We start from the raw sequence: 49,711 nt of genomic DNA on the forward strand, positions 1-49,711 counted from the left end.
TACGGATTAACAGTCCGCCGTTCTACCGACTGAACTACAGAGGAATCGTGTGAACGGGGCGGATAATAGCGGCCTGCTGCGGCGCTGTCAAAGGGTTGTCACAAAAAGTGGTGCGTTTGACGCTATTTTGCCCACGTCGTTGATATTTTTAGCGATTTGGCGGCGCACACCGGTGCGCCGCCCGCGTTTAACGGCGGCTGAGGGTCAGCTGGTAACGGTAGACCGGCGCACTCAGCAGGAAATCGGCATGCACACTCGGGCTCCAGGAGTCATCGCCGCCGACGCCCATGTGCGCGCCGTCCAGATGCAGCCAGGTGCCCGGCTCGTCACGCAGCAGGTGGCGGTGGCTGGTGGTGGTCAGCTGTTCGCGGCTGTGGCGGCTCAGGCTGAAGTGGAAGCGGCCGTCGATCTGCCAGCTGCCGTACGCCAGTTGCCGGGTGTCACAGCGCAGGCCGTTTTCCGTCGGGAAGACATAGGGTGTGCTCATCGCCGCCAGCGGCAGGTGCCAGCGGCCGTGCTGCGCCGCCAGTTTCCTGTCCGGGTAGTTTTCATGCGGGCCGAGGCCGAGCCATTCCGCCTGTTCTGCCACCGCCGCCAGCCGGGTTCGCAGGCCGATGCGCGGCGGCGGCACGTTGCCTGCGACCTCCACGGTGACATCAATATGCAGCTGCCCCTGAAGGTCAATCAGCCAGGTTTTGCGGCTGCGCAGCACGCCGAGGCCGTTCGCCAGGTAGAGGTGATCGCTGCTGAGCTGCACCCCCTGCGGCACCGGTGCGGCACTGAACGCCAGCAGCTGCGCTGCAAGCTCATACAGCCCGGCCGCTTTCCAGCGCTCGGCCCAGGCGTTCGGGTCGATGCGCGTCACCTCGCTGACGCCGATGTCATTGTCCAACGGGGCACGCACGAATTCATCCGTCAGCGGCGAGAGCAGGCCCGCTTCGCCACGTTGCGTCCACTGTTGCAGCGTGCCGTGCACGCGGTCGAACTGCCAGCACTGGTCGCCGTGGCGCACCTCATAACGCTCATCGCTTATCTGCAACACCGGTGAGGCCCCGGCGGGCGGGGTGGGCGGCAGGGCCAGCGTCTGCGGCAGCGGCCACTGATCCCAGGCGCTGCGGTGCCCGGCCTCTGACCAGGCGGTCGCGGCGGGCTGGACAACCGCGACATTCAGCCAGCACTCCCGGTCAGCGGGCCAGGCGGCGTCCAGCGTCACCTGCTGTACGCCGCCCGGCGGCAGGTCAAGGGGCAATTCCCCCCCGGCCAGCACGTTGCCCGCCTGCTCAATCCGCCACTGCAACTGCTCGTTGTCGCTGTGGCGGAACAGATATTCGCTGCGGATCTCCAGCGCCAGCGGGTCAGTGCCGGTCAGGCGGAACTGGAAGAACTGCTGCGCGCGCTGCGCCTCAAACAGCGACGGGTGCGGGGTGCGGTCAGCGAACACCAGCCCGTTCATGCAGAACTGGCGATCGTTGGGGGTGTCGCCAAAATCACCGCCGTAGGCCTGCCACGGCGTGCCGTGGTCGTCGAGCCGGGTCAGGGACTGATCGGCCCAATCCCAGACGAAGCCGCCCTGTAGCCGTGGGTGCTGGCGGAAAGCGCGCCAGTAGCGGTCGAAACCGCCGAAGCTGTTGCCCATCGCGTGGGCGTACTCGCACAGGATCAGCGGGCGCGTCTCGCCCGGCAGTCCGATCCACTTCGCCAGCGACCATTTCGGCACCGCCGGGAAGGGCTGGTCTTCATCCACGCGCGCATACATCGGGCAGATGATGTCAGTGGCGGCGCTGTTGGCCCCGCCGCCCTCATACTGCACCGGGCGGGTCGGGTCAGCGGATTTCACCCAGCGGTAGAGCGCATCATGGGTGCTGCCGTGGCCGGACTCATTGCCCAGCGACCAGAGGATAATGCAGGCGTGGTTGCGGTCGCGCTGCACCATGCGCGTGACGCGCTCGCTGAACGCCGCAAACCAGCGCGGGTCGTCGGACAGGCGGTTCATCGGCTGCATGCCGTGGGTCTCAATGTTCGCCTCATCCACCACATACAGCCCGTAGCGGTCGCAGAGCTGGTACCAGCGCGGCACGTTCGGGTAGTGGGAGCAGCGCACCGCGTTGAAGTTGTGCTGCTTCATCAGCACGATGTCCCGGATCATCGTCGCCTCATCCATCACCTGGCCGCGATCCGGGTGGTGCTCGTGGCGGTTGGTGCCGCGGATCAGCAGCGGCTGGCCGTTCAGCGTCAGCAGCCCGTTCTCAATCGCCACCTGCCGGAAACCGGCGTCATAGGCTTCCGCCTCCAGCAGATCGCCGGAAACCGGGCAGAGCGACACCACCACCCGGTAGAGGTGCGGTGTCTCCGCGCTCCAGAGCCGCGGCTGCGCCACCGGCAGGCGCAGGGTGACGCGGTCATGGTAGTGGCCGCGCTCGTCCACCGGGCCGCTGCCGAAGGGGCGGCAGAGCATCGCCACCTGCTGGTCGCCGTCCCACAGTGACACCGCCACCTGGTAGTCTGCCTGCTGTTCCGGCGTCAGATTGGCGTGCACCTCGGCCACCAGTTCCCCCTGGTGGAACCCGGCCGCCAGCGGCGTGCTCAGGCGCACATCGGTGAGGTGTACCGCGGGTTTATGCAGCAGCGTGACATCGCGGAAGATGCCGCTCATACGCCACATGTCCTGATCTTCCAGATAGCTGCCCGCACACCAGCGCAGCACCATCACCGCCAGCCGGTTCTCGCCCTCATGCAGGAACGGCGTCAGGTCAAATTCGGCGGGCAGGCGGCTGTCCTGCGAGAACCCGACAAACTGCCCGTTGCACCAGAGGTAGAACGCCGCGTTGACGCCGTCGAAAATGATGCGCGTCTGCCCGGCGGCCAGCCAGCCCTCCGGCACCCGTACCCGGTGCGAGTAGCAGCCGGTGGGGTTCTCCGCCGGCACATAGGGCGGGTTAACCGGGATCGGGTACTGCACGTTGGTGTAGATCGGCGCGTCAAAGCCCGCCAGCTGCCAGTTGGACGGCACCGCCAGCACCCCGGCCTCCGGCAGGTCGGCCTCCAGCCAGCTTTCCGGCACCGCCTCCGGGCGCGGGAAATAGCTGAACGCCCAGTCGCCGTTCAGGCTGTGGCGGCTGGGCGAGGGGGCGTCGTCCCGGGCTTCCTGCGGGTCACGCCAGCTGGCAAACGGCGGGTGGGCCGGCAGCCGGTTCAGGTGGGTGATCACCGGGGATTCCCAGGCGCGGGCGGCCAGCAGATCGGCCAGGGAACAGCGGGGTACAGCAGCAGAATCAGCACTCATCACAGGCTCCGGCAGTAAAATGTTATGCGCTCACAATTGAGCGTTACACTGCCTGCGGCGCGGGGAACTGTAAAGCCGGAGGCGGGCAGGGGGTGAACCGGGTCACACTTTATGAATGCCGCAGGGGAGGGAAAGAAGGGGGCATCCGTTGCCCCCGCGAGAAGCCGTTACGGCATGGTGACAACCATTTTCCAGCCGTTGGGGGTGCCGTCCGCGTTGACGTAGAGGATGCCGTTGCCGGAACCCGCTTTGCCGATCCGCTCATTCAGCGTGCCGGCCGGGTAGACCGGGAAGGTGTGGTTGGGGTTCTTCCAGCCGGAGACGGTTTTCGCCTGGCAGCCCCGGCTGATAAAGCTGATGTTGCCGGTGCAGCTGAAGCTGTCGAACGTCACGTTGTAAAACTGCACCGATGCCCCGGAGACCAGCGCGGCGGTGGCGATATGGCCGCCGTTAACGATCGCCGTGGACTGGTACGCCCCGGCAAAGGTGCCGGTGAAGATACAGTTGTTGAAGGTCACCGGCATATAGCCGTTGCTGGCCACTTTGGTGCCGTTCACCTTGCCGGTGATCTTGGTGTCGTAGAAGGTGATGTTGCCGAGGATATTGCTGCTCAGAGAGATGTCTTTCAGCTCGCCCTTGATGATCTTGACATTCTGCGCGTTGTAGCGGAAATCGAGCTTTTCCACCGTTGGGTTGATGATGGTGACATCGCGCTCCACCATCAGCAGGTCATCAATTTCCGGTTCCGCCAGCGTCATGTGGGAGGCCGGGGCGGCGATGTACCAGCTGCCGAAGCGGCAACTGCTGAAGACCGACTTGGTGCCATAGCTGGTGCTGCACACCGCGCCGGAGGCGTTGAAGTTCCTGATCTCCGCCCGGTCGGTGCCGATATTCACCGACAATTTGGTGGTGACGCCCGGTTTCTGGCCGGTGGTGGAGTCATCCAGCGCGGCGTCCATAAACACCTGGTTGATGGTGCTGTTGCCGATGATGATGCTGTGGTTCTGGTACTTCAGGCCGGAGGCCAGCCCGGTGGTGCCGTCATCTTCGGTGAGCACGATCAGCCGCTCGGCGTGGATGTTGTCAAACATGTTGCGGACGTTGTTGTTGATGAAAATGCCGCGGTGGTAGGCCTGCTCACACTGGATGGAGTTGATATGGGTGGCGTTGAAGGTGTCACCGGAGGAGCCGATCTCCAGCGCCCACTTTTTCACATTGCCGCAGCGCTCCACGCTGAGCCGCTCGAAGGTGGAATCCCAGACCGAATCCATGTTGATGCCGGTGCCGTTGAAGCCGCTGACGCGGATATGGCCGCCGACGAACCACTGCCCCTTGATGTAAACGCCGTTCAGCTCGGTGTCGCGGCTGTCGCAGTCCACCACCAGGTCACCGTCAATCACCAGCCGGCTGCTGCGGCCGCTGTTGGGTTTGTCGGTAGGGTCGCCCATGATGAGGGCGTAATCGCCGTCAAAGTTTTTCGGGTTGATCTTAAAGCGGCCGGAATCATCAGACATGATCCGCTTAACCAGGGTGAAATCGAGCGTGCCGCTGACCCGCCACGGCCCGTTCTGGAACACCACCGTTTTATTGGCCGAGGCTTTCAGGTAAGCGCGCATATGCTGGGTGCAGTCTTTGGTGCCGCCGGGGGTGCAGCCGAAATCCACCGGCAACAGCTGCTCGGCCACCCGGTGCCAGCGGTGGCCGCCCTTGGTGACAATATATTCGCCGTTATCATCGGGGGAGGTTTTATCATTCATCAGCGCCACAAAGGGGCCGCCGCCGCTGGGTTTCCCGCCATTGGTCAGCCAGTCCGAATAATAACTGATCACCATAATAAACTGCCCGTCTTTGGTGGGTTCAATGGTGCGAAGGGTGGCAATATCTTTGCAACTGTCCATCAGGCATTCCTCATGATAAATAGGGGAAGGAAATAGATACGTCAGGTGATCACCCCTGTAGTTGTAATTGAGGCGTGCGGCGGCGTCCATTGAATTACAGCGGAATAATTCTTATTGATTTATCTGACTGTTTTGCTTGTTTTTTAACGTAATTTTTAATTTTTATGGGAAATCGTGTCGTTGCTGATGCCAGGGTAAAGTGTTATTTACCGATAATGTGTCAACCGCCCAGAGGGAAATTAGCGTGCAGTCACAAATTCCCGCGAAATAATGCCGGATTAATTATTCAGCGGGCATAAAGCATTAAGAGGAAATAAAGGGTGGGGTGCCGGACGCGGCAAAAAAAGAGAAAAGCAAAAAGCCCGCACAGTTTCCTGCGCGGGCTTCTTTAAATCTGGCTCCTCTGACTGGACTCGAACCAGTGACATACGGATTAACAGTCCGCCGTTCTACCGACTGAACTACAGAGGAATCGTGTGAACGGGGCGGATAATAGCGGCCTGCCGGAGGCTTGTCAAAGCCCGGTTTTCGTTTGCAGAACTGTTTGCTGCAACCTTCGCCAATCTGTCTGCGGCGTAACCACCCGCTGTGCGGGCGTGCCATAAGTTTGCATTATGCTGGTGCAGGGTGCGCACCCTCGCCCGGTAGCCGGGAACGCCGGAGCAGCGGGGGAGAACGGGTTTCCCGTTAGATTCCGGGTGATTAGCCTAACCTATGGCCCGTGGCCACCGGGTTGGCCTGTTTCTTGCTGTCTCTCTTCAGGTTATTCCTTTCCTGATGCATTTGGAGGCAGCGATGAATTTAAGACGGTTAAAATACTTTGTGAAAATCGTCGAGATCGGCAGTCTGACCCAGGCGGCGGAGATCCTGCACATTGCCCAGCCTGCGCTGAGCCAGCAACTGGCGACGCTGGAGGGCGAGCTGCGGCAGCAGCTGCTGATCCGCACCAAGCGCGGCGTCACGCCCACTGAGGCGGGGAATATCCTCTATGCCCATGCGCAGACCATCCTGCGCCAGTGTGAACAGGCGCATAACGCGGTGACCGGCGTTGGGCAGGCGCTCAGCGGGCCGGTGTCGGTGGGGCTGGCCCCCGGCCCGGCGGCCGCCCAGCTGGCGTTGCCGCTGTTGCAGGCAGTTCGCGGGCAGCACCCCGGCATCATGCTCTCCCTGAATGAAAACGTCGGCAGTGCGTTGAATGAGGCGCTGGTCAACGGGCGGATCGACATGGCGGTGCTCTACGGCAACAAAGCCATCAGCGGCCTGAGCATCACGCCGCTGATGAAAGAGGATCTCTGCCTGGTGGGCAGCGCTGCGGTGCCGAACCCCGGCGCGTTTGTCGAGCTGTCAGAAGTAGCGAAACTTAGCCTGTTCCTGCCGCGCAGCTATCACGTGATGCGCACCCTGATCGATGAAGCGCTGGCGTTGCGCCGTTTGCAGGCCAACGTGGTGGGGGAGATCGAATCCATCCCGACCCTGGCGGCCGCGGTGGCGGGCGGGCTGGGCGCGACCATTCTGCCGGAGTCAGCGGCGCGGGCGCTGGCCGGCCCGGCGCGCGCCTGGGTGTCACGCATTACCAGCCCGGCGTTGCAGGTTCCGCTCTCCCTCTGCCTCTCCGACAGCCTGCCGCTCTCCGCTGCCGCCGCGGCGGTGAAAACGATTCTGTTGTCGCTGATCCATGAGTCCGCCCCCGAGGCGCGGATGGCGGCGGTGGCGTAAAGGTGCAAAAAGAGCGGGATAAAAAATGAGTAAAAAAAAGACTTTGCAGGAAGTGCGTTTGTAAATCATTATTTGAAATGTGGTTTCACTCACCTTCTCGCAGGTCAATCTTGGACGTCATCAATGCCGTGCGCCAGCGCGTTGCCCGCACACGCTGGTATACCAACCGTAAAAGTTACCGGGTGCTGTTCTGGCGTGAGATCACGCCGCTGGCCGTGCCTATTTTCCTGGAGAACACCTGCGTCCTGCTGATGGGGGTGCTCAGCACCTTCCTGGTCAGCTGGCTCGGCAAAGAGGCGATGGCCGGGGTCGGGCTGGCGGACAGCTTCAACATGGTGATCCTCTCCTTCTTCGCGGCGGTGGATCTCGGCACCACGGTGGTGGTGGCCTTCAGCCTCGGCAAGCGTGACCGCAAACGGGCGCGGGCGGCGGCGCGCCAGTCCCTGGTGCTGATGACCCTGGTCTCTGTGCTGCTGGCGGGCGGCATCCACCTCGCCGGGGAGCAGATCATCGATGTGATTGCCGGGGCGGCCACCCCGGAAGTGAAAGTGCTGGCGCTCTCCTATTTGCAGACCACCGTCTGGAGCTACCCGGCAGCGGCGATCGCCCTGATCGGCAGCGGCGCGCTGCGCGGCGCGGGCAACACCAAGATCCCGCTGTTGATCAACGGCGGCATGAACATCCTTAACATCATCATCAGCAGCCTGCTGATCTACGGCCTGTTTGGCTGGGGCGGCATGGGCTTTGTCGGGGCCGGGCTGGGGCTGACCATCTCCCGCTATATCGGCGCGATCGCCATCATCTATGTGCTGATGATCGGCTTTAACCCGGCGCTGCACATCTCCCTGCGCAGCTATTTTACCCCGCTGAAGTGGAACATCCTGTGGGAGGTGCTGGGCATCGGCCTGCCCGCCAGCATTGAGTCGGTGCTGTTTAACAGCGGCAAACTGCTGACGCAGATGTTCGTCTCCGGCATGGGCACCAACGTGATCGCCGGTAACTTTATCGCCTTCTCCATCGCCTCGCTGATTAACCTGCCGGGCAACGCCCTTGGTTCCGCCTCCACCATTATTGTCGGCAAGCGGCTCGGCAAAGGGCAGGTCGGGCAGGCGGAGCGGCAGTTGCGCCATGTGTTCTGGCTCTCCACGTTTGGGCTGACGCTGATCGCCTGGAGCACCGCGCCCTTTGCCGGGCTGTTCGCCTCGTTCTACACCCGCGAGGAGGATGTCAAAGAGGTGGTGAAACACCTGATCTGGCTGAACGCGCTGTTTATGCCGATCTGGGCCGCCTCCTGGGTGCTGCCGTCCGGGCTGAAGGGCGCGCGGGATGCGCGCTTCGCCATGTGGGTATCGATGCTCGGCATGTGGGGCTGCCGCGTGGTGGCCGGTTACACGCTGGGGATTGTGCTCGGCCTCGGCGTGGTGGGGGTCTGGCTCGGCATGTTCTGTGACTGGATGGTGCGCGGCGCCTTCTTCTACTGGCGGATGGTCAGCGGCCGCTGGCTGTGGAAATACCCGCGGCTGAAGCAGGGCGAAGTGGCCCCGGAGCCGGTGAAAACGCGCTGGCTGAAGGCCCGTAACCCGCGTTAGCCTCAGGCCGGCTGGCCGTCCATCACCGCCAGCAGGGTATCCAGCAGGCCGGGGAAGCGGGCGTCGAGATCCTCACGGCGCAGGGAGATCAGGTTCTCCCGCCCCTGCGGCCGCTGCCAGATGACGCCGCTGTCACGCAACACCCGCCAGTGGTGGGTCATGGTGGATTTCGCCACATCCCGCCGCAGCGCGCCGCATGCCTGTTCACCTTCGCGCGCCAGCGCCCGCACAATCTCCAGCCGCAGCGGGTTGCCCAACGCCAGCAGCACATTTTCCAGGCGTATCTGATCCGTTTCCGGGTGGTTGGCAATCATAGTTTTCCTGTTGAGGTTGAGATCGGCGGCAGGCTGCGCCGCCGGGCCGCTACTATAGCAAATCCCCTCGTTTCTTACGTGTGGTTAATTTTAGCGCAAATAGTTCGACTATACACGTACAGTTGTATTATGCTGAGGTCAGTTGTTCTGCGGGCGGCAATGGTGCCGCCCGTTAAACGTCATCCTGACTAAGGACGCATCATGCCCCGGACCCTTCCCATCGAACGTTATCGCAACATCGGCATCTCCGCGCACATCGATGCCGGTAAAACCACCACTACCGAGCGCATCCTGTTCTACACCGGGATGAGCCACAAGCTGGGGGAGGTGCACGATGGCGCGGCAACCACAGACTGGATGGCGCAGGAGCAGGAGCGCGGCATTACCATCACCTCGGCGGCGGTGAGCTGCTTCTGGCCGGGGATGGATAACAGCGCGGAGCCGCACCGCATCAACATCATCGATACGCCCGGGCACGTTGACTTCACCATCGAGGTGGAGCGCTCCATGCGCGTGCTGGACGGCGCGGTGATGGTGTATGACGCGGTAGGCGGCGTGCAGCCGCAGTCAGAAACCGTGTGGCGGCAGGCCAACAAATACCATGTGCCGCGGCTGGCGTTCGTCAACAAAATGGACCGCGCCGGGGCCGACTTCTTCCGCGTGGTGCAGATGATGGTTGACCGCCTGAAGGCCAGCCCGGTGCCGGTTGTGATCCCCATCGGCAGCGAGGAGCAGTTCAGCGGCGTGGTAGACCTGAACAAAATGCGTGCCATCTACTGGGACGACGCCACCCAGGGCATGACCTTCCGCTATGCGCCGGTGCCGGAGGAACTCCTGCCCACCGCCCGGGAATGGCGCGAGAAGATGGTGTCCGCTGCGGCGGAGGCCACGGAAGCGCTGATGGATAAATACCTGGAGCAGGGCGACCTGGATGAGCAGGAGGTCACGCTCGGGCTGCGGCTGCGTACCCTCGCCGGGGAGATCCAGCCGATGCTGTGCGGCAGCGCCTTCAAAAACAAAGGGGTACAGCGGATGCTCGACGCCGTGATCGAGCTGATGCCGTCGCCGGTGGATGTCCCGGCCGTGCAGGGCGTGGATGAGCGGGGCCAGCCGGCAGAGCGCCATGCAGCGGATGAGGAGCCCTTCTCCGCGCTGGCCTTCAAGCTGATGACTGACCCCTACGTCGGCCAGCTCACCTTTGTGCGGGTCTACTCCGGTGTGCTGCGCAAAGGGGACAGCGTCTTCAACGCGGTGAAAGGCAAGAAAGAGCGCATCGGCCGCATTGTGCAGATGCACGCCAATGACCGGCACGAGGTGGATGAGATCCGCGCCGGGGACATCGCCGCCTGCGTCGGGCTGAAAGAGGCCACCACCGGGGAAACGCTCTGCGACCCGCAGGCGGTGATCACCCTGGAGCGGATGGAGTTCCCGGAGCCGGTGATTTCGCTCGCCATTGAGCCGAAAACCCAGGGCGACCAGGAGAAGATGGGCATCGCCCTGCAGCGGCTGGCGGCCGAGGATCCCTCTTTCCGCCTGCATACCGATGAGCAGTCCGGGCAGAGCATCATCTCCGGCATGGGCGAATTGCATCTGGAGATCATCGTTGACCGGATGCGGCGTGAGTTCGGCGTGGAGGCCAACATCGGCCGCCCGCAGGTGACCTACCGCGAAACCATCCGCAAAACGGTGCGCGACGTCGAAGGCAAGTTTGTGCGTCAGTCCGGCGGCAAGGGGCAGTATGGCCATGTGGTGCTGACGCTGGAACCCCTGCCGCCCGGCAGCGGCTTCCGCTTTGAGGATGCCACCAAAGGCGGCGTGGTGCCGCGCGACTATATCCCGTCGGTGGAGAAGGGCATCCGCGAAGCGCTGAACAACGGCATTCTGGCGGGCTACCCGGTGGTGGATCTCAAGGCCACGCTGACCTTCGGCTCCTACCATGAGGTGGACTCCTCAGAGATGGCGTTCCGTATGGCGGCGATTTTCGGCTTTAAAGCGGCGGCCAGGCAGGCTGACCCGGTGATTCTGGAGCCGGTAATGAAAGTCGAGGTGGAGACGCCGGAAGAGTACGCGGGCGGGGTAATGGGCTACCTCTCGTCACGCCGCGGCACGGTGCAGGGCATGGATGAGCTGCACGGCGCGCGGGTGATCCGCGCAGAAGTGCCGCTCTCGGAGATGTTCAGCTACGCCACCACGCTGCGATCCATGACGCAGGGACGCGCCTCCTACAGCATGGAGTTCGACCACTATGCCGAAGCGCCGCGCAACGTGGCCGACGCCATCATTGCCACGCGGGGAAATGCGTAAACAGGTAACAGCAGTGCGTTGACCCATGCCGCGCCGGGCTGCCCCGGTGCGGCATTTTTTTACAGCGCCCACGCTCGCCGGCAGGCGTTGACCTCCGCCGGTGAAGAGAGAAACAGGGTCGGCAGCGTGCAGCCAGCGAGGCATTGCCGGTGCCTTTTCCTGTTCTGCGGCGTGGTCACAATCAGGTACTTCAGCATCTCAAGGGTAATGCGATCCCGTTGATTTCCCATCGCAATGCCGCCCACCCGCTCACGTTCAAACAGCGTGCGGCGCACATAACGCAGCAGCATCTGCGGTAACGCGATATCCAGCAGGATCACCCCGGTCGCCCGTTCCAGCCGTTCCGTCAGGCAGCGGGTGTAATTCCCCTCCATCACCCAGCGTTCCTCCTGGATTGCCGCACGATGCAGCGCCAGAAACTGCGCCTCCGGCCGGGGCTGCCAGCGGGTATGGGGGAGGTGATAGAGCTGGTCAAGGTGCACCACCGGGCAGCCGCGCTGATGGGCGATGGCGTGCGCCAGGGTCGATTTGCCGCTGTTTGACGGGCCAAGGATGCACAGCCGCGGGCCGAGGTCAGCAAGGGGGAGAAATGCAGTCATGAGAAGCCCGTTAACGGTAGAAAGGGAACAGTGTAAAGCCGGAACCGGCAAGCCGCTATTTTTGATAAGAATGAAAGAACAGGACAGGCAGAAACGAAAAAAGCCTGCTTTAAAAGCAGGCTTTCCGAATTTGGCTCCTCTGACTGGACTCGAACCAGTGACATACGGATTAACAGTCCGCCGTTCTACCGACTGAACTACAGAGGAATCGTGTGAACGGGGTGCATAATAACGGGGTGCCCCGGCCTTGTCAAAGCAGAAAAAAGCGCAACGGTGCGTTTGCTGTCATTATGAACAACCCGGGGAAAATACCGTCAGAACCTGCGCCTTATTTACCCGGCGCGTGATAAATCACAGGGTTGAGGCGCAGACGCGGCCCGGGCAGGACGATGAGGGCGGGCAGAAACGAAAAAAGCCTGCTTTAAAAGCAGGCTTTTCGAATTTGGCTCCTCTGACTGGACTCGAACCAGTGACATACGGATTAACAGTCCGCCGTTCTACCGACTGAACTACAGAGGAATCGTGTGAACGGGGCGCATCATATCCAGACACCCCGACCCTGTCAACGGCAAAATCACACAACGTTGCTGACTGCTCAGCAACTAAACAACCGGCCGTTGCAGGCGCGCCAGCGGGTCTTGCCGGTAGAAAGCGGCAAAATGGGGGTAGAGCGCCGGGAAACGCCCGGCCAGCAGCTCCGGCGCACTGAAGAAATATTCCGAGAGCACGGCGAAGCACTCTGCCGGGTCAGTGGCGGCGTAGGCGTCCAGGCTGGCCGCCTCTTCCCCCACCAGATCGATCTCCTCCTGGATGGCGTCCATCGCGGCGTGCAACTGCTGCTCCCAACCGGCGACGCTGCGCAGCGGGATCGGCGGCACGCCGTTGACCACGCCGCCGTTGCGCAGATCCAGCTTATGCGCCACCTCGTGCACCACCAGGTTAAACCCGGAGAGGTCAAAGGAGTCCTGCACATCCTGCCAGTTCAGCACCACCGGCCCCTGTTCCCAGCTCTGCCCGGCGTGCGTCACCGGCCCGCTGTGCACCAGCCCGGCCTCATCTTCCCAGACATCCTCCACCAAAAACGGTGCCGGGTAGATCAGCACATCATGGAAGCCGTTCAGCCACGCCAGCCCGAGTGACATCACCGGCAGCGCAAACAGCAGCGCCAGCCGCGCCTGCATCAGCGGGGTCAGTGCCAGCCCTTCGAGCGGCACCAGCCGCTTTTGCCGTAAAAACTGGGCGGCCAGCTGGGTGAGCTGCGCTTTTTCGTCGTCATTAAACGGGGCGAACAGCGGGATCGCCAGCGCCTCCGGCCACTGATCAAACGGGGGAGGGGAGGGGGAAGTTACTTTCCACGGCCACTTAATCATCATCTTGCTCGCAAAGTGATCACTCGAACGTCCGGGCACCGGTTAGTGCTGTAAAAATGCCGCAAAACAGGGCATGATGGCAACCGCAATTACGGAGAGATGCCGGAGCGGCTGAACGGACCGGTCTCGAAAACCGGAGTAGGGGTAACTCTACCGGGGGTTCAAATCCCCCTCTCTCCGCCACTATTCAAGCACTTACGCTGCTCCCTGTCTGTGATAAACCTCCCGCCTGACTCTTTTTTCGCTGTTTGTTTCCCTTTTTCCTCCTTTTGTTTCACCTGACGATAATAATCTGTTCTTTATTTGCGTTTTCCTGCGCCTGAAACACTCTCCGGCTGCAACCCGGCGGCATACTGCGCGCTGATGGCGGCGGCATGGTTCAGGGCATTCGCCTGCGCCAGGTAGCCTTTGCGGCGGGCGTGCTGCGCCTGCTGCCGCAGATGTGCCACCAGCTTCCCGGCGGCGCGCGCTTCGATATCCGCAATCACCGCATTGGTGACCGGCAGATCCCGCAGGGCACCCCCCAGCGCCTCAATGGCAAATATCACCCGGCCGCACCCGGCCAGCTTGCGCGCCGCCGTGAGCCGGGTTTTCAGCGCCGCATTCTCCGCCGCCAGCGCCAGATAGGCCGCGGTGGCTGCTTTACTGCCTGGTTTCTTCTCTGCTGTCACTGCACGCATGGTCGCCTCCGGCTACAGGGCCGCTGTCAGGTAAAAGATCACACTGAGAAAAAGTTAAGCGCAGGGTGTATTTTTTGTCAACCTAAAGCTTATAAAAGAGGGGCGGCGACACAGCGGGTGCCGCCGGAAAGAGGCGGGTCAGAAAGGGCGTTTTCGGCGCTGCAGGTAGCTTTCGGTGAGGTCATCCAGCTCTTTCAGCCGCCGCTCAAACACCTGCAACATATTCTCCTGTTCCAGATCCGGCAGTTGATCGAAGAGATCCAGCATCCGCTGCTGGCGTGAGGTCAGGCCCGAGGCGGGCTCAACCTCTTCACCCAATAGCCAGAGCAGCGGCACGCCAAGCGTGCTGCAGAGCCGCATGGCAGAGGTTTTGCTGATCTGCCCGCGGCGGTACCAGCCATTCACGGACTGCGGGCTGACCCCGGCAATGCGGGCCATCTCCGCTTTGGAGATACCCTTCATCTTCAGCAACTCATCCAGCCGCGCTGCCAGGGCCGGTTCACAACGGTTTAATGGTTTCATCAATCGAGTATACCATAAGGTTTATGCTTATAAATAAGCTTTTAGTTGAGATAATTGTAAGCCTTGAGCTTAGGTGCTATGCTGATCATGCGCGGCCTGAGGGGCGAAACAGGCGATCTCACTGAGAAAAATGAGCCGCCGGGCACCCCGGCCACGCCCCCGGTGGGCGAGCGGTTACCGGTATTGTGAGCCTGAAGCGGGAGGCGGTAAATACTCCTTGCCGGGCGTGTTGGCCCCCGTCGCGCCCCCGTTTTAGCGCGTTATCCGCCAGGCAGGCAAACCGGCATCGCATTTTATTGATGCCGGCCGGTCACGGCAGGCCGCCCGGAAAGGGTGCGCCCGGCCCTGAAGTAAGCGCCGCTGATTTGATGGATAAGCTATTCAGGTCTTAGATATAAATTCGCGCGAAAGGATTAAATGGACAGGCCCCCGCAGGGGATGAACAATTAATCGGAACGATGGCTATGACATTCGACAATTTACGTGAATTTATTGCGGCCGGGGGGCGGTATGAGCTTTATACCGATGGCGAGGAGGTGATCTGGGTGTTACCTCTTGCAGACGATCAAATTATCATCACACCGGAGTCGTATGAGGCGCTGCTGAACCAATACGGCTATAAAATCGTCCCGATGTAACCGGGCCGGAGGGTGCGCCGTCAGAGAGCGGGCAGGCGCACCCGTGCCGCCGGTACATGCAGGCCTGGAGGTGCTTATGTTGCTCCCTGAACCCGACTGGTTTTCCCACCTGTTACAGGCCGGTGCCTGGCTGGCCAACCATCCCCTTGGTTTTTTTACCGGCCTCTCCGCGTTTATTGTCTCCTGCTGGTCAGGGCTGGCCGAAGGGCGGCGCGGCGCGCAGCTGCTGGTGGGCGGCCTGGTCTGCGTGCTGACCACGCTGGCGGTGGTGGCGGCGATGCGTTCCAGCGGGCTGCACGCCTCCTGGATGCCGATCGTCGGGATTTTTGTCGGTTTCGTCGGCGCTGACCGCATCCGGGAGGCTATCCTTTCCGCCTGGGAGAGCCGGAAAATCCCGCCGTTTATCGATTCCGAAAAGAAGTAACCCCGCAGCGAATGGCCGTCAACCGCTTGAATTTCAGGGGAACGGCCCCCATATCAGGTGTCCGGCATTCACAGTGACAAGGAAAAACCGATGGGCATCAGTGAAAAAGAACGTCTGCGACGGCAACTGAATGAAAAACACCGGATGGGCCACAGCGCCCTGTGGCTGGCCGGCGTCTCGGGGCTCTATTTTGTGCTGATGAGCGTGACCGGGCACCCGCTGGGGCCGATGCTGCTCTCCGGCAGCATCTGCGTGACGGCAGGCGTACAGGCGCTCAACAAGCGGCGCAAAGTCAGGGCCTATCAGCAGAAACTGAACAGTCTGGACAGCAAAGAGAAGGAAGGTGCCCACGCATTGAGCGCAGGCACCAGAGGCATTACGTAGTCAGGGCAGGCAGGTTACAGGAACGAGTCATCGTCATTGTTGAAATCATCACCAAAGCCGTCATCGCCAAAGGTGTCATTCTGTTGGTCGAGGAAACCGTTGCCGGCATAGCGATCGTCCGTGCCGTTAAAGGTATCCAGATTGTTGGACTCATCAAACGCCTGGAACATGCTCTGGTCTTCCGCGGTGTTCACCGGCATCGGCTCATCATTATTAATGATGTTCACAATCTCTTCCGGCTGGGAGTGGTGGAACATCCCGGTCAGCATATCCGCCAGCATCACCCCGCCCGCCACCCCGGCGGCCGTCTGCAATGCCCCACCGATAAAGCTCCCCGCGCGTGACGGCGCAGCCGCAGGCTGGCCATAACCCTGGCCATAGGGTTGCTGCTGCGGCGCATTATTCCATGCCGCCTGGTTCTGCTGGGCCGCCTGGTAGTTCGGGGCCTGCTGCGGGGCAGGGGCGGAGCGGTGGCCGCCGCCAAACAGATTCGAGAGGAACCCGCCGCTGCTCTGCTGCGGCTGGGCCGCCTGCTGTTGCAGGGCGTTCACCTGCGCTTCCAGCGCCTTGACGCGCTGGTCCATGCGTTTCAGGGCCGCTTCCTGAATGATGATGGATTGCGCCATATAGTAAGGTGCGGCGGGCTGCTCACGGATGCGCGCCTGAATGCGCTGCTCGGCGGCACGGTCGCGCGCGCCGGTCTGGGATTCAGCCTGTTTGAGGCGATCAAACAGGCCATCAATAAGTTGTTGTTCTTCAGATTGCATAGAAACCTCCAGTGGTGGCGCAGTTTCGCATTACGTTGATGCGGCAGGCGTGTCAGCGCCGGTTAACTGCATATGTCTGTTAATGATAGATGACGTTAACCTGTTAATTGGGGCGAATATAGAATTCAAAAGTAAAGCGGGAAACAAATGTGTTACCAGGTTGTTCGTCCGGCGATTTTTTGCGCTTTTCATGTTTCGTCCGCCGCCTATAGACAGCGGAAAATAACTCTGAAAGTGATTTCACTTGGGGTAACCGGCAGGACGCGCCCCGGAGAGGGGGTTGACAGGCGAATCAAAACGCGGTGCCCCCCGTTTTGTTAAGCAAATTGCCGGGATTTATTAGCTATGTAGATGTTTTATGCTCTCTCTGTTGCAATTTCCAGTGGTTTTCCCAGCCTGGTTAACCGCAAAAGCGGGGAGAACCAGCCCGATCCGCCGCTTTTGCCCCGCTCGTGCGTAAAAAAGCAGGAAAATCCCCTTTTTCAGTGAGGGTTAAGCAGGTGGTTGTTATACAAGGACAAAAAGAAGTGAAATCCCGGCATTTCACTTCTCCGGGTTTTTGAAGGGCGCGTAAGAAGTGAAAAGTCATAAAATAACCCGTAGTTTTAGATTTCACGGATTGCACCCGGGGGGCGGGTGTGTGATGTTTTGAGTGTCTAAGATATTTCGTATGCAGGAAATAATTAGGATTACTGAATTAAATAGGCTCTTATTGTGGAGGTCTTTATGCTTGTCTGGTTCGCTTTGGCCGTTATATTACTCTCGTTCTCTGTTTACGCGTTCAAAATGTACCGCGGCGAAAAAGAGAAGAAAAAACTTATCGTGCGTCCGCGAATGATGTCTCTTCGCCGCCGCCACAGCCATAGTCATGGCTAATCCTGAAACGCGCATAATATTGCCACAGCAATTCAGTCTTTAAGCACTGATTTAAAAAATAAATTGGCCTGTCTGACGCCACGCACTTTTATTTTTTGACTTAGGATGCGTTTTCCTCGTGACGCGCACACGCCGCCGGCACCCCTGCCGGCGGCGTTCTCCTGTTTCTGCTTCCCGCCCCGCTTCCCGCTATACTCCTTATCTGTATACGATTTCCTGTGCAGTGAGGGCCAATCCGCTATGTATCACCGTATTGACGGCAGCTGTTACCGGCAGATTTTTGTCGCCGGTGACGTGCACGGCTGCTACCAGGCGTTGCAGCAGCAGCTGCAGGCGCGGGCCTTTGACCCCCAGCAGGATCTGGTGATCGCCGTGGGTGATGTGATCGACCGCGGCCCGTAGAGCCTGAGCTGCCTGGGGTTGCTGGACGCGCCCTGGTTCCGCATGGTGCTGGGCAACCATGAGCAGATGGCGCTGATGGCGCTGCTGAGCGGCGTGGAGTTTAACTGGCAGCGCAACGGCGGCGACTGGTTCTACCGCCTGAAAGGGGAGGCGCGGAGCCGGGCCGAGGCATTAATCCACCGCTGCGACGCGTTGCCGCTGATTATTGAGGTCGCCAACCTGCCGCAGAAGATTGTGGTGGCCCATGCCGATTACCCCGCCGGCCACTACCTGTATGATCAGCCGGTCGATGGCGAAGAGGTGGTCTGGAGCCGCAAGCGTATTACCCGCGCGCTGGAAGGGCGCGGCAGCCGTATTGCCGGGGCCGATCTCTTTATTTTTGGCCACACGCCGTTAAAGCGGCCGTTTAAATTTCTCAACCAGCTTTATCTGGATACCGGTGCCGTATTTGGCGGCCGCCTGAGCCTGTTACGGATTAAATCCGGCTGACACAGGGGGGCTCCCGGGTTATTTAATCAGGCGGTAACCGGTTTACCACTAATCAGCGAGACTAATCTTTATTTCAGTGCGGTTTAAAAACAGTTAAGCAGAATAGCTCCGCTGAAACGAAATGCTGAAAGGAAATAATCGCCGGATAACAGGCGATTGCCGGGAACAGGCAATGACAGCAAGGCGGTGGGCTTGCCTCTTCTCTCCATGATTTATTAACAGGGTTGGTGAATTTTCACTTTTTTCCGGCGATTTTATAAAGTGAAATCTGCGTTGTGGCTTATCAAAGCCTTCGGTGCGGCCCGGAATCCTGCTCACGGGCAGGGAAGCGTAAATGGGCGCTGCGGGAGGTTTGCCTGAAATGGTATGATGCGCCCGGCGCGTAGCGTACGCGGGTAGGGCATAAGGACTTTTGCAATGCAGATCATGTCGTTGAATCAAATTCGTTGGTTAAGCCTGGTGGTGGTGCTCGGCGGCTTGTTACTGCTGCTGCCGCTGCATCTGCTGGGGTGTTTCATCGCCGGTTTTGTGGTGTATGAACTGGTGAACGCCCTGACGCCCCATTTCCAGAAGATCATCAGCGGTGACCGGGCGCGCTGGCTGGTGGTGGCGCTGATCAGCACCGTGGTGGTCAGCGGCCTGATTGCGGCCGTGACCGGCATCATCAGTTTCCTGATGGACGATGTGCAAAACTCGGCGGTGTTCAATGCCCGGGTGGCGTCGCTGCTGGAGGATGCGCAGTCCCGCCTGTCGCCGGTGATGTCCCACTACCTGCCGACCAATATTGAGGAGTTGCAGCGCCAGTTCCTGAAATGGCTGCGCGAGCACATCGTGATGTTGCAGAACATCGGCAAGAACGCCGCCCACACGTTTATTACCATGCTGATCGGCATGGTGCTGGGGGCGATTGTCTCCCTGCAACGCGATGACAGCGCCCAGCCCTACCCGCCGCTGAAAGCGGAGCTGCTGCAACGGATGCAGCTGCTGGCCTCGGCGTTCCGCAACATTGTGTTCGCCCAGTTCAAGATTTCGCTGATCAATACCGTGCTCTCCACGGCGTTCCTGTTCGGCGTGCTGCCGCTGTTCGGCATTCACCTGCCGCTGGCGAAAACCTTGGTGGTGGCGACATTTGTCTTCGGGCTGATCCCGGTGATCGGCAACCTGCTTTCCAACACGCTGATCTTTATCGTCGGGCTGTCGCTGTCGCTCTGGGTGGCGTTGCTGGTGCTGAGCTACCTGATCATCATCCACAAGGTGGAGTATTTCCTGAATGCGCGGATTGTCGGCACCCGGATCAACGCGCGCTCCTGGGAGATCCTGCTGGCGATGCTGGTGTTTGAGTCCGCGTTCGGGCTGCCGGGCGTGATTGCGGCACCTATCTACTACGCTTACCTGAAAAATGAGCTGCGCCATGCAGCCTTGATCTGAGCAGCGAAAAATAAATGCGCGCGCTGCCGGGCGGTGGCTTCTCCCGGTGTGGCGCGGGTGGTATTCTTCCCGGTTTTCGGGGGGCGAAGGAAAAAAAGTGGCAAAAGAGTTAGATCAGTTACTTATCGATATCGATCGTATTATTGAACATGTAGAAAATCTGAAAGCGCTTGCTCCCCGCCCGGAACCGCGTCCGCCTGCGGTGAATGGCCAGACGTATGACTCCTTCTGCGAAACCTTCGCCATCAAGGCGGTGTTGCGGGCGCTGATCGCGTCGGTGGACAAGATCGTCCAGGTGCAGATCGCCAATAAAGTGGAGCAGGACATCGCCCATCTGGATGAGAAAGTGCGGCAAATCGGCGGCGACCACGCCGGGCCGGACGATCTGGCGCAGATCACCGCCTACGTGCGGCACACGGTAGGCGAAATTTTACCGTGAAAAACGCCCCGGGTAACCGGGCGGGAAACCCGGCGGGGCCGCGCCCCGTCCGGCGCGGGGCAGGGGGAAGGGCAGCGCGCGGGTGATGGAAATCACGGCAATCATCACCGCATGTCATAAAAAGAGTTGCTATTACTGCCCCGCTATGAGTAAATGCATCTCGGCCTGTGGTACAGACCTATTTATGCACGACATCCTGAGTAAAGAAGTTTCAATCCAAGCGTTATCGTTGATAGCCCTTCTGTGACGAATTTCCTTTTGAGTGCCTCATAAGTAATGGCTGAAAGCCGGCTATATATCGCCTTCGGCGTCACATTTTTAATATTAAGGAATTTATCATGACTATGATGAAAGGTCAGGTTAAGTGGTTCAACGAGTCTAAAGGCTTTGGCTTCATTACTCCGGCTGACGGCAGCAAAGACGTGTTCGTTCACTTCTCTGCCATCCAGGACACCGGCTTCAAGACCCTGGCTGAAGGCCAGAACGTACAGTTCTCCATCGAGAACGGTGCTAAAGGTCCGTCTGCGGCTAACGTTACCGCTATCTAATCTTGCTGCCGTGCACCAGGCTTGAATAAGCCGCCGCACTGTAACAGAGATTATAAAAACCCGCCTCGGCGGGTTTTTTTGTTTTTAATACAGCAACCCGCCTCGGCGGGTTTTTTGTTTTCTGTTCGCCCGCTTTTGCGCTCACAACCCGCTCCGGCGGGTTTTTTTATGGGCGCAGGCAAAAAATGCGCAAAAAAAAAGCCCGCGGTGAGCGGGCAAAGTTCCTTGTTACATCGTTTTTTGAAGCGACTACTTTGGGGGGTAGTACAGAGCCAGTCTAGGCGAAAGCTGTCGCAAGATTCTCGCGGGGAAGTGTTAAAATTATGAAAAGATACAGATAAAGACAGTCCCGGCCACTCTGTGGTAGCCTGAGGGCCTGCATCTCACTCTGAGTGAACACGCGAGGCAACGCCATGAAAGTCAATGATCTGGTCACGGTAAAAACAGACGGCGGCCCGCGCCGGGAGGGCGTTATCCTGGCCGTTGAACAATTTAACGAAGGGGTTATGTATCTGGTGCAGCTGGAGGATTACCCCACCGGCATCTGGTTCTTTAATGAAGTGGACAGCCTGGACGGCACCTTTGTGGAGCCGCGCGACGCATAGCCGGTCGCTGAAAGGAATAAGGGCAGCCGTGGCTGCCCTTTTTTACGCCTGAACCCTGCGTCTGCAGGTGCAGATCAGAAGGTTTCCCAGTCGGTATCGTTAACCCGGCCGGTACGCACGCTGCCGGTTTCCGGCGTGCTGGCCGTCAGGGCCGGCACAGGGCGGGGCGTTTTCACCGCGCTTGCCGGGCGCACCGGGGCGGCCGTGCGCTGGCGGCCGTTCAGCCGGAACACCGCCACAGATTGCGTCAGGCGCGCGGCCTGCGCTTCCAGAGAGGCGGCGGCGGCAGAGGCCTGCTGTACCAGCGCGGCGTTCTGCTGGGTGACGCTGTCCATTTCAGACACCGCCAGGCTCACCTGTGAAATCCCGCGGCTCTGCTCATCGGAGGCGGAAGCGATCTCACCCATGATGTCGGTGACGTTGGTTACCGCCGAGACGATCTCGCGCATGGTGTCACCGGCGTTGGCCACCAGGCCGGCCCCTTCACCCACCAGCGTGACCGATTCTTCAATCAGCGACTCAATCTCTTTCGCCGCATCGGCACTGCGCTGGGCCAGGTTACGCACCTCACTCGCCACCACGGCAAAGCCGCGCCCCTGTTCACCGGCACGCGCCGCCTCAACCGCCGCGTTCAGCGCCAGGATGTTGGTCTGGAAAGCGATGCTGTTGATGACCGTGGTGATCTCGGCAATCTTGCCGGAGCTTTTGGAGATGCTCTCCATGGTGCTGACCACGTCACCTACCAGCGTGCCGCCCTGGCGCGCCTTGTTGGAGGCGTTGGCAGCCAGCTGGCTGGCGTGGTGGGCGTTTTCAGAGTTCTGCTTCACCGTGGCGGTGAGCTGCTCCATGCTGGCAGCGGTCTGCTCCAGTGACGCCGCCTGCTGCTCAGTCCGGGCGGAAAGATCGGTGTTGCCGGAGGCGATCTCTGCCGATCCCTGGTGGATCGACTCTGCCCCTTCGCGCACCGCCGACACCGTCACCGCCAGCGCCTCCTGCATCAGGTCAAGGTTACCGGCCAGCACGCCAATCTCGTTACGGCCTGGGTTCATCGCCGGCAGGGTCAGATCACCGGCGGCGATCTGGCGGATGCGGTTCACCAGCATCAGCAGCGGGGAGATCACCGCGCGGCGTAGCACCACATAGGTCAGCAGCGCCAGGCCCACGGCGGCGGCAAAGGCCAGCACCATCATCAGGTAGCCCAGGCTGGCATTGGCGCGCGCATGGTCGTTGATCTCATTGGCCTGCGCCGTACGTGACGCCGAGGACTCAGAGACCGGCTTGCGGTAGGCGCTCTCCAGCTTGCTCAGCGTGGTGGACTCCAGCGCCAGCACCTCTTCAAAGCGGCCCGCTTCGGTGGCCGCCATCATCGGCGTAATGCCCTGATCGCGGTAGGCGTGGTAAGTCTGGTTCAGCACCGCATTGAACTGGGTGCCGGACTCACTGCGGCGGCTGTTAGCGATAAAGCGGTCAAAGCTCGACTGGGACTGGGCAATCAGCTTCTTAGCCGCATCGATGTCCGCCTGGAACAGCGCGGTATCATTTACACGTGAGGCAAACGCGGCCTGAATCAGCACCAGCCGCGCGCTGCTCAGCAGGTTAGCGCTGTCAGTCAGCGCCTTGCGGGTGGCGATCTCCTGGTTATTCCCGACCAGCGCATCGTTGCTCTCTTTCAGGAAGTAGCTGGAAGCCCCGATAGAGACCGCGAACAGCAGCAGGATGCTGCTTAACATCACAATAAACAATGTAACCAGACGGGTATTTCCGATTACCCCAGTGGGTAAGAAACCTTCAGCGCTTGAAGAGGTGTTCATTATAGTGACTCATGGCAATTGTATAAGAATAATCCTGTGCAGGCGTGCCGCACAGAGAAAGCATGAGAGGCTGTTATCGGCAGGCCGCGGCAAAGCTTTAACCGGGGTAATCTCTCTGCGCGGCAGCGCAAAAGGGCGGGGGAAACGGCCCCGATCCCAGTATTCATGGGCGTTGCGGGCCAGTGGAAAATGCTGTGCCTGGGACATAAGAGGATTCCTAAAATCTTAAAAAAGTGAAATAAAACCGGTGAATTTCACATGAAATAAAATAACGGTGCTGGCATAAATTTCAGCCCGATAAATAAGCAGGAAAATAAAAAAAGGGGGGCGTCAGGGGGGCGGCATAAACCGCACGAAATAAAAAACCCCATCAGGGAAAGCCCGGATGGGGTAAATGCGCAAAAAAAGTTTTTATGAGATGTACTCATTTTTAATTACCGTGGTGATTAAAAATGAAAATACCTTATTTAGCGCAGAATCAAGACCTCAGGATATAATACGGATTAGCGGGTATTAACATAAATTCCGCTGGTCAGGGTGTCGGTCAGGCGCACCACATGATAAATAACCTGTTTATTATGGGTCTTAATTTTACGCTTAATATTACCTTTATGTGACGAGACCGTTTTCGCCTTGATCTGCATCTTGTCGGAGATCTGGATGGTACCCTCGCCGGACATCCACATGCGCAGCATGTTGGACTCGGTCTGGCTCAGCGTTACCGGCGTCACATCGATCTTTGGGCGCTGCTCAGCCACGTGGGAGTTCTTCTCCAGGTAGCCTTTCAGCAGCTCGTTCAGGGTTTGTGGCTTAATCGCTTTTGAAGAGATAATCACGTTCTTGCGAACAAAGAGATACTCTTCAAAATGGATATTGGTGATTGCCATAAAAATAAGGAACAAGGTGTCCGGGTGCTGCGTGATGATCTGCTTAATACGTTCTTTGGCGTTGGTTTCATGAATAAAGCAATCTTCATTAATAAACACAACGTTAGGGTTTAATTTGCTGCACCGTTCCTGAAGGCTTTCCAGGTCGTTAATCGCATTTATATGTTTTTTTTCTGACACCATTACTGGTCAGGTAATCGGTCAGGCCCAGGCGTGTATAGCTGCATGAATCCATAATGATCGTCGGCATAAGAGAACCCCTCAATTTAAATCCGTTTTTAACCGTGAAATTACAGTAAGAAAAATCCTGAAGACGAGAAAATAGATCAGATACATCACGTTGGTCTATGTTCTACCAACAAACCTATCATCAGTTCAATGATAATTTCGGACTAAGCCGCTGATTCAACACCAACTATAAATTTGCCTTAAGTCAGTGGCAGGTGGTAAACCGGGTTCTGGGGGCGGGAAAAGCGCGCACTACCTCCTTTCGGGTAGGGATAGCAGGGCTGTCAGCGCCATTGGCGGGCATGGCACCGGGGAAAGGGGGTCATAGTCAATGAATCGGGCTTTGAGTAATTGATTAAAATAATTCATCTATCATATCGGCCTAAATGACCAATTATCAGAATTTGTCTTAAGTCTATTTTTTGTTCAACACCCCCGTATTTTTCTTAAATTAAAACAGTCACTTATGTAAGAAGGCGTTAAGTGTAAATGAGAAGTAGTTTGAAAAAGCTCAGTAAATACACAAATTAGCAACACAATTGAAACTTAAATCACGTATGCAAGTCCTTTTTGTAACGCATTTTACAGCGAGGCCGTACGGTTTTTATCCTGATTTGTGAAGTAAAAGCATTTTAGACTGATGAATAATCTGTTTTGCTGAACAATTCATGAAATCCGGCTGCACAATTTCATTTTATCTCGCCTGTGCTATGGTTAACCGGTTGCTCAAAATTTGTTATGTAACCTTAGAATTTCCTTAACAAAAATCAAACATCATCTTTCTCGCCTGTGATGCCCGCGCGCCAGATTGTTTCATCAGCGGGCAGGGGCAAATGAACCTTATAAGGATGACACCTATGCCTGTCATTAATCATTTCGGCCAGCCGGTCGGCGAAGACCTCCCCGCCTGGGCCGCCCGGCCGCGCCCGGCGCAGATTATGTTGCCCGGTGACTATTGCCGCCTTGAACCATTAACCGCAGCGCGCCATACCCAGGCGCTGTATGACGCCTACTACAGCGTGCCGCACACCGAGGGCTGGACCTACCTCGCGGTGGAGCGCCCGGCCGACCTGCATGAGTTCCGGCTGTTTATCACGTCGCTTGCCACTGCGGATGACCTGCACATGGCCGTGGTAGACAAAACCACCGGGGAGGCGCTCGGCACCGCGGCTTTCCTGCGCGTTGACCCGGCCAACGGCGTGGCGGAGCTGGGCTGGATTAACTGGTCACCGCGGATGCAGCGGCAGCGCACCGGCACGGAAGCCATTTTCCTGATGTTGCGCTACCTGTTTGATGAGCTGGGCTACCGCCGCTGTGAATGGAAGTGCGATAGCCTCAATGCGCCGTCGCGTGCCGCGGCGTTGCGTTATGGGTTCCGCTATGAGGGGCGCTTCCACCAGGCGGTGGTGATCAAAGGGCGCAACCGCGACACCGACTGGTTCGCGCTGCTCGACCACGACTGGCCGGCGGTGCGGCAGGCGTTTACCCAATGGCTGGCGGCGGAGAATTTTGATGAGGCGGGCCAACAGCGCCGCCGGTTGCAGGATCTTATGCCGGTGAAACCGGCCTGAGGCGTGTGCCGGGGCGGGGCGCCCCGGCGAAGTGTTACCAGTACGGCTGCCACACCCGGGTCAGCCGCGTCAGCGCTTCCATATAGAAGTAGTCCCCCCAGCTGCAGCACTCATCCACGCCTTTATTGTCCGCCAGATGGTAGACCGAGTGCTTCAGCAGCCCGGTGCCCGGCTCCTGCGGCGCACTGAGGTAGCCCTGGGTCAGGGAGTCCATGATCCGCAGCGCGGCGGCTTCATAGCGCGCGCGGTCAGGCCCGGCGGCGGGCAGGGCGGCGGAAAGCTCCAGCAGGCCGCACACCGCAATCGCCGCGGCGGAGCTGTCGCGCAGGGCATCGGTGCCGAGCAGCGCCAGGTCCCAGTGGCAGACGCCATCCTCCGGCAGCCGTTGCAGGAAGTAGTCCGCCAGCCGCTGCGCCAGCGCCACCATCTCCGCCTCGCCGGTATAACGCCAGCTCAGCATAAAGCCGAGGATGCCCCACGCCTGCCCGCGCGCCCAGCAGGAGTCATCGGCGTAGCCCTGGTGGGTATTGCCGAAACGCGGCTCGCCGGTCACGGTATCCATATAAAAGGTGTGATAGGTAGAGCTGTCCGGCCGCACCAGGTAACGCGCCGCCTGCCGGGCGTGGGTGCGGGCGGCGTCTGTAAAGCGCGGGTCGCCGGTCTGCGCCCCGGCCCAGTAGAGCAGCGGCAGGTTCAGGTTACAGTCAATGATCATCCGCCCGCGCTGGGCAGGATCGTCAAGATCCCCCCACGCCTGAATGATCCCGGCCTGCGGGTTATAGCGCTCCAGCAGCGCCTCGGCGGCCAGCAGGGCGATGCCGCGCGCGGCACGGTTGCCGGTAAGCTGCCAGGCCGAAACGCAGGAGAGGGTATAAAGGAAGCCGAGATCGTGGGTGGCGATGTCGATCCGCCGCACGATCCGTTCCCCGAACGCCAGCACATGCCGTTCCGCCAGCGCCCGGCAGGCGGGGTTGCCGTTGTGCTGCCAGGCGAGCCAGAGCTGGCCGCTCCAGAAGGCGGGCGTCCACTCCACGTTGTCGCGCAACTGGTAGTGGCCGTTGACGCAGGTCTCCGACGGGAAGCGGTCACCGAACAGGGCCATCCCGGCGTCAATGCGGGTCAGCACCGTGGCCCAGGCCTGCTCCAGCCGGGCGGCCAGGGCGGCGCGGTCAGGCAGCGGCCGGGCGGAAAAAGCGGGGTGGCTCATCACATACTCCTTTTCAATAAATGGGATCGGTCAGGGTTTCAGGCGGGTCAGGTCCGCCGCAGGCGCAGGCGGCACCACCGGGCGGGCAGCGCGGCAGGCGGAGAGCGTAAAGGCGGAGATCAGGGTAAACAGCAGCGCCACCGAGCCCATCAGCAGGTAGGTGCGGTCAAAGCCGATGCGGTCATAGAGGTAACCGGCAGGCGGGGCCACCACAATCGACCCGACATAGATCATCGCCTGGTAGCCGAGCAGGTACATCGTGGCGTTGACCCGTTTCGGGAAGTGCTCCGCGATGTACTTGAAGACCGAGATCAGCAGCAGCGCAATCTCCAGCCCGTAAAACGGCTTGATCAGCGAAATCAGCAGCGGGTCATGCACCAGCCCGGAGGCGATCAGCCGCACTCCGACCACCACGCCGGTGAACAGCATGCCTTTCTTGGCCCCGAAATGGTTCACCAGCCACGGCAGCGCCATCATCATCAGGAACTCCAGCCCCGACTGCACGGTACTCAGGTAGCCGTACATCGCGTTGCCCTGCTGCTGCGTCTCAAAGAAGGAGACGAAATAGCGCGGGAACTGCTGCTCGGCGATAAACATCATCCAGGCGACGCCCGCCACATAGAGGCTGAACATCCAGAATTTGCGGTTTTTCAGCAGCAGAATCACATCCGCAAAGACAATCTTCTCCTCAGAGATCACCGCATTGTTCTTCAGCTCCTGCTCGCCGATCTTCAGGCTCAGCAGCACCGCCAGCATGATGAGCGAGGTGGCGCTGCTCAGGCAGAAGTTGAACAGCGGCGAGATGTTGAACAGCACGCCGGAGAGCGCAGCAGCCAGCGCCCAGCCCAGCGAGCCCCACATGCGGATCTGGCCGAACTCCAGGCCATAGAGGCGGCTGAAGCGGTCAGCGTAAGATTCCGACGCCGCCACCCCGGCATACCAGCCGAGGCTGAGGTAGAGCGCCCCAAGCAGAATGCCCGCCAGCGGGTGCGACAGCAGCAGCGGCTGGTAGACCCCGGCGAAGAAGGGGGCCATCAGCGCGGAGATCAGGATCACCACATAAAGCAGGCGCTTGCTCATGCCGATCTTGTCCATGATGTAGCCGTAGACCGGCTTCATCACCACCGCGAACACGCCGTTCACGGCGAACACCGTGCCGATGGTAACGCTGTCCAGCCCCACTTTCTGGCTGAGCCACAGCGCGTAAAGGCCGAAACTCGCTGACCAGGTAAAGAAGTAGAGGAAAATAAAACTGCTCATCTTGTAATAGGCGGTTTTCGCCACGGCCGGGGCGGAGCCGGTTGAGGGTGCATCCATGGTGGTTCTCCTGCGTAGGGTCAGGGGGGCTGCGGCCGCACCGGCAGCCGCTCAGGCAAAACGGTCATCAGAGCCGGACAGTCTGCGTATGGCAGGGGAAGCACAGCTTCAGCGCCCCTTCCGTGAGCGAGGCGTGCGGCACCGCCGCCCCGGCGATCGCGGCCTGCGGCGAGGCGGCCACCCAGCAGCAGAGCCAGTGTTCACCGGGCGTCAGCAATCCCCTGAGCACCGGGATCGCCGCCGTTCCGGCAAACATCAGGTTACTGTTGGGCGGCGTGCGCACCCATTCCGCCTGCCGGGGCGCGGTGGGGGTCAGGCACTGGATCACGCTGGTGCCGTTGCGCGCCGCGGCGTCACAGCGGCGGCCCTGTGCAGTGATGCGGACCGCGGTCTGCGCGTCGGCCTCCACCGCGAAGCCGCCCTCGGCGCTGCTCAGGGTGCGCGCAGTGACGATCCGGTGCAGCCGCACATGGCCCTCTCCGGCCGGGATCAGCCAGGTCTGGACGTCCACGTCGTGCCACGGCAGCCAGCGGCTGTAGATCAGTTCCTCCCGCGTGTCAGCTTCGCGGCAGTCGCGCCGCCCGCGCCAGTACTCATCCTGTTCCGCCAGCAGCAGCATGGAATCCCCGGCGGCGTGCGGCAAACCGTAGCGGCCGCGCTCCACACAGAAACCGAAGCGGTTGGAGTAAGCGAACTTGGTGTATTTCGGGCCGGTATTGACGAAGTTATTCAGCTCAAGCTGCCCGGCGGTGAGCAGGAACAGGTGGTCATCCTGCGCATCCCGCACGATCAGTTGCCCGGCGTGCGGCAGGGCGCGTTGCCGGTTCAGCGGCGGCAGCGGCAGCGTGTCGGCCTGCCAGAATTCGCCCTCTTCAGGCAGCGCCAGCACCAGAAACAGCTTCAGCGCCCAGTAGGGGGAGCCGGGGGCGTTATAGTCCTCGGCCATGATCAGATTCGGGTAGTGGTAACCCACGCTCAGCACGCCGTCGCGATCGAAGATCGGCTGTTGCAGCCAGTGGTGCAGGTGGCGCAGCACCAGCCCCTTGACCACGCCGGGCGAAAACAGCGGCAGGCCGGAGAAGGCCACCGCGCTCCAGAACGCCGCTTCGGCAAAACGGTAGGTGAGGCTGCGGCCGAAGGGGATGGCGGAGCCGTCAGCGGCAAACTGGTAGATAAAATCCTGCCCAAAGGCGAGGGCGCGCTCCCGCAACTGCTGCGCACGCTGCGGGTCCTCTTCCGCCATCAGCGTGGCGTAGAGCAGGCCGTAAAAGTGGAACCCCATCGAGATGTAGTAGTCGCGCGGGCGGCCCGGCCCGTCGGCATACCAGCCGTCGCCGAGGTAGTAGTGCTCCATGCAGGCGAAATGGTGCGCAATGGCCGCCCGGTCTGCCGGCAGCCCGGCGCGGTGGAACCCCACCTGTACCAGAATCGGGAAGTAGTGCCAGTTGTTGTCCGGAATTTCTGCCGTGGCGCTCTGGTTCAGCCAGGTGTAGATCGCCTGCTGCTGCGCCTCACTGAACCACTGCCGCCAGCGCTGGGGCAGCAGCGCCAGCCCCACGCCGAATACCGCCATCTCCACACAGCGCTGGTCAAACGCCTGCACCTCACCCCAGTAGCCGGGGTGCGCCGGGTCAGTGCCGTGGGCGATCGCCTCAATAAAAAACGGCACCTGATCATTGTGCCCGTCGCCCGCCAGCAAGGGGAACAGGCCCCACAGCATCCGCGCCAGCGCCTCCATCTCCGCCACTTCCGGGCCGTAATGGGCGGTGAACTGCCCGAGCGGGATGCCGCTCTGCCCGGCGCGGCAATAGGGGGCCACCGCCCCGAGCAGGGAATTCAGGGCCGCCTGCATCTGCGGCCGGGTGGACAGCTCGCCCGAATAAGGCAAAGGAAAAGCGGGGGCATCTTCAGGGTGCATCAGGGCCTCCTGATCCGGCGGATCGGGTTAATGGAAATAATCGTTTGAGCCGGGAATGCTGGGGCAGAAAATAGGCTAACCTTGAAAGCACTTTATTTTTTCTGCCGGTAAACGGCTGAGCGGATAATACAGGCAGGGAAAAGGCGGCAATTGTTAGGCAGCTCACAAAATAGCGGTGAGTTTGAAATGTCAGTTGATTATTTGGCCGTAACCCGGCTTAAATTATAAAAAAATGCTAAAAAATTTAATTTTGTTGTCTTTGCCATAAAGGGAAAAATGTCCTCCACAATAATAAAACCCGAGTCAGGAGCCTGTTTATGGCAGAGAATGATTTTCTGGAACGCATTGCATTGAATGAACGTTTTATCTCCTTTAACCGCATGAGTACCACCAGCGCCAACTATTACCACTGGCACCAGTGCCTGGAAATCCTGTTTGTGATGCGCGGCTACGGCATCGTGATTGTGGACAACCAGCAATACACCCTGCGCCCCGGCCGGATGTTTATTTTCCCGCCCTTTAAGCTGCACAAAGTGTATGTGGAGCAGGGGCCGTCCAACCCCTATGAACGCACCACCCTGCATATTGAAAACGTGGTGCTGGACACCGCCCTGCAACCCTTCCCGAAACGGCGGGCAATCTTCCGCCAGCTGTGCGACACCCAGAGCCTGGCGCGCATCTATGACCTGAGCGAGCACGGCGACCACCTCGATTTCCTGCTGGAGAATTTCAACACCCTCTGCCGCCACAACACCCACCAGCTGGAGGATATCGTGGTACTGATACTGCAACTGATGGCCTTTATGCCGGAGCAGGGGGTGCATCACCACACCTTCCCGCACACCACCGCCACCAAAGTGATGAGCTGGATCGAAGAGAATTACGATTGCAAATTCTCGCTGGAGCGGCTGGCGCAGGCGGTGGGGCTGTCACGCAGCTACACCTCGCGGGTGTTCAGCCAGGAGACCGGCGGTTCAATTCAGGAATACCTGGTGACCCGGCGCGTCAAATGCGCCTGTGAGCTGCTGCGCGGCACCGATCTCACCATCGAGCAGATTGGGCAGAAAAGCGGCTTTGCCGACACCCCCTACTTTATTACCAGCTTTAAGAAGCTGATCGGCCAGACGCCGCTGCAATACCGCAAAACCAGCTGCCGCCCCGACGCCCGCCCGGCTTAACGCGCGGGCCAGCGCGCCGGGTGCTGTCCCAGCGGCCCGGCGGGCGTGCGCCAGAGCATCGCGGTGCCGTCGAGCGCCAGCGGGGCGCGCAGCCGGGTACCGACGCCCCAGGCGGTCAGCTCCAGCGACGCCCCCCCGTCATGCCGCGCGGCAGGCGGCAGCGCCTCCCCGGTTAACCACGCCGGGTCGCGGTGGGTGGTCAGCAGCAGGGCGGTACGCGCCAGCGAGAGCCGCACACTGCACCCGCGCCCCTGCCGCAGCCGTTCGGCCAGCCCCTGCAACACCGCCGCCGCCATCAGGCCGCCGGTGGCGTGGTCCAGCGCCTGTACCGGCAGCGGCCGCGGGGCACCGGCGCGCAGGGCGGCCATGCCGGCGGCGGCAATGCCGCAACTCATCTGCACCAGGCTGTCAAAGCCGCGCCGCTCACGCCACGGGCCATGCCAGCCATAGGCATTCAGAGAGACATCCACCAGCCCCGGGCTGAGCGCCTGCCGCTGCGCCTCGCCATACCCCAGCTTCTCCAGCGCCCCGGCGCGGTAGCCGTGTACCAGCACATCGGCCCCGGCCAGCAGCTGCTCAAAGGTGGCGCGATCCTGCGGGTCGTGCAGGTCGAGGCGCGCGCAGCGCTTCCCGGCGGTGATCTCCGGTGCCATCGACGGCTCCTCCCAATCGGGCGGGTCGAGGCGCAGCACCTCCGCCCCGAACCCCGCCAGGGTGCGGGTGGCGGCCGGCCCGGCGATGATCCGGGTTAAATCCAGCACCCGGATGCCCTGTAACGGCCGCGCCGGGGCAAGCGCCCACTGCGGCCGCACAGCCTCTGCGCCCTGCGTCTGCCACAGGAACAGCGGTGCCTGCGCCACTTCGCGCCCCTGCGGGTGCTGCTGCCACTCTGCCTCTGTCAGCATCCCGGCGGCGCAGCCCCCGGCCGCGACAATCGCCGTTTCCAGCTCCTCTTTGCGCCAGAGGGCCACGCGCGGGGCGAGTGCCGCGCGATCGGCGGCCGGGCCGAGCAGCTGCTCCACCACCCGGCGGTGGTGGGGGGCGTTGGTGTGCAGGCGGATCCAGCCGTCCGCCGTGGGGTAGTCCCCCGCCAGCGCATCCCAGGCGGCGGGCAGCGCCCAGCCGTGCGGCTGCAAGGTGGTGCCGAACCAGAGCGAGGCGAGCCGCCGGTCAACGTACACCGGGGCCAGGGTGCCGTGGCGCTCCGCCAGCAGCGCCGACAGCGCCCGGCCCACTGCCCCGTACACGGCCTGCGCCAGTTCACTCACCGGGAACAGCGACGGGTAACGCCCGCTGCCGCTGAGATGCAGTGGGGCGGCGGGCACCTGCGGCGCGAGCTGCTGCCATATCGCTTCCGTGAAGGTGTGGGTCAAGGACTCGGGCATCGGTTGTTCTCCAAACGTAGGTTTCCCAAGTATAGAACCCGTGCTGCCTTACTGCGGCGTGGCCTGTACCGTCTCGCCGCTCAGCACAAACTGGCCGCCGCCGAGGTGGTGGATCGAATGCAGCGCGCGGTTCTCCGGGGTGAAGTGCCAGCGCCCGTCGTGGAAAATCCGCGTATCCGCTGCCGCTGACAGCACTTCGCCGAAGCAGGTGTCGTACTTCTCCTGTGACCCGGCCTCGGGCAGCAGGCGGCACTCCAGCCACGCCGCGCAACCGGCCTCGATCAGCGGCACCCCGGTGTGCGCCCCGGCGTGCGCCGCGATCTGGTAACGGGAAAACTTATCCTGCTCACGGCCGGAGACGCTGCCGACCGCGTAGGCGGTGTCCACAAAGGCGGCCGTCGGCACGCAGATGCCGAACACGCCGCTCTCTTCGATAAGCACCCGGCTCAGGGTGCTTTTGTCCACCACGATGGCGATGCGCGCCGGAATGAACTCCACCGGCGTTGACCAGGCGGCGGCCATCACATTGCGTTGCTGCCCGTCGCGGCTGCGGCTGGTGATCAGGATAGTCGGGCCGTGGTTCAGCAAGCGGCTGGCGTGCTCAGGCAGTACCGGTTGAAAAAAGGACATAGGGCTTCTCGTTAAGTGAAAGAATGCCTGAGTGTAAAACATCTGTTACCTGCGGCGGCAAGGTAAGCGTGCGCTGCACGTAGTTACAACATACTTTTAGCCTTCAAGGCAGTAAGGCGGTTGCGGCAGGCAAGGGGAGGAAGATGCAGCCGCATCGGGGCGGCAGACACCGGGAACACCGCGCCGGTCAGGCCGTTTTTTCTGCCTGTTTTTCAACCATAAAAGCGCGGCGGCAGCTACAGAATGTTCTTAAATCGCCACCGCTGACGAACTTTTCCGCAACGCACCGGCAACATATTGCGGCGCGCCCGCAGCCCGCATACACTGCGGCGTGGCGTGCGTTTCCCGTTGCCGCCGGCAGGGCGTAACAGGCTGTGATTGTTGGGTATTGCCGTATTCACGCCATGAATTTTCCGTCTCCCTTGATGTCGTAAATTTTCGAGCCCCGGCGTGGCCTTTTTGCCGCATGTAATGTTGCGGCCAGGACGCCCGGACTGACACGTTGCCCAGCACAGGAACTTCCTCAGGCATGGAAAGAAGAGCATTTCTCAAAGCGTCACTGGCGTTCGCCGCCTACTGCGGTACGCCGGTCATGTCATCCCTATTCAGCCGCTCTGCGGCCGCCGCGGAAGTCGCCGACGGCGACGTTACCCCGTTCAGCTTCTCCACCCTGCAAACCATGGCGCGCGAGCTGGCCGCCACCCCCCACGGCGGCGCACCGGCTGCCCTGCCGCCGACGCTGGCCGGGCTGACCCCGCAGGCCTACAACAAAATCCAGTATGACCACGGCCACTCCCTGTGGAACGGCAACGGCGCAGAGCGCCAGCTCGATGTGGAGCTGTTCCACGTCGGCATGGGCTTTAAGCGCCGGGTGCGGGTCTACTCTGTGGACGCGGCGAAACAGCAGGCGCGTGAGATCCACTTCCGCCCTGAGCTGTTTAATTACAACGACGCGGGCGTCGACACCAAACAGCTCGAAGGGCGGGACAACCTCGGCTTTGCCGGTTTCAAGGTCAACAAAGCGCCGGAGCTGACCCGCCGTGACGTGGTCTCGTTCCTGGGGGCCAGCTACTTCCGCGCGGTGGATGACACCTACCAGTACGGCCTCTCCGCCCGCGGCCTGGCGATTGACACCTTCTCCGACCAGCCGGAAGAGTTCCCGGATTTCACCGCCTTCTGGTTTGAGACGCCGAAACCGGAAGAGACCACCTTCACCGTCTATGCGCTGCTCGACAGCCCCAGCGCCACCGGCGCGTACCGCTTTATCATCCGCTGTGAGAAAGAGCGGGTGGTGATGGAGATTGAGAAACACCTCCATGCGCGCAAGGACATCAAACAGCTCGGCATCGCGCCGATGACCACCATGTTCAGCTGCGGCACCAACGAGCGCCGGATGTGTGACACCATCCACCCGCAGATCCACGACTCCGACCGGCTGGCGATGTGGCGCGGCAACGGCGAATGGATCTGCCGCCCGCTCAACAACCCGCAGCGCCTGCAATTCAACGCCTACGCGGATGAGAACCCGCAGGGCTTCGGGCTGCTGCAGACCAACCATGACTTTGATGATTACCAGGATGTCATCGGCTGGTATAACAAGCGCCCGAGCCTGTGGGTAGAGCCGATCGGCAAGTGGGGCCGGGGGGCCATCAACCTGATGGAGATCCCGACCACCGGCGAAACGCTGGATAACATCGTCTGCTTCTGGCAGCCGGAGCAGCCGCTGCGCGCCGGGCAGTCGCACAGTTACAGTTACCGCCTCTACTGGGCCTCTGAGGCACCGGTGAAAAGCCCGCTGGCGAACATCAAGGCGACGCGTACCGGCATGGGTGCCTTCCCGGAAGGGTGGGCGCCGGGGGAGAACTACCCCACGGTCTGGGCGCGCCGCTTCGCGGTGGACTTCGTCAACGGCGAGCTGAAAGCGTACGCGGATAAAGGCATTGAGCCGGTGATCAACGTCTCCGCAGGCCGGGTGAATAACATCGAGATCCTCTACGTCGAGCCGATCAACGGCTACCGCATCCTGTTTGACTGGTTCCCGGACAGCGACAAGGCTGACCCGGTAGAGATGCGCATGTTCCTGCGCTCCCATGAGACGACGCTGAGCGAAACCTGGCTCTACCAATATTTCCCGCCGCCGGCGGACAAACGCAAATATATTGACGACCGCCAGATGCGTTAATTTCCGGCGCGCCCCGTCTTCCCAAAAGCCTGCTCTTGCAGGCTTTTTTATTGCGCGCTACCCCTTATTTCCCGTCCGTTTTCTCACATAAAACCGCTTATTTCCGTTATCACCCGGTTGCAGCAAAGTTTGCGATTCCCTTTCCAAATCATGCGCTTTCTGCTGCCACCGGGCGGCGTTAAGGCGCATGATGCACTACGCTTGATCAGGCAGCGGAAATAAGCCCGGTTACTTTTCCGTTTATGTGAATTTAATGTTAATTATTAACGCTAAATTCACATAAAGGCGGGCCCGCGCCGCCGGTTATTCCGGTATAAAAAAATTCCCTTCCGGCCTGCCTGGTCAGTGCCGCCAACGACTCCATCAAGAGGTGAAAGTTATGAGTAAATTTGTCTTCTCGTCACCACGGAAATATGTGCAGGGCAGCGGTGTGGTTGATGCGCTGGGGCAGTACCTGCCTGCGCTCGGCAACAATGCGCTGCTGATTGCCGATGATATCGTCTGGGGCATTATTGGCAAGCGGGTAGAGGCCACGCTGCGTGAGGCGAATGTCGCCTTCCAGTTTGAGCGCTTTAACGGCGAGGCCTCCAGCAATGAGATCACCCGGCTGGCCGGGGCCGCCAAACAGGGCGGCACCACGGTGGTGGTCGGGCTGGGCGGCGGCAAAACCCTGGACACCGCCAAAGCGGTGGCGGACGAACTGCAGCAGCCGGTGGCGATTGTGCCGACCGTGGCCTCCACCGATGCGCCGTGCAGCGCACTGTCGGTGATTTATACCGACGAAGGGGTGTTTGACAGCTACCGCTTCTATGACAAAAACCCCGATCTGGTGCTGGTGGACACCGCCGTGTGCGCCCAGGCCCCGGTGCGCCTGTTCGCGTCCGGCATTGCCGACGGGCTGGCGACCTATGTCGAGGCGCAGGCGGTGAAACGCTCCCACAGCAAATCGATGGTGGACGGCGACCCGACCATCGCCGGGATGGCGATTGCCGAAGCCTGTGAGAAAACGCTGCTGACCTACGGCTACAGCGCCTACAAAGCGGTGGAGCAGAAGCTGGTGACCCCGGCGGTGGAGGCGGTGGTGGAAGCCAACACGCTGCTCTCCGGGCTGGGCTTTGAGAATGCCGGGCTGGCCGGGGCGCACGCCATCCATAATGGTTTTACCGCCATCCAGGGTGACATCCACCACCTGACGCACGGCGAGAAAGTCGCCTACGGCACCCTGACGCAGATGGTGCTGGAGCAGCGCCCGGATGAGGAGATTGCCCGTTATGTGCGCTTCTACCGCGCCATCAACATGCCGACCACCCTGGCTGAGATGCACCTGGAGAATGAGAGTTTCGAGAACCTGGTCAAGGTCGGTGCGCTGGCAGGCGGGGAGGGCGACACGCTGCACAACCTCAACCCGAACCTCTCTGCGGAAGATGTGGCGAACGCGATTCTGGCGGTAGACGCCTTCAGCAAAACGGTGAGTTAAGCCGTTTTCACCGGGCGGCGTACCGCCGCCCGTTTCACTGCACCGCCATTATCCCGTCCGGCCGCCCGGCCGCCTTATCCGGTGCCTGTTCTGCGCGTGTTACGACATCAGGCGCGGCAGCACCAGCGGCAGCAGGGAGAAAAGGTAGAGCAGCAAACCGATAGACGCCCCGACAATCGTGCCGTTGATACGGATAAATTGCAGGTCTTTACCGATGTTCAGCTCAATCTGGTGGGACATCTCTGTTTCATCCCAGCTTTTCACCGTGTCGCTGATGTGTTTGGTCAGGAAGGCGGCAAAATCCGGGGCCATGCGCCCGGCGGCCTGCTCAAGCTGGCGGTTCAGCGTGCCGCGCAGGGTGGCATCCTGGGCCAGCGTCTCACCCAGCCAGCGCCCGGCGTCGCGCATTTTCTGCTGCAACAGGGAGTCGGGCTTGTCCAGATCGTTACGCATCCACTCGCGCAGATCGCCCCACAGCGCTTTGACGTAAGTATTCAGGGTTTCATCATGTTTCAGGTAGTTTTTGATCTCTTCGGCTTTCAGCGCCATCGACGGGTCATGTTTCAGCCGGTCGATGAAGCCTTCAACGGCCATATCGAAGCGTATCCGCAGCGCGTGGCCGCGGTCTGCGCTGATCTCATCCAGAATAGTGCCCACGGCGTCGGCGATCATGTCGGCACCATGTTCCCCCAGCCAGCTGGTGGGCAGGATCTTCTCTTTAATCGGGTGTTCACGTTTTACCCAGCGCACAATCTGGCGTGACAGGGTGGCGCGGGTGGAAGGCTGTTGCAGGGTGCGGATCAGCTGACTTACGGCGCTGTCGAGCAGCTCCTGGTGCCGCCCCTCTTTGGTCATGCTCTCCAGCAGGGTCGACACAGAGGCCGTCAGGTCAATTTTGTCGATCAGGGTAAACAGCGCCTTCTGCAGAAAGCGCTGGATGCGCACGTCGTCGGTCATCTCAAACAGGCCGCGCAGCACCCGCACCAGATAGCGCGCCATCCGCTCACTGTTGGCCGGGGTAGTGAGCCAGTCCGCCAGCATGGTCGCCGGGTCATATTTACGGATCAGCCCGACCAGCGAGTTGGCATCGAGGAATTTCTCCTGCACAAACAGCGCCAGGTTATCGGCGATTTTGACCTTATTGCGGGGGATGACGGCGGTATGGGCACCGATCAGCGGCAACGGCACCCGGCGGAACAGGGCCACCACCGCGAACCAGTCAGCCAGCGCGCCGACCATTGCGGCCTCTGACACGGCTTTGATGCCGTCAACCCAGAGGTTACGCGGCAGGAACAGGGTGATGAGGAAGACGGCTGCCGCCGCCAGTAACAGCAGCAGGGCATTGCGCTTACTGCGTTTAAGCTCTTTTTCTTTATCCATAAGAAGAGTTTAGGATCATTTTTTGCCGGAAGGCAAAATTTTCCCGGCAGGCGAAAAAGCGGGGCCGGAAAAGGCCCCGCGGGTAAGCGGTCAGCGTTGGCGGCGACGCCACCCCCACAGCAGGAGCAGCAGCACGACGATGCCGCCGGCGGCCATGCCGTAGCGCGCCACCGCCAGCAGCGGCGACGGTGCGCCCCCGGCACGCAACGCCGTGACCCGCTCCGGTGAAACCTGCGGCTGCGGGTTACCGAACTGCGTCAGCAGGTAGTTGCTGAGGGTCGCGACCTGCGTATCGGAGAGCAGCGGCGCAAAGGCGGGCATGTTGACCGCCTGCGCCGCCGGTTCACGCTGTACGCCGCGCAGGATCGCCATCACCAGGTTGTCACTGTTGTTGCGCCCCAGGGCGGTGTTATGCATCAGCGACGGCAGGCCGCCGTCCGGCGTGCCGCGGCCATCGGGCTGGTGGCAGCTGGCGCAGTAGGCGTCATAGAGTTGCGGGCCGCTTAGCGCGTCCGGGTTGGCCGGGCGTGCCGCGCCGCGCAACTGATCGACGTTCGCCGCCGCCTCGCCCCACTGGTGGGCGGCGCGGCTGTCCTGTGCCTCATGCACCGGCGGGGTCTGCTTGAGCCAGACGGCGATGGCATGGCGATCGGCGTCGCTGAGGTGGCTCAGGCTGTGGTCAATCGCCTCCGCCATCGGCCCCGCTGCCTGCGCTTTGCCGGGGGCAAAGCCGGTTTTCAGGTAGTGGGCCAGCTCATCGACCTGCCACGCCCCGATGCCGCTCTGCGCATCCGACGTGATGTTGGGCGCGAACCAGGTGCCCAGCGAGCTGCCCGCCAGGTTGCTGCCTTTCTCCTCTGCCATCAGCGCGTTGCGCGGGGTATGGCAGGTGGAGCAGTGGGTCAGGGTCTCCGCCAGATAGGCTCCGCGGTTCACCTCGGCACTGGCTGCGGCGTCAGGGGTGTAGGGCCGGGTGTCGAGGAACAGCAGGTTCCAGGCGGCCATCGAGAGCCGGATATTAAACGGGAAAGGCAGTGCGGTCGCGGGGGCCGCCTGATCCACCGGCGCGACGCCCTGCATAAAGTAGGCATAGAGCGCGTGCATATCCTCGTCACTGATCCCGGCATAGGCGGTGTAGGGCATCGCCGGGTAGAGGTGGGCACCGTCAGCGCGCACGCCGCCGCGCACCGCCCGCTCAAACTGCGCGTAGCTGTAATCACCGATGCCGTGGCTTTTTGACGGCGTAATGTTGCTGGAGAAAATCGTGCCGAGCGGGGTGTCGATCGCCAGCCCGCCGGCGAACGGTTTGCCGCCTGCGGCAGAGTGGCAGGCCACGCAGTCACCGGCGGTTGCCACATATTCGCCCTGTTTAATCAGCGCTTCCGGGGCGTCTGCCGCGGCCGCCGCGGCAGAACCCACCGCCAGCAGGCCGCCCAGCAGCAGCGCCAGGCGCGTCAGCCTGCGCACCGGCGCGCGGGAAATAAGTCGGGTCATCCTTGTCTCCTTACAGGGCAGTCCTGGCGAGGTGGTCAGCGGTGCGTAACGCCAGCGCCACGGCCGTGAGGGTGGAGTTCACCGTGGCCGAGGTCGGCATCACGCCGGTGCTGGCGATGAACAGGTTTTCGTGGTCGTGGCTGCGGCCGAAGCTGTCCACCACCGAGTCACGCGGGTCGTGGCCCATGCTCAGGGTGCCGGTGATGTGCTGGTTGTTGCTGTAAACGCCGGGCTTGCTGAAGCGCAGGCCGGTGCCGCCCATGATTTTGGCGATGCGGGTGTACTCCTCCAGCGACCGCTGCATCCCGCGCTCAATGTAGTCATCGAGCTGGTAGACCGCCGCCGGGGTCGGGATGCCGAGGGCATCTTTGCGGTCACTGAGGATGATGCGGTTGTCATAGTTCGGCAGCTGTTCCATCACGTTTTTCAGGCTCACCTGGTGCGCGGCGCGGTAGTTGATCTGGCGGTCCAGGTCGATGCCGTACACCCCTTCGGAGATCAGGCTCTCTGTCACCGACTGCACCGCCGAGGCGTTGGAGATGTCGATGCGGAACGGCGCGTGGTCGCGGCGGAAGTCGCCGTCACGCAGGCTGTTGATTGATGCCGGGCTCATCGGCCCGCGCCCCGGCCACAGCGGTTCGTCGGTGTAGAAGGTCAGGGAGTTGCTGGGGTGGTCCATCAGGTGGCGGCCCACGGTGCCGGAGCTGTTGGCCAGCCCGTTGGGGTATTTGTCGCTGGCGGAGAGCAGCAGCAGTTTCGGGCTTTCGATGCCGTTGGCGGCCAGCACAAAGTTTTTCGCCGTAACGCGGGTGCTGCGTTTGTCCGGATCGTAGTAGTGGGCGGCCACGATGCGGCCTTTGTCATCATGTTCGAGCCGGTAGACCACCGCATTGGCTATCAGCGTCGCCCCGGCCTCTTCGGCGGCGTTGGCGGCGATGCCACCGTGGTACTGGGCGTCAATCGGGCAGATCGGCATGCAGTTGTTATTGCCGCAGCAGGCCGGGCGGCCGTCGTAGTTACGGCTGTTGCGCGCGGTGGTGTTGACGATCACCTCATACCCTTCCGGGGCCAGCCGCTCGCGGAAGCGCTGTTGCAGGTAGGATTCGGCCACCGGCGGCATCGGGAAGGGTTTGGATCGCGGCGACCCGTTGTTGGGTGCGCCGGAGACGCCCATTTTGACTTCCGCCTCATAATAGAAAGGCTCAAGGTCTTCATAAGCGATAGGCCAGTCGCGGCCGACGCCGTAACGGGTTTTGATGTCGAAGTCATTGGGGAGCAGCCGCCAGGCCTGTGCGGCCCAGTGCCAGCTGGTGCCGCCGACCATGCGGATATACTCCGCCGGGTAGGGGTGCGGCCCGGCCTGCACCAGGTAGCCGTTGTCCTCAGGTTTGTAGATCGGGTGGGGCGACCACGCCGAGAACGGGTAGGGGGACATGAAATCTTTTTTGCGCGGTGAGTTGCGGAAGTTCGCGGTAATAGTGCCGCGATCGACCCGCGGGCCGGATTCGAGGATGATTACCGAGACGCCTTGTTTCGCCAGCCGGTGCGCCACCAGCGAGCCGCAGATGCCGGATCCGATGACCACGACATCCGCAGAGAGTTTATCAGCCATACGTTGCCTTATTGGGGTTTAGTCGCCCAGGTGCCGTAGGCGCCGTAGGCATAGCTCGGGGGGGTGAGGTGGTCGCGCACGGCCTGGTTCATGAGGGCATTTTCGTAGGCCAGGCAGACAGCCTGTTTGCCGGTGCCGACGACGCCGAGGTACCAGGCGGTGAGGATAGCCGCAGGCAGTGCCGCCAGCGCCGGCTGTTGCCGGGTGATGGCCGCGTGGAGGTTTTCCGCGCTGAGGCGCTCTGCCTCAACGAACTGTGCCAGCGCCTGTACCTGCCGGGTGAAGTCGGGGTAGAGGGTGAGCATATGCTGGTAGAGGCGCTCAGCCATGTCGGCATCCAGCGTGGGGTGGCCGGTGAGCAGTTGCGAGAGGCGGATGAAATCCGCTTTCGCCTGCATCAGCGCAGGCGAGGGCACCGCCAGGGCATTCCCGGTCAGCAGGGAGCTGACCAACGGCACCGACAGCGCCGCCAGCGCCCCGCCAATGAACATCCGCCGCGATACCTGGCGGGTCGGAACAACGTCCTTCATGTTTCTAAACCTTCTCTGGTGAAGTAAAAAGCGCCTCAGGCACAGGGTATGTCCAAACCGGGTAAGCCGCGGGCACGACAGGCGCGGCATCCCGGTCTATTGGTATAATAACTTTGCGGAGTCTACCGCGCAGAAACCGGTTTAGTGAGACAAAAAATGGCTAAATCTTTACAATATTGAAACAAATTGTGTGATTAAATTCACAACGCGGCAAAGAAAAATGTCAATCTGCACCATATTGGTATGACAGGTTTATCAATTTAACGGTAATGAAAAACGGCCAACCCGCCAGAAACGTGTGGGTCTGTGAAGGGAAAAGCCGCCAACAGCGGACAACGTGCGAAGGGAAAGGAGGTGAGACGTTGGCAACAAAACGCCGCAAAACGGTCAACGTCTTACTGACTGTTTTGGAAAGCCCAAAGCTTAGCAGGGGCGGTAAAAGCGTAAACATCATCGCCGGGCAGAACCGCAGAGCCGGGCGAGCAGGCCCGATAGCCCAGAAGTCCCCCAACTTTCCCTTACATACCTGATGATTTGCAGAGGGGGTGAGGACGTAAAAATCATCGCCGAGCAGAACCGCAAAGCCGGGGGGAACAGGCAGAATAGCCCAGAATTCACCCCTACTATTTCCTTACATACCTGATGATTTGCAGAGGAGGTGGGGGCGTAAAAATCATTGCCGAATGGAGCCGCAGGGCACGAATGAGCGTGCAGGACACCCTGAAATCACCCCCTACCATTTCCTTACATACTCATAAGCTTGCAGAGGAGGTGGGGGCGTAAAAATCATTGCCGAGTGGAGCCGCAGGGCCGGGTGAGCGGGCAGGACGCCCGCGAGAGGGACAGCCACGCTGGGAGCGTGTCTGTACCGGCCCGATCAGCCCGGAGGCGTAAGGAGGGGACACGCGGGAGCGTGCAATGATTCAGCCGGGGCACCAAGGCGCGGGGATGCAAGGGGCGCGCGCCTACGCGCCCCTTGCGCGGTGGCGGCAGCGGAGCCGCAGAAAACCCACAGGCGTGAGCCAACGCAACCATCCCCGAGCCAAAAAAAGCGCCCCCGCAAGCCGTTGTGACCTTACGCGCCCCTTGCGCGGTGGCGGCAGCGGGGCCGCAGAAAGAGACCGGGCGTATGCCAACGCAACAACCCCCGATCCCAGTGAATAGCCTGCTTATGCTAAATTACACTCATAAAATCAAAAGATTATCAGAATGTAAACCCTACCTGTGCCACTGCCCCCCACGTATTATCCTCCCCCACCATCCCGGTCAGATCCAAATGCACCCGCTTATACGGCGACAACCCAATCCCCCCGGTAAAGACGTTGGTGTCATTGGACTTCATGTCCGCCCGGTAACCGGCGCGCAGTTGCAGCCAGTCGAGGGCGCGGTATTCGGCACCCACCCCGGCGTACTGGGTATCCTCTTCCGATTTGAAGCGTTTGGTCGGCGTCATATCCACGTCCACCGCGGCGGTAACGCGTTCGTTATGCCAGGCCGCGCCGCCGGTCACCAGCGGGCGGATCTGGTAAGTGTCGCGGTAGCCGTTCACCTCTTTGGTGTCGATGTCACGCGGCACCAGGTTCTGCGCGCTGACGCCCAGCGTCCAGGCCTCGGAGAGGTCGGCCGTTACCCCGGCATCCACGTTGAAGCCGGTATTGGATTTCTCATACTCGCCGTTGGTAATGTCGGACTTGTCGTAGTCATAGATGGAGCTGGCGTAGTTATAAAGCGTGGTGTGCTGGATTTTCGGCGTCACGCCCACAGACACCGGCACGCCGCCGACCCTGAACTCATGCGCCATCGCCACGCCGTAATCGGTGACCAGCGCCGCCAGCCCATAGGCGGTGGAGGTCAGGTTATCTTCATCGCCCGGGCGCGGGAAGCGCACGCCGTCGGCGATCTGTTGCAGGTAGTCGATGTCACCCTGCGTCACGTCTGCCGTGACGTGGGCGCTGCCGTAGGCCTTCACCACAAAGGCGAGCGGCAGCTGGTCGTTCGGCAGGGTCACCGCCAGCGCGGCACCGGCGCTGCCCCAGGCCTGGCTGCCCTGGATGCCGCGCAGGTCACCGGCCAGGTCGCCCGCAGCCCGGCGCAGGGCGCTGTAGCTGGTGACGTTGTCCTGGTAGCGGTCCACGCTGTCGGAGAGGTCATCGATCTTGTTGAGGATTTTGTCTTTATCGGTCAGCTGCACCCCCACCGCCGGGAAAATCACGCTGACATCATCATTGCCGTTGGCTTTGGTCATCAGCGCCGGGTTAGCCAGCACGGCGGAGCCGTAAACTGACGAGGCGACGCCGGTGCCGCCCATTGCATCGTTGCGGGCGTCAAAATAGTTGCCGGCCGCCAGAGCGCTGAGGGGGGAGAGCAGAAAAAGCGGAACCCATACATGACGTGAAGAGATGCTGCGTGAAGAGAAGCGGATGTGACCAGACTGACCTGCTCTTTTTTTTACCGAGACCATCATATTTCCCGAATTAAAAGCCCGGTGCATAACCGGGATGACCAAACATTACCCCCATCATGAAACATAACGGGGCGGATCATTGCTGTGAATAGGCACGATTATTGGCGGCTCTTTGAGCCTTGCCTTTTTATAATTCGGTGTAAAGCCACACCTGCACGAGGCCGGCAGGTGAAAAATAAGCCGGTCTCTGAAGCATAAGCGATTTTTATTAAGATGAAAGAATTTTTCAGCACGCGGGCGGGAAGTGAAATCGTGCCGGGAGGGGAAACAGGGGCGATTTTATATCTATCAGTATGATAATAAATATGTTTATATTTATCCTCCTAAAGTAGTTTCCTCTGAAAATAGTGCAGGGAATATGCACGCCCTTTTATATTTATCCCTATAAAAAACAGGATTAATGGGGTGCGCGGCAGCAAGCGGGTAAAAAAGGGAAAGGGTGGGGCAGGCGCGAAAAAAGGTAACCGGAAAGAGAAGGGAATGCAGAAATAAGGAAACTATCACGCCCGGAAATAAAAAAGGCGCCCGGTGGGCGCCTGAGGATTCAGGGGGCGGTGGGCACGGTCTGCGCCGGGCCAAATACGGAATAACTCGGCAAGGCGATATTCTGGTAAGGCTGCCAGCCGCCGCCCAGCGCTTTATACAGCGCCACCAGATCGGTGCTGGTCTGTACCCGCGCCTCGGTGGCCTGCTGCCGCGCCTGAGCCAGCTGGCGCTGCGCATCCAGCACGTTAATAAAGGTGGTGATGCCCTGGCGGTAGCTTTCGCTCGCCAGATCGTAGGCGTTTTGCAGCGACGCCGCGGTGCGCTCCAGCCCCTCAACCCGGTCCTGATCGGTGCGGTAACTCACCAGCGCGTTCTCCACATCCTGCAGGGCAGTCAGCACCGTCTGGCGGTAGTCCAGCACTGCGCTGGCCTGCTGCGCGCGTGACAGCCGCACATTGGAGACCAGCCGCCCGCCCTGGAATATCGGCAGCGAAATCTGCGGCCCATAAGAGTAGAAGTGGCTGCTCCAGTCGGTGAGGTAGTCCACGTCGGTGTTGCGCATCCCGACCTGCCCGGTGAGGGAGAGGCTCGGGAACATCTGCGCCACCGATACGCCAATCTCAGCGGTGGCGGCGTGCAGGTTCGCCTCCGCCCGGCGCACATCGGGCCGCCGCCGCGCCAGCTCCGCCGGAACGCCCACCGGCACCGCCGCCGGGATCGGCGGCAGCGGCCGCACCGCGCGCAATTCTGCATCCAGCGCGCCCGGCGGCTGGCCGAGCAGCACCGCCAGCGCGTTCATCGCCTGCCGCACCTGCGCCTGATAGGTCGGCAGTTGCGCCTCGAGTGAGCCGAGCTGCGCCTGTGCATTCTCCACATCGAGCTGCGGGGCCAGCCCGTTTTTCGCCTGGCTCTGCGTCAGCTCCGTGGTCTGGCGGGCAACATCGATCTGCGTCTGCAAGGTGTCCAGCACGCTTTGCGCGCCACGCAGTTGCAGGTAGGTGCGCGCCACTTCCGCCTCCAGCGAGACCAGCGCATCGTTGCGTTGCTCCAGCGTCGCCTGCGTCTGGGCGTTGGCGGCCTCTACCGCGCGGCGGGTTTTGCCGAACAGGTCCAGCTCCCAGGAGGCGTCAAACCCGCCCTGGAACAGCGTCACCGGCCGGGTTACGCTGCCCAGGGCATCCGCCGCCTCCGGGCTTTCAGCCTCGAGCTGCCCCGGAACATCATGCGCTTCCAGAATCCCTTTCAGCCCCAGTTGCTGGCGGTTGACGCTGGCCGTGGCATTCACTGACGGCAAATAAGCGCCGCGCGCCTGCGTCACCTGTTCCCGCGCCCCGGCGATGCGCAGCACCGTCTGTTGCAGTGACAGGTTGCCGTTGATCGCGCGGCCAATCAGGCTGTCGAGCTGCGGGTCGTTAAAGCTGCGCCACCAGGCCGGGTCCGGCTCGCTGGCCAGTGCCGCCGAGCCGGGTTTCGCCTGGGTGTGGGATGAAAGATCGTTAAACGCCTTTGGCGTCTGCGGCTGGGGTGGCTGGTAATCCGGCCCGACGGCGCAACCGGCCAGCGCCAGCACCGCCAGCGTCACCGCCAGCTTTACAGGGGAACAGGGGCGCAGGCGCAACGGCACCCGCGAAAAACGCATCAAGGAAGAGACAGCCATGTCAATGACCTCCCGCACTGCCTTCGCTCTTGATCGGCGAAAGCAAGAAACAAAATGGAATCATGATCAGCGACATTATCCCGCACAGCATAAACACGTCGTTATAGGCCAGCACGCGGGACTGGCTGATCATCTCTTGGTATAACTGCGCTGTGGCCAGCGTCACCGGGTCACCCACGGCATGGCTGAAATCCCGGATCGCCGCCGCCATGCTCTGCACCGCCTGGGTGAACTGCTCGTCCAGCGGCGTCATATGGGGGGAGAGGTGCGCGCTGTGGGCCTGGGAGCGCTCGGTGATCGCCGCCGTGGAGAGCGAAATCCCGATCGACCCGGCCACGTTACGGAACATCGAGAACAGCGCCGCGCCGTCAGCGTTCAGTTTCGGTGACAGTGTCACAAACGCAATGGTGGTCAGCGGCACGAACAGGAAGCCCAGCCCGATGGACTGCGCGCTGCGCATCAGCACCATGGTTTCAAAATCGACGTTCGGCACCAGCTGGCTGGAGTAGATAAACGACAACAGCAGCAGCAGGAAGCCGAAGGCGATAATCAGCCGCGTCTGCACTTTCGGCATCAGCTTCAGCACCAGCGGGATCGACAGCACAATCAGCACCGCACCGGGGGACATCACCAGCCCGGAGAGGGTGGCGGTGTAGCCGAGCTGCTGCTGCGCCAGTTGCGGCATCAGCACCGAGCTGCCGTAGAGGATCATCGCCATCCCGGCCATCAGGAAACTGGCCACGGCGAAGTTGCGATCCTTCAGGCAGTGCAGGTCCACCACCGGTTTGCGGGCGTAGAACAGCCAGTAGACCGCGCCCACCAGCCCCACCAGCGCCAGCACCGCAAACAGCACGATAAAGCTGGACTGGAACCAGTCATCATCCTCGCCCCGGTCGAGCATCACCTGCAAACAGCCCAGCCCCAGCGCAATCAGCCCGATGCCGATGTAGTCGATGCTGAGTTTGCCCGGCTCGAGCCGTTTCTCCCACGGCGGATCTTCCAGCAGCTGCATCACCGCCAGCACCGTCAGCACGCCCACCGGGATGTTGATCAGGAAGACCCAGCGCCAGCTGTAGTGGTCGGTGATCCAGCCGCCCAGCATCGGGCCGAGCACCGGCGCGACGATAATCGCAATCGACGAGAGGCCGAACGCCTTGCCGCGATCTTCCGGTTTGAAGTAGTCCAGCAACACCGACTGCTGCACCGGCTGCAAGCCGCCGCCGAAAAAGCCCTGCAGGATGCGGAACAGGATCATCTGCCAGAGTTCGGTGGCGATGCCGCACAGAAACGAGCAGATCGTGAACATGCCGATGCAGATCAGGAAGTAGTTTTTTCGCCCCAGCGCGCGGCTGAAAAACGCCGACAGCGGCAGCACGATGCCGTTTGCCACCAGGTAGGAGGTGAGTACCCAGGTGGACTCGTCATAACTGGACGAGAGCGAACCGGCGACGTGCGGCAGCGCCACGTTGACGATGGTGGTGTCCAGGATCTCCATGAACACCGCCAGCGTCACGACCAGCGCGACCGCCCAGGGGTTACTGGCGGGTTTCCATTGACGCTCGCCGCTCATTCCACCGTAACCTTCGGCTCAACGGAGAGGCCCAGCGGCAGCGGGAAGTCAGGGTCCAGCCCGCTGTCGATGACGATTTTCACCGGCACGCGCTGCACGATCTTCACATAGTTGCCGGTGGCATTTTCAGCCGGGAAGGCGGAGAAGCGCGACCCGGAGCCCTGCTGGATACTGTCCACATGGCCGTGCAGCTCCATGTCGGGGTAGGCGTCCACGGTGACCACGACTTTGTCGCCGGGGTTCATGTGCTCAAGCTGGGACTCTTTGAAGTTGGCGGTGATCCAGATGTCACGCGACACCAGGGAGAACAGCGACGACCCGGCCTGCACCAGGGTGCCGAGCTGGACGTTACGTTTGGTGACGTAGCCGTCAAAGGGCGCGCGCACTTCGGTATAGGAGAGGTTCAGGTTGGCGGTCTCCAGCTGGGCGTTGGCCTGCTCCACCTGCTGGCGGGCGGCTTCCACATTGGCTTGTGCCTGCCGGATCTGTAACTGCACCTGCGCCGCGACCTGCACCTGCGCTTTGGCATTTTCCAGCTCCGCGGTGGCGGAGCGGAGCTGCGCATTGGCGGCGTCGATATTGCGCTGGGTAGTGGCGCGCGGGTCAACGCCGCGCTGGCGTTTGTAGTCCGCCTGCGCGTTGACGAGGTTGGCTTCTGCCTGCGCCTGCTGCGCTTTGGCCTGCGCCAGTTGCGCCGGGTACTGTACTTTGGCCAGCGCCAGCTGCACCTGTGCCTGGTGAAGCTGGGCCTGCGCCATGCCGAGCTGCGCCTGCGCGCGGTCCCGTTCGGCGACGGCGTCACGCGGGTCGATTTTCACCAGCAATTGGCCTTTTTTCACCGGCTGGTTATCTTCCACCGCCAGATCGGTGACATAGCCGGAGACTTTCGGCGCGATGGTCACGGCATCCCCTTCGGTGAAGGCGTCATCGGTGGTGACCTGGTTGCGGGTCATAAACCACCAGACCAGCGCGACGATCACCATCACAGCGACCACCACGCCCAGGATAATCAGCGGCTTTTTGCCGGGGCGTTTACGGTTGCTTTCGCCGTCGTCCTGATCGTCCTTTTCTTCTTTATTATCTGAGGGGTTATCCGGTTTTTTGTCATTTCCGGTGTCCTTGCCATTCCGCTGTTGGGCTTCCGGTTTCCGCGCCTGCTCATCCTGCGCTGCGGCGTCCTCTGACGCGTTATTTTTATCGCTGTTCATAGGTCTCATCTGTTGTGGCAGCAAACCGCTGCACCAATCCATAAAGAAAGTGACTCTTTCACCCTAGAGGGTACTGTGTAGTTTGCAAGTTGACGCTTGGGAAAAGCCTGAATTTGCGGGAGGATAGCGGCGGGATCGCACTATTTGTCAATATATGTAAAGGGGGGAGGGTGCCGGCCATTTTGGGTTTCGGAATGAGCGGGGGACGAAAGCCGTAGGCCTCTGCGCAGGGTATCGCCGTTAT

General features: G+C 61.1%; 37 protein-coding genes, 4 tRNA genes and 2 pseudogenes. 16 read left to right on the forward strand and 27 right to left on the reverse strand.

What is annotated here, in order from left to right:
* Positions 1 to 187: 187 nt before the first annotated feature.
* The 3 genes from CYR32_RS18035 to CYR32_RS18045 form a co-directional block, all read right to left on the reverse strand.
* A complete protein-coding gene (locus CYR32_RS18035; RefSeq protein WP_101826545.1) occupies positions 188 to 3,283 on the reverse strand; it encodes a beta-galactosidase in 3,096 nt (1,031 codons plus the stop codon).
* Positions 3,284 to 3,450: 167 nt separating this feature from the next.
* Positions 3,451 to 5,181, reverse strand: coding sequence for a hypothetical protein (locus CYR32_RS18040; RefSeq protein ID WP_101826546.1), 1,731 nt, complete (start codon positions 5,179 to 5,181; stop codon positions 3,451 to 3,453).
* A gap of 395 nt (positions 5,182 to 5,576) precedes the next feature.
* Positions 5,577 to 5,652: transfer RNA gene (locus CYR32_RS18045), tRNA-Asn, on the reverse strand.
* 324 nt (positions 5,653 to 5,976) lie between these two features.
* On the opposite strand from CYR32_RS18045, the gene nac reads away from it, so the two are divergent.
* Positions 5,977 to 6,897: a nitrogen assimilation transcriptional regulator NAC gene (nac, locus tag CYR32_RS18050; RefSeq protein ID WP_101826547.1), complete on the forward strand. Its 921-nt coding sequence runs from the start codon at positions 5,977 to 5,979 to the stop codon at positions 6,895 to 6,897.
* A gap of 77 nt (positions 6,898 to 6,974) precedes the next feature.
* On the forward strand, positions 6,975 to 8,486 hold the full coding sequence (locus CYR32_RS18055; RefSeq protein ID WP_146000722.1) for an EmmdR/YeeO family multidrug/toxin efflux MATE transporter: 1,512 nt from the start codon (positions 6,975 to 6,977) through the stop codon (positions 8,484 to 8,486).
* A gap of 2 nt (positions 8,487 to 8,488) precedes the next feature.
* Here CYR32_RS18055 and CYR32_RS18060 read toward each other — a convergent pair whose 3' ends face one another.
* Positions 8,489 to 8,800, reverse strand: a complete 312-nt coding sequence (locus CYR32_RS18060) for an ArsR/SmtB family transcription factor (RefSeq protein WP_101826549.1) — start codon at positions 8,798 to 8,800, stop codon at positions 8,489 to 8,491.
* Between the two features lie 201 nt (positions 8,801 to 9,001).
* Between CYR32_RS18060 and fusA the strand changes: the two genes are divergently transcribed.
* Positions 9,002 to 11,104, forward strand: coding sequence for an elongation factor G (fusA, locus tag CYR32_RS18065; protein ID WP_101826550.1), 2,103 nt, complete (start codon positions 9,002 to 9,004; stop codon positions 11,102 to 11,104).
* Between the two features lie 59 nt (positions 11,105 to 11,163).
* Here fusA and CYR32_RS18070 read toward each other — a convergent pair whose 3' ends face one another.
* From CYR32_RS18070 to mtfA, 4 genes are all read right to left on the reverse strand, one after another.
* A complete protein-coding gene (locus CYR32_RS18070) occupies positions 11,164 to 11,703 on the reverse strand; it encodes a P-loop NTPase family protein (RefSeq protein WP_101826551.1) in 540 nt (179 codons plus the stop codon).
* Positions 11,704 to 11,834: 131 nt separating this feature from the next.
* Positions 11,835 to 11,910 (reverse strand) — tRNA-Asn (locus CYR32_RS18075).
* Positions 11,911 to 12,146: 236 nt separating this feature from the next.
* Positions 12,147 to 12,222, reverse strand: a tRNA-Asn gene (locus tag CYR32_RS18080).
* An 83-nt stretch (positions 12,223 to 12,305) separates the two neighbouring features.
* Entirely contained in the window at positions 12,306 to 13,073 is a 768-nt protein-coding gene (gene mtfA / locus CYR32_RS18085; RefSeq protein ID WP_101826576.1) for a DgsA anti-repressor MtfA, read from the reverse strand.
* A gap of 93 nt (positions 13,074 to 13,166) precedes the next feature.
* Here mtfA and CYR32_RS18090 point away from each other — a divergent pair.
* A tRNA-Ser gene (locus CYR32_RS18090) sits at positions 13,167 to 13,256 on the forward strand.
* 116 nt (positions 13,257 to 13,372) lie between these two features.
* Here CYR32_RS18090 and CYR32_RS18095 read toward each other — a convergent pair.
* Both CYR32_RS18095 and CYR32_RS18100 read right to left on the reverse strand, forming a co-directional pair.
* Positions 13,373 to 13,753, reverse strand: a complete 381-nt coding sequence (locus CYR32_RS18095) for a hypothetical protein (protein ID WP_101826552.1) — start codon at positions 13,751 to 13,753, stop codon at positions 13,373 to 13,375.
* A 138-nt stretch (positions 13,754 to 13,891) separates the two neighbouring features.
* Positions 13,892 to 14,275 carry a helix-turn-helix domain-containing protein gene (locus tag CYR32_RS18100; RefSeq protein ID WP_101826553.1) on the reverse strand — a complete coding sequence of 128 codons (384 nt, stop codon included), beginning with the start codon at positions 14,273 to 14,275 and terminating at the stop codon, positions 13,892 to 13,894.
* A 464-nt stretch (positions 14,276 to 14,739) separates the two neighbouring features.
* On the opposite strand from CYR32_RS18100, the gene CYR32_RS21720 reads away from it, so the two are divergent.
* The 3 genes from CYR32_RS21720 (at position 14,740) to CYR32_RS18110 (ending at position 15,721) form a co-directional block, all read left to right on the forward strand.
* Entirely contained in the window at positions 14,740 to 14,913 is a 174-nt protein-coding gene (locus CYR32_RS21720; protein WP_165698274.1) for a hypothetical protein, read from the forward strand.
* 76 nt (positions 14,914 to 14,989) lie between these two features.
* A complete protein-coding gene (locus tag CYR32_RS18105; protein ID WP_146000723.1) occupies positions 14,990 to 15,337 on the forward strand; it encodes a phage holin family protein in 348 nt (115 codons plus the stop codon).
* Positions 15,338 to 15,427: 90 nt separating this feature from the next.
* Positions 15,428 to 15,721 carry an ABC transporter ATP-binding protein gene (locus CYR32_RS18110; protein ID WP_175578832.1) on the forward strand — a complete coding sequence of 98 codons (294 nt, stop codon included), beginning with the start codon at positions 15,428 to 15,430 and terminating at the stop codon, positions 15,719 to 15,721.
* 14 nt (positions 15,722 to 15,735) lie between these two features.
* Here the strand turns inward: CYR32_RS18110 and CYR32_RS18115 are convergent, their stop codons facing one another.
* A complete protein-coding gene (locus tag CYR32_RS18115; protein WP_101826555.1) occupies positions 15,736 to 16,488 on the reverse strand; it encodes a DUF2076 domain-containing protein in 753 nt (250 codons plus the stop codon).
* Positions 16,489 to 17,604: 1,116 nt separating this feature from the next.
* On the opposite strand from CYR32_RS18115, the pseudogene CYR32_RS18120 reads away from it, so the two are divergent.
* From CYR32_RS18120 to cspE, 4 genes and pseudogenes are all read left to right on the forward strand, one after another.
* Positions 17,605 to 18,255 (forward strand): annotated as a pseudogene (locus tag CYR32_RS18120) (metallophosphoesterase).
* Between the two features lie 417 nt (positions 18,256 to 18,672).
* Positions 18,673 to 19,683, forward strand: a complete 1,011-nt coding sequence (locus tag CYR32_RS18125; protein ID WP_101826556.1) for an AI-2E family transporter — start codon at positions 18,673 to 18,675, stop codon at positions 19,681 to 19,683.
* A gap of 97 nt (positions 19,684 to 19,780) precedes the next feature.
* Positions 19,781 to 20,122 carry a hypothetical protein gene (locus CYR32_RS18130; protein WP_101826557.1) on the forward strand — a complete coding sequence of 114 codons (342 nt, stop codon included), beginning with the start codon at positions 19,781 to 19,783 and terminating at the stop codon, positions 20,120 to 20,122.
* A 338-nt stretch (positions 20,123 to 20,460) separates the two neighbouring features.
* Complete coding sequence (gene cspE / locus CYR32_RS18135) at positions 20,461 to 20,670, forward strand: transcription antiterminator/RNA stability regulator CspE (RefSeq protein ID WP_072928349.1); 210 nt, start codon at positions 20,461 to 20,463, stop codon at positions 20,668 to 20,670.
* Here cspE and CYR32_RS21725 read toward each other — a convergent pair.
* Positions 20,663 to 20,815 (reverse strand): hypothetical protein, encoded by a 153-nt coding sequence (locus CYR32_RS21725; protein ID WP_165698275.1) that lies wholly within the window; start codon positions 20,813 to 20,815, stop codon positions 20,663 to 20,665. The two genes, cspE and CYR32_RS21725, sit on opposite strands and share 8 nt — an antisense overlap.
* A 268-nt stretch (positions 20,816 to 21,083) precedes the next feature.
* On the opposite strand from CYR32_RS21725, the gene dsrB reads away from it, so the two are divergent.
* Positions 21,084 to 21,275, forward strand: a complete 192-nt coding sequence (dsrB, locus tag CYR32_RS18140; protein ID WP_101826558.1) for a protein DsrB — start codon at positions 21,084 to 21,086, stop codon at positions 21,273 to 21,275.
* 74 nt (positions 21,276 to 21,349) lie between these two features.
* Here dsrB and CYR32_RS18145 read toward each other — a convergent pair whose 3' ends face one another.
* Complete coding sequence (locus tag CYR32_RS18145) at positions 21,350 to 23,086, reverse strand: methyl-accepting chemotaxis protein (protein WP_101826559.1); 1,737 nt, start codon at positions 23,084 to 23,086, stop codon at positions 21,350 to 21,352.
* A gap of 503 nt (positions 23,087 to 23,589) precedes the next feature.
* Positions 23,590 to 24,223 (reverse strand): annotated as a pseudogene (gene rcsA, locus CYR32_RS18150) (transcriptional regulator RcsA).
* Between the two features lie 835 nt (positions 24,224 to 25,058).
* On the opposite strand from rcsA, the gene CYR32_RS18155 reads away from it, so the two are divergent.
* The gene (locus CYR32_RS18155) at positions 25,059 to 25,772 is read left to right on the forward strand and encodes a GNAT family N-acetyltransferase (protein WP_101826560.1); all 714 of its coding nucleotides are present in this window, start codon (positions 25,059 to 25,061) and stop codon (positions 25,770 to 25,772) included.
* A gap of 34 nt (positions 25,773 to 25,806) precedes the next feature.
* Here CYR32_RS18155 and CYR32_RS18160 read toward each other — a convergent pair whose 3' ends face one another.
* From CYR32_RS18160 to CYR32_RS18170, 3 genes are all read right to left on the reverse strand, one after another.
* A complete protein-coding gene (locus CYR32_RS18160; RefSeq protein ID WP_101826561.1) occupies positions 25,807 to 26,979 on the reverse strand; it encodes a glycoside hydrolase family 88 protein in 1,173 nt (390 codons plus the stop codon).
* Positions 26,980 to 27,009: 30 nt separating this feature from the next.
* Positions 27,010 to 28,296: an oligosaccharide MFS transporter gene (locus CYR32_RS18165; RefSeq protein WP_101826562.1), complete on the reverse strand. Its 1,287-nt coding sequence runs from the start codon at positions 28,294 to 28,296 to the stop codon at positions 27,010 to 27,012.
* Between the two features lie 67 nt (positions 28,297 to 28,363).
* Positions 28,364 to 30,214, reverse strand: coding sequence for a DUF2264 domain-containing protein (locus CYR32_RS18170; RefSeq protein WP_420912850.1), 1,851 nt, complete (start codon positions 30,212 to 30,214; stop codon positions 28,364 to 28,366).
* Positions 30,215 to 30,531: 317 nt separating this feature from the next.
* On the opposite strand from CYR32_RS18170, the gene CYR32_RS18175 reads away from it, so the two are divergent.
* Positions 30,532 to 31,392, forward strand: coding sequence for an AraC family transcriptional regulator (locus CYR32_RS18175; protein WP_101826563.1), 861 nt, complete (start codon positions 30,532 to 30,534; stop codon positions 31,390 to 31,392).
* Here the strand turns inward: CYR32_RS18175 and CYR32_RS18180 are convergent.
* Positions 31,389 to 32,777, reverse strand: coding sequence for a CoA transferase (locus tag CYR32_RS18180; RefSeq protein ID WP_101826564.1), 1,389 nt, complete (start codon positions 32,775 to 32,777; stop codon positions 31,389 to 31,391). The two genes, CYR32_RS18175 and CYR32_RS18180, sit on opposite strands and share 4 nt — an antisense overlap.
* A 48-nt stretch (positions 32,778 to 32,825) precedes the next feature.
* Positions 32,826 to 33,407 (reverse strand): flavin reductase family protein, encoded by a 582-nt coding sequence (locus CYR32_RS18185; protein ID WP_101826565.1) that lies wholly within the window; start codon positions 33,405 to 33,407, stop codon positions 32,826 to 32,828.
* Between the two features lie 529 nt (positions 33,408 to 33,936).
* Here CYR32_RS18185 and CYR32_RS18190 point away from each other — a divergent pair.
* On the forward strand, positions 33,937 to 35,589 hold the full coding sequence (locus CYR32_RS18190; RefSeq protein WP_101826566.1) for a glucan biosynthesis protein D: 1,653 nt from the start codon (positions 33,937 to 33,939) through the stop codon (positions 35,587 to 35,589).
* Between the two features lie 379 nt (positions 35,590 to 35,968).
* Positions 35,969 to 37,066, forward strand: a complete 1,098-nt coding sequence (locus CYR32_RS18195; RefSeq protein ID WP_101826567.1) for a glycerol dehydrogenase — start codon at positions 35,969 to 35,971, stop codon at positions 37,064 to 37,066.
* 99 nt (positions 37,067 to 37,165) lie between these two features.
* On the opposite strand, the gene CYR32_RS18200 is transcribed toward CYR32_RS18195, so the two are convergent.
* From CYR32_RS18200 to CYR32_RS18235, 8 genes are all read right to left on the reverse strand, one after another.
* Complete coding sequence (locus CYR32_RS18200; RefSeq protein ID WP_101826568.1) at positions 37,166 to 38,446, reverse strand: DUF445 domain-containing protein; 1,281 nt, start codon at positions 38,444 to 38,446, stop codon at positions 37,166 to 37,168.
* Positions 38,447 to 38,536: 90 nt separating this feature from the next.
* A complete protein-coding gene (locus CYR32_RS18205; protein WP_101826569.1) occupies positions 38,537 to 39,940 on the reverse strand; it encodes a cytochrome c in 1,404 nt (467 codons plus the stop codon).
* A gap of 10 nt (positions 39,941 to 39,950) precedes the next feature.
* Positions 39,951 to 41,552, reverse strand: a complete 1,602-nt coding sequence (locus CYR32_RS18210; protein ID WP_101826570.1) for a GMC family oxidoreductase — start codon at positions 41,550 to 41,552, stop codon at positions 39,951 to 39,953.
* Positions 41,553 to 41,560: 8 nt separating this feature from the next.
* Entirely contained in the window at positions 41,561 to 42,082 is a 522-nt protein-coding gene (locus CYR32_RS18215) for a sugar dehydrogenase complex small subunit (RefSeq protein WP_101826571.1), read from the reverse strand.
* A 1,204-nt stretch (positions 42,083 to 43,286) separates the two neighbouring features.
* Positions 43,287 to 44,543, reverse strand: a complete 1,257-nt coding sequence (locus CYR32_RS18220; RefSeq protein WP_101826572.1) for a conjugal transfer protein TraF — start codon at positions 44,541 to 44,543, stop codon at positions 43,287 to 43,289.
* Positions 44,544 to 45,090: 547 nt separating this feature from the next.
* Complete coding sequence (locus tag CYR32_RS18225; protein ID WP_175578833.1) at positions 45,091 to 46,671, reverse strand: efflux transporter outer membrane subunit; 1,581 nt, start codon at positions 46,669 to 46,671, stop codon at positions 45,091 to 45,093.
* A gap of 19 nt (positions 46,672 to 46,690) precedes the next feature.
* On the reverse strand, positions 46,691 to 48,259 hold the full coding sequence (locus CYR32_RS18230; RefSeq protein ID WP_101826574.1) for a DHA2 family efflux MFS transporter permease subunit: 1,569 nt from the start codon (positions 48,257 to 48,259) through the stop codon (positions 46,691 to 46,693).
* On the reverse strand, positions 48,256 to 49,467 hold the full coding sequence (locus CYR32_RS18235) for an HlyD family secretion protein (RefSeq protein ID WP_101826575.1): 1,212 nt from the start codon (positions 49,465 to 49,467) through the stop codon (positions 48,256 to 48,258). Before CYR32_RS18235 ends, CYR32_RS18230 begins: the two co-directional genes overlap by 4 nt.
* Positions 49,468 to 49,711 lie beyond the last annotated feature (244 nt).

This window comes from Chimaeribacter coloradensis, assembly GCF_002858715.1.
GTDB classification, from domain to species: domain Bacteria; phylum Pseudomonadota; class Gammaproteobacteria; order Enterobacterales; family Enterobacteriaceae; genus Chimaeribacter; species Chimaeribacter coloradensis.

Excerpts from the sequence above, each read along its gene's own strand:
- CYR32_RS18035 (WP_101826545.1), bottom strand. The coding sequence starts at position 3,283 with ATGAGTGCTGATTCTGCTGCTGTACCCCGCTGTTCCCTGGCCGATCTG.
- CYR32_RS18040 (WP_101826546.1), bottom strand. The coding sequence starts at position 5,181 with ATGGACAGTTGCAAAGATATTGCCACCCTTCGCACCATTGAACCCACC.
- nac (WP_101826547.1), top strand. The coding sequence starts at position 5,977 with ATGAATTTAAGACGGTTAAAATACTTTGTGAAAATCGTCGAGATCGGC.
- CYR32_RS18055 (WP_146000722.1), top strand. The coding sequence starts at position 6,975 with ATGTGGTTTCACTCACCTTCTCGCAGGTCAATCTTGGACGTCATCAAT.
- CYR32_RS18060 (WP_101826549.1), bottom strand. The coding sequence starts at position 8,800 with ATGATTGCCAACCACCCGGAAACGGATCAGATACGCCTGGAAAATGTG.
- fusA (WP_101826550.1), top strand. The coding sequence starts at position 9,002 with ATGCCCCGGACCCTTCCCATCGAACGTTATCGCAACATCGGCATCTCC.
- CYR32_RS18070 (WP_101826551.1), bottom strand. The coding sequence starts at position 11,703 with ATGACTGCATTTCTCCCCCTTGCTGACCTCGGCCCGCGGCTGTGCATC.
- mtfA (WP_101826576.1), bottom strand. The coding sequence starts at position 13,073 with ATGATTAAGTGGCCGTGGAAAGTAACTTCCCCCTCCCCTCCCCCGTTT.
- CYR32_RS18095 (WP_101826552.1), bottom strand. The coding sequence starts at position 13,753 with ATGCGTGCAGTGACAGCAGAGAAGAAACCAGGCAGTAAAGCAGCCACC.
- CYR32_RS18100 (WP_101826553.1), bottom strand. The coding sequence starts at position 14,275 with ATGAAACCATTAAACCGTTGTGAACCGGCCCTGGCAGCGCGGCTGGAT.
- CYR32_RS21720 (WP_165698274.1), top strand. The coding sequence starts at position 14,740 with ATGACATTCGACAATTTACGTGAATTTATTGCGGCCGGGGGGCGGTAT.
- CYR32_RS18105 (WP_146000723.1), top strand. The coding sequence starts at position 14,990 with ATGTTGCTCCCTGAACCCGACTGGTTTTCCCACCTGTTACAGGCCGGT.
- CYR32_RS18110 (WP_175578832.1), top strand. The coding sequence starts at position 15,428 with ATGGGCATCAGTGAAAAAGAACGTCTGCGACGGCAACTGAATGAAAAA.
- CYR32_RS18115 (WP_101826555.1), bottom strand. The coding sequence starts at position 16,488 with ATGCAATCTGAAGAACAACAACTTATTGATGGCCTGTTTGATCGCCTC.
- CYR32_RS18125 (WP_101826556.1), top strand. The coding sequence starts at position 18,673 with ATGCAGATCATGTCGTTGAATCAAATTCGTTGGTTAAGCCTGGTGGTG.
- cspE (WP_072928349.1), top strand. The coding sequence starts at position 20,461 with ATGACTATGATGAAAGGTCAGGTTAAGTGGTTCAACGAGTCTAAAGGC.
- dsrB (WP_101826558.1), top strand. The coding sequence starts at position 21,084 with ATGAAAGTCAATGATCTGGTCACGGTAAAAACAGACGGCGGCCCGCGC.
- CYR32_RS18145 (WP_101826559.1), bottom strand. The coding sequence starts at position 23,086 with ATGAACACCTCTTCAAGCGCTGAAGGTTTCTTACCCACTGGGGTAATC.
- CYR32_RS18155 (WP_101826560.1), top strand. The coding sequence starts at position 25,059 with ATGCCTGTCATTAATCATTTCGGCCAGCCGGTCGGCGAAGACCTCCCC.
- CYR32_RS18160 (WP_101826561.1), bottom strand. The coding sequence starts at position 26,979 with ATGAGCCACCCCGCTTTTTCCGCCCGGCCGCTGCCTGACCGCGCCGCC.
- CYR32_RS18165 (WP_101826562.1), bottom strand. The coding sequence starts at position 28,296 with ATGGATGCACCCTCAACCGGCTCCGCCCCGGCCGTGGCGAAAACCGCC.
- CYR32_RS18170 (WP_420912850.1), bottom strand. The coding sequence starts at position 30,214 with ATGCACCCTGAAGATGCCCCCGCTTTTCCTTTGCCTTATTCGGGCGAG.
- CYR32_RS18175 (WP_101826563.1), top strand. The coding sequence starts at position 30,532 with ATGGCAGAGAATGATTTTCTGGAACGCATTGCATTGAATGAACGTTTT.
- CYR32_RS18180 (WP_101826564.1), bottom strand. The coding sequence starts at position 32,777 with ATGCCCGAGTCCTTGACCCACACCTTCACGGAAGCGATATGGCAGCAG.
- CYR32_RS18185 (WP_101826565.1), bottom strand. The coding sequence starts at position 33,407 with ATGTCCTTTTTTCAACCGGTACTGCCTGAGCACGCCAGCCGCTTGCTG.
- CYR32_RS18190 (WP_101826566.1), top strand. The coding sequence starts at position 33,937 with ATGGAAAGAAGAGCATTTCTCAAAGCGTCACTGGCGTTCGCCGCCTAC.
- CYR32_RS18195 (WP_101826567.1), top strand. The coding sequence starts at position 35,969 with ATGAGTAAATTTGTCTTCTCGTCACCACGGAAATATGTGCAGGGCAGC.
- CYR32_RS18200 (WP_101826568.1), bottom strand. The coding sequence starts at position 38,446 with ATGGATAAAGAAAAAGAGCTTAAACGCAGTAAGCGCAATGCCCTGCTG.
- CYR32_RS18205 (WP_101826569.1), bottom strand. The coding sequence starts at position 39,940 with ATGACCCGACTTATTTCCCGCGCGCCGGTGCGCAGGCTGACGCGCCTG.
- CYR32_RS18210 (WP_101826570.1), bottom strand. The coding sequence starts at position 41,552 with ATGGCTGATAAACTCTCTGCGGATGTCGTGGTCATCGGATCCGGCATC.
- CYR32_RS18215 (WP_101826571.1), bottom strand. The coding sequence starts at position 42,082 with ATGAAGGACGTTGTTCCGACCCGCCAGGTATCGCGGCGGATGTTCATT.
- CYR32_RS18220 (WP_101826572.1), bottom strand. The coding sequence starts at position 44,543 with ATGGTCTCGGTAAAAAAAAGAGCAGGTCAGTCTGGTCACATCCGCTTC.
- CYR32_RS18225 (WP_175578833.1), bottom strand. The coding sequence starts at position 46,671 with ATGCGTTTTTCGCGGGTGCCGTTGCGCCTGCGCCCCTGTTCCCCTGTA.
- CYR32_RS18230 (WP_101826574.1), bottom strand. The coding sequence starts at position 48,259 with ATGAGCGGCGAGCGTCAATGGAAACCCGCCAGTAACCCCTGGGCGGTC.
- CYR32_RS18235 (WP_101826575.1), bottom strand. The coding sequence starts at position 49,467 with ATGAACAGCGATAAAAATAACGCGTCAGAGGACGCCGCAGCGCAGGAT.